Origin of the sequence: Martelella alba (assembly GCF_006516955.1) — a bacterium.
Classification (GTDB): Bacteria; Pseudomonadota; Alphaproteobacteria; order Rhizobiales; family Rhizobiaceae; genus Martelella; species Martelella alba.
In genome coordinates this window covers 1-57,149 of sequence record NZ_VHLG01000020.1, presented here as the reverse complement: position 1 = coordinate 57,149, position 57,149 = coordinate 1, and the positions used below count along the sequence as shown (strand labels likewise).

General features: G+C 57.4%; 55 protein-coding genes and 5 pseudogenes (1 of these 60 running past the window's edge). 35 read left to right on the top strand and 25 right to left on the bottom strand.

Translation table 11 applies throughout. The features are described from left to right. The 5 genes from fcl to cysD form a co-directional block, all read right to left on the bottom strand. Positions 1–229, bottom strand: the start of a protein-coding gene (gene fcl / locus FJU08_RS21100; protein ID WP_141151032.1) for a GDP-L-fucose synthase. It extends 725 nt beyond the left edge of the window; 229 of the gene's 954 nt are visible here — the first part of the coding sequence; it begins with the start codon at positions 227–229; its stop codon lies off the left edge, out of view. A gap of 101 nt (positions 230–330) precedes the next feature. Then, on the bottom strand, positions 331–1,449 hold the full coding sequence (gene gmd / locus FJU08_RS21095; RefSeq protein WP_141151031.1) for a GDP-mannose 4,6-dehydratase: 1,119 nt from the start codon (positions 1,447–1,449) through the stop codon (positions 331–333). A gap of 74 nt (positions 1,450–1,523) precedes the next feature. Further along, on the bottom strand, positions 1,524–2,312 hold the full coding sequence (gene cysQ / locus FJU08_RS21090) for a 3'(2'),5'-bisphosphate nucleotidase CysQ (RefSeq protein WP_141151030.1): 789 nt from the start codon (positions 2,310–2,312) through the stop codon (positions 1,524–1,526). Then, a complete protein-coding gene (gene nodQ / locus FJU08_RS21085) occupies positions 2,309–4,207 on the bottom strand; it encodes a bifunctional sulfate adenylyltransferase/adenylyl-sulfate kinase NodQ (RefSeq protein WP_235890906.1) in 1,899 nt (632 codons plus the stop codon). Before nodQ ends, cysQ begins: the two co-directional genes overlap by 4 nt. Then, complete coding sequence (gene cysD / locus FJU08_RS21080; protein ID WP_141151029.1) at positions 4,207–5,106, bottom strand: sulfate adenylyltransferase subunit CysD; 900 nt, start codon at positions 5,104–5,106, stop codon at positions 4,207–4,209. The genes nodQ and cysD overlap by 1 nt, the downstream gene beginning before the upstream one ends. Positions 5,107–5,637: 531 nt before the next feature. On the opposite strand from cysD, the gene FJU08_RS23265 reads away from it, so the two are divergent. Beyond that, entirely contained in the window at positions 5,638–6,273 is a 636-nt protein-coding gene (locus tag FJU08_RS23265; RefSeq protein ID WP_328592429.1) for a hypothetical protein, read from the top strand. Between the two features lie 119 nt (positions 6,274–6,392). Here FJU08_RS23265 and rfbA read toward each other — a convergent pair whose 3' ends face one another. From rfbA to FJU08_RS21025, 10 genes are all read right to left on the bottom strand, one after another. Further along, on the bottom strand, positions 6,393–7,271 hold the full coding sequence (gene rfbA / locus FJU08_RS21070; protein ID WP_141151028.1) for a glucose-1-phosphate thymidylyltransferase RfbA: 879 nt from the start codon (positions 7,269–7,271) through the stop codon (positions 6,393–6,395). Then, a complete protein-coding gene (gene rfbD, locus FJU08_RS21065; protein WP_141151027.1) occupies positions 7,268–8,116 on the bottom strand; it encodes a dTDP-4-dehydrorhamnose reductase in 849 nt (282 codons plus the stop codon). The genes rfbA and rfbD overlap by 4 nt, the downstream gene beginning before the upstream one ends. After that, a complete protein-coding gene (gene rfbB, locus FJU08_RS21060; protein WP_141151026.1) occupies positions 8,113–9,156 on the bottom strand; it encodes a dTDP-glucose 4,6-dehydratase in 1,044 nt (347 codons plus the stop codon). Before rfbB ends, rfbD begins: the two co-directional genes overlap by 4 nt. Before the next feature lie 10 nt (positions 9,157–9,166). Next, positions 9,167–9,724 carry a dTDP-4-dehydrorhamnose 3,5-epimerase gene (rfbC, locus tag FJU08_RS21055; protein ID WP_141151025.1) on the bottom strand — a complete coding sequence of 186 codons (558 nt, stop codon included), beginning with the start codon at positions 9,722–9,724 and terminating at the stop codon, positions 9,167–9,169. A gap of 111 nt (positions 9,725–9,835) precedes the next feature. Then, positions 9,836–11,002: a nucleotide sugar dehydrogenase gene (locus tag FJU08_RS21050; RefSeq protein WP_141151024.1), complete on the bottom strand. Its 1,167-nt coding sequence runs from the start codon at positions 11,000–11,002 to the stop codon at positions 9,836–9,838. Positions 11,003–11,142: 140 nt separating this feature from the next. Then, the gene (locus FJU08_RS21045) at positions 11,143–12,165 is read right to left on the bottom strand and encodes an ABC transporter ATP-binding protein (RefSeq protein WP_141151023.1); all 1,023 of its coding nucleotides are present in this window, start codon (positions 12,163–12,165) and stop codon (positions 11,143–11,145) included. Further along, complete coding sequence (locus tag FJU08_RS21040) at positions 12,162–13,160, bottom strand: oligopeptide/dipeptide ABC transporter ATP-binding protein (RefSeq protein ID WP_235890908.1); 999 nt, start codon at positions 13,158–13,160, stop codon at positions 12,162–12,164. Before FJU08_RS21040 ends, FJU08_RS21045 begins: the two co-directional genes overlap by 4 nt. Further along, positions 13,135–14,061, bottom strand: coding sequence for an ABC transporter permease subunit (locus FJU08_RS21035; RefSeq protein ID WP_181409972.1), 927 nt, complete (start codon positions 14,059–14,061; stop codon positions 13,135–13,137). The genes FJU08_RS21040 and FJU08_RS21035 overlap by 26 nt, the downstream gene beginning before the upstream one ends. A 3-nt stretch (positions 14,062–14,064) precedes the next feature. Beyond that, a complete protein-coding gene (gene oppB / locus FJU08_RS21030) occupies positions 14,065–14,991 on the bottom strand; it encodes an oligopeptide ABC transporter permease OppB (RefSeq protein WP_141151022.1) in 927 nt (308 codons plus the stop codon). 140 nt (positions 14,992–15,131) lie between these two features. Continuing rightward, complete coding sequence (locus tag FJU08_RS21025; RefSeq protein ID WP_141151021.1) at positions 15,132–16,739, bottom strand: peptide ABC transporter substrate-binding protein; 1,608 nt, start codon at positions 16,737–16,739, stop codon at positions 15,132–15,134. Between the two features lie 399 nt (positions 16,740–17,138). Between FJU08_RS21025 and FJU08_RS21020 the strand changes: the two genes are divergently transcribed. Beyond that, positions 17,139–18,242, top strand: coding sequence for an NADH:flavin oxidoreductase/NADH oxidase (locus FJU08_RS21020; protein WP_141151020.1), 1,104 nt, complete (start codon positions 17,139–17,141; stop codon positions 18,240–18,242). 6 nt (positions 18,243–18,248) lie between these two features. On the opposite strand, the gene FJU08_RS21015 is transcribed toward FJU08_RS21020, so the two are convergent. Continuing rightward, positions 18,249–19,148, bottom strand: coding sequence for a LysR family transcriptional regulator (locus FJU08_RS21015; protein ID WP_141151019.1), 900 nt, complete (start codon positions 19,146–19,148; stop codon positions 18,249–18,251). 128 nt (positions 19,149–19,276) lie between these two features. Between FJU08_RS21015 and FJU08_RS21010 the strand changes: the two genes are divergently transcribed. Genes FJU08_RS21010 through FJU08_RS21000 form a run of 3 tightly spaced genes read left to right on the top strand, consistent with a single transcriptional unit; the run spans position 19,277 to position 21,626 of the window. Beyond that, positions 19,277–20,209: a ring-cleaving dioxygenase gene (locus tag FJU08_RS21010; RefSeq protein WP_141151018.1), complete on the top strand. Its 933-nt coding sequence runs from the start codon at positions 19,277–19,279 to the stop codon at positions 20,207–20,209. Between the two features lie 55 nt (positions 20,210–20,264). Beyond that, positions 20,265–20,873 carry an alpha/beta hydrolase gene (locus FJU08_RS21005; protein WP_141151017.1) on the top strand — a complete coding sequence of 203 codons (609 nt, stop codon included), beginning with the start codon at positions 20,265–20,267 and terminating at the stop codon, positions 20,871–20,873. Between the two features lie 57 nt (positions 20,874–20,930). Further along, positions 20,931–21,626, top strand: a complete 696-nt coding sequence (locus tag FJU08_RS21000; RefSeq protein WP_141151016.1) for a pirin family protein — start codon at positions 20,931–20,933, stop codon at positions 21,624–21,626. 102 nt (positions 21,627–21,728) lie between these two features. Here FJU08_RS21000 and FJU08_RS20995 read toward each other — a convergent pair whose 3' ends face one another. The 4 genes from FJU08_RS20995 to FJU08_RS20980 form a co-directional block, all read right to left on the bottom strand. Beyond that, positions 21,729–22,910 carry a hypothetical protein gene (locus FJU08_RS20995; RefSeq protein ID WP_141151015.1) on the bottom strand — a complete coding sequence of 394 codons (1,182 nt, stop codon included), beginning with the start codon at positions 22,908–22,910 and terminating at the stop codon, positions 21,729–21,731. Between the two features lie 36 nt (positions 22,911–22,946). Further along, positions 22,947–24,047 carry a hypothetical protein gene (locus FJU08_RS20990; protein WP_141151014.1) on the bottom strand — a complete coding sequence of 367 codons (1,101 nt, stop codon included), beginning with the start codon at positions 24,045–24,047 and terminating at the stop codon, positions 22,947–22,949. A gap of 201 nt (positions 24,048–24,248) precedes the next feature. Then, on the bottom strand, positions 24,249–25,226 hold the full coding sequence (locus FJU08_RS20985; protein WP_141151013.1) for a linear amide C-N hydrolase: 978 nt from the start codon (positions 25,224–25,226) through the stop codon (positions 24,249–24,251). A gap of 140 nt (positions 25,227–25,366) precedes the next feature. Next, positions 25,367–26,344, bottom strand: coding sequence for a zinc-binding dehydrogenase (locus FJU08_RS20980; protein WP_141151012.1), 978 nt, complete (start codon positions 26,342–26,344; stop codon positions 25,367–25,369). Positions 26,345–26,554: 210 nt separating this feature from the next. On the opposite strand from FJU08_RS20980, the gene FJU08_RS20975 reads away from it, so the two are divergent. The 5 genes from FJU08_RS20975 to FJU08_RS20955 all read left to right on the top strand — a co-directional run bounded on the left by FJU08_RS20975 (position 26,555) and on the right by FJU08_RS20955 (position 32,460). Then, on the top strand, positions 26,555–27,268 hold the full coding sequence (locus FJU08_RS20975) for a GntR family transcriptional regulator (RefSeq protein ID WP_141151011.1): 714 nt from the start codon (positions 26,555–26,557) through the stop codon (positions 27,266–27,268). A gap of 61 nt (positions 27,269–27,329) precedes the next feature. Then, positions 27,330–28,589 (top strand): NAD(P)/FAD-dependent oxidoreductase, encoded by a 1,260-nt coding sequence (locus FJU08_RS20970; RefSeq protein WP_141151010.1) that lies wholly within the window; start codon positions 27,330–27,332, stop codon positions 28,587–28,589. A 54-nt stretch (positions 28,590–28,643) separates the two neighbouring features. Continuing rightward, a complete protein-coding gene (locus FJU08_RS20965) occupies positions 28,644–29,774 on the top strand; it encodes a M24 family metallopeptidase (RefSeq protein ID WP_141151009.1) in 1,131 nt (376 codons plus the stop codon). A gap of 87 nt (positions 29,775–29,861) precedes the next feature. Continuing rightward, positions 29,862–30,857, top strand: coding sequence for a 4-hydroxyproline epimerase (locus tag FJU08_RS20960; protein ID WP_141151008.1), 996 nt, complete (start codon positions 29,862–29,864; stop codon positions 30,855–30,857). An 82-nt stretch (positions 30,858–30,939) separates the two neighbouring features. After that, on the top strand, positions 30,940–32,460 hold the full coding sequence (locus FJU08_RS20955; RefSeq protein ID WP_141151007.1) for an aldehyde dehydrogenase (NADP(+)): 1,521 nt from the start codon (positions 30,940–30,942) through the stop codon (positions 32,458–32,460). A 236-nt stretch (positions 32,461–32,696) separates the two neighbouring features. On the opposite strand, the gene FJU08_RS20950 is transcribed toward FJU08_RS20955, so the two are convergent. Together FJU08_RS20950 and FJU08_RS22885 are read right to left on the bottom strand one after the other, a co-directional pair. Then, a complete protein-coding gene (locus tag FJU08_RS20950; protein ID WP_141151006.1) occupies positions 32,697–33,812 on the bottom strand; it encodes an NAD(P)-dependent oxidoreductase in 1,116 nt (371 codons plus the stop codon). Positions 33,813–34,565: 753 nt separating this feature from the next. After that, complete coding sequence (locus FJU08_RS22885; RefSeq protein WP_181409971.1) at positions 34,566–34,739, bottom strand: hypothetical protein; 174 nt, start codon at positions 34,737–34,739, stop codon at positions 34,566–34,568. 121 nt (positions 34,740–34,860) lie between these two features. On the opposite strand from FJU08_RS22885, the pseudogene FJU08_RS20945 reads away from it, so the two are divergent. Further along, positions 34,861–35,668: pseudogene (locus FJU08_RS20945) on the top strand (IS3 family transposase); the annotation flags it as partial. A gap of 239 nt (positions 35,669–35,907) precedes the next feature. Here the strand turns inward: FJU08_RS20945 and FJU08_RS20940 are convergent. After that, on the bottom strand, positions 35,908–37,164 hold the full coding sequence (locus tag FJU08_RS20940; protein WP_141151005.1) for an IS110 family RNA-guided transposase: 1,257 nt from the start codon (positions 37,162–37,164) through the stop codon (positions 35,908–35,910). Between the two features lie 140 nt (positions 37,165–37,304). Here FJU08_RS20940 and FJU08_RS20935 point away from each other — a divergent pair. From FJU08_RS20935 to FJU08_RS20915, 5 genes and pseudogenes are all read left to right on the top strand, one after another. Next, a pseudogene (locus FJU08_RS20935) lies at positions 37,305–37,595 on the top strand (integrase core domain-containing protein); the annotation flags it as partial. Between the two features lie 120 nt (positions 37,596–37,715). Beyond that, positions 37,716–38,299 (top strand): annotated as a pseudogene (locus FJU08_RS20930) (IS5 family transposase); the annotation flags it as partial. A gap of 205 nt (positions 38,300–38,504) precedes the next feature. Next, a complete protein-coding gene (locus tag FJU08_RS20925) occupies positions 38,505–39,152 on the top strand; it encodes an acyl-homoserine-lactone synthase (protein WP_141151004.1) in 648 nt (215 codons plus the stop codon). Positions 39,153–39,341: 189 nt separating this feature from the next. Continuing rightward, positions 39,342–40,166: an enoyl-CoA hydratase/isomerase family protein gene (locus tag FJU08_RS20920; RefSeq protein ID WP_141151003.1), complete on the top strand. Its 825-nt coding sequence runs from the start codon at positions 39,342–39,344 to the stop codon at positions 40,164–40,166. 163 nt (positions 40,167–40,329) lie between these two features. Then, positions 40,330–41,128: pseudogene (locus FJU08_RS20915) on the top strand (IS5 family transposase). A gap of 133 nt (positions 41,129–41,261) precedes the next feature. Here FJU08_RS20915 and FJU08_RS20910 read toward each other — a convergent pair. Beyond that, positions 41,262–41,906, bottom strand: coding sequence for a helix-turn-helix domain-containing protein (locus FJU08_RS20910; protein ID WP_141151002.1), 645 nt, complete (start codon positions 41,904–41,906; stop codon positions 41,262–41,264). Positions 41,907–42,180: 274 nt separating this feature from the next. After that, positions 42,181–42,765, bottom strand: a complete 585-nt coding sequence (locus FJU08_RS20905) for a hypothetical protein (protein WP_141151001.1) — start codon at positions 42,763–42,765, stop codon at positions 42,181–42,183. Between the two features lie 270 nt (positions 42,766–43,035). Between FJU08_RS20905 and FJU08_RS23105 the strand changes: the two genes are divergently transcribed. From FJU08_RS23105 to FJU08_RS23365, 19 genes and pseudogenes are all read left to right on the top strand, one after another. Then, the gene (locus FJU08_RS23105; protein WP_235890904.1) at positions 43,036–43,335 is read left to right on the top strand and encodes a hypothetical protein; all 300 of its coding nucleotides are present in this window, start codon (positions 43,036–43,038) and stop codon (positions 43,333–43,335) included. Positions 43,336–43,349: 14 nt separating this feature from the next. After that, positions 43,350–44,006 carry a lytic transglycosylase domain-containing protein gene (locus FJU08_RS23100; protein ID WP_235890902.1) on the top strand — a complete coding sequence of 219 codons (657 nt, stop codon included), beginning with the start codon at positions 43,350–43,352 and terminating at the stop codon, positions 44,004–44,006. 2 nt (positions 44,007–44,008) lie between these two features. After that, positions 44,009–44,392 (top strand): TrbC/VirB2 family protein, encoded by a 384-nt coding sequence (locus FJU08_RS20895; protein WP_235890900.1) that lies wholly within the window; start codon positions 44,009–44,011, stop codon positions 44,390–44,392. 25 nt (positions 44,393–44,417) lie between these two features. After that, entirely contained in the window at positions 44,418–44,699 is a 282-nt protein-coding gene (locus FJU08_RS20890; RefSeq protein ID WP_141150999.1) for a VirB3 family type IV secretion system protein, read from the top strand. Further along, a complete protein-coding gene (locus FJU08_RS20885) occupies positions 44,689–47,124 on the top strand; it encodes a VirB4 family type IV secretion/conjugal transfer ATPase (RefSeq protein WP_141150998.1) in 2,436 nt (811 codons plus the stop codon). Before FJU08_RS20890 ends, FJU08_RS20885 begins: the two co-directional genes overlap by 11 nt. Further along, positions 47,121–47,261: a hypothetical protein gene (locus FJU08_RS22880; RefSeq protein ID WP_181409969.1), complete on the top strand. Its 141-nt coding sequence runs from the start codon at positions 47,121–47,123 to the stop codon at positions 47,259–47,261. The genes FJU08_RS20885 and FJU08_RS22880 overlap by 4 nt, the downstream gene beginning before the upstream one ends. After that, entirely contained in the window at positions 47,261–48,406 is a 1,146-nt protein-coding gene (locus FJU08_RS20880) for a lytic transglycosylase domain-containing protein (protein WP_181409968.1), read from the top strand. The genes FJU08_RS22880 and FJU08_RS20880 overlap by 1 nt, the downstream gene beginning before the upstream one ends. Positions 48,407–48,416: 10 nt before the next feature. After that, on the top strand, positions 48,417–49,220 hold the full coding sequence (locus FJU08_RS20875) for a type IV secretion system protein (RefSeq protein WP_141150996.1): 804 nt from the start codon (positions 48,417–48,419) through the stop codon (positions 49,218–49,220). Positions 49,221–49,228: 8 nt separating this feature from the next. Further along, positions 49,229–49,897 (top strand): VirB8 family type IV secretion system protein, encoded by a 669-nt coding sequence (locus FJU08_RS20870; protein ID WP_141150995.1) that lies wholly within the window; start codon positions 49,229–49,231, stop codon positions 49,895–49,897. Continuing rightward, positions 49,894–50,613: a TrbG/VirB9 family P-type conjugative transfer protein gene (locus tag FJU08_RS20865; RefSeq protein ID WP_235890899.1), complete on the top strand. Its 720-nt coding sequence runs from the start codon at positions 49,894–49,896 to the stop codon at positions 50,611–50,613. The genes FJU08_RS20870 and FJU08_RS20865 overlap by 4 nt, the downstream gene beginning before the upstream one ends. After that, positions 50,610–51,920 (top strand): TrbI/VirB10 family protein, encoded by a 1,311-nt coding sequence (locus FJU08_RS20860; RefSeq protein WP_141150994.1) that lies wholly within the window; start codon positions 50,610–50,612, stop codon positions 51,918–51,920. The genes FJU08_RS20865 and FJU08_RS20860 overlap by 4 nt, the downstream gene beginning before the upstream one ends. Continuing rightward, positions 51,920–52,897, top strand: a complete 978-nt coding sequence (locus tag FJU08_RS20855; protein WP_141150993.1) for an ATPase, T2SS/T4P/T4SS family — start codon at positions 51,920–51,922, stop codon at positions 52,895–52,897. Before FJU08_RS20860 ends, FJU08_RS20855 begins: the two co-directional genes overlap by 1 nt. Next, positions 52,894–53,325: a hypothetical protein gene (locus tag FJU08_RS20850; protein ID WP_141150992.1), complete on the top strand. Its 432-nt coding sequence runs from the start codon at positions 52,894–52,896 to the stop codon at positions 53,323–53,325. Before FJU08_RS20855 ends, FJU08_RS20850 begins: the two co-directional genes overlap by 4 nt. Next, positions 53,325–54,395, top strand: a complete 1,071-nt coding sequence (locus FJU08_RS20845; RefSeq protein WP_141150991.1) for a TrbL/VirB6 family protein — start codon at positions 53,325–53,327, stop codon at positions 54,393–54,395. Before FJU08_RS20850 ends, FJU08_RS20845 begins: the two co-directional genes overlap by 1 nt. Next, positions 54,392–54,547: a hypothetical protein gene (locus FJU08_RS22875; protein ID WP_181409967.1), complete on the top strand. Its 156-nt coding sequence runs from the start codon at positions 54,392–54,394 to the stop codon at positions 54,545–54,547. The genes FJU08_RS20845 and FJU08_RS22875 overlap by 4 nt, the downstream gene beginning before the upstream one ends. Next, positions 54,517–54,753, top strand: coding sequence for a hypothetical protein (locus FJU08_RS20840; protein ID WP_141150990.1), 237 nt, complete (start codon positions 54,517–54,519; stop codon positions 54,751–54,753). Before FJU08_RS22875 ends, FJU08_RS20840 begins: the two co-directional genes overlap by 31 nt. Before the next feature lie 108 nt (positions 54,754–54,861). Further along, positions 54,862–56,649, top strand: a complete 1,788-nt coding sequence (locus FJU08_RS20835) for a type IV secretory system conjugative DNA transfer family protein (RefSeq protein ID WP_141150989.1) — start codon at positions 54,862–54,864, stop codon at positions 56,647–56,649. Between the two features lie 105 nt (positions 56,650–56,754). After that, positions 56,755–57,000 (top strand): BrnT family toxin, encoded by a 246-nt coding sequence (locus FJU08_RS20830; RefSeq protein WP_141151043.1) that lies wholly within the window; start codon positions 56,755–56,757, stop codon positions 56,998–57,000. Continuing rightward, positions 56,997–57,149: pseudogene (locus FJU08_RS23365) on the top strand (BrnA antitoxin family protein); the annotation flags it as partial. The gene FJU08_RS20830 and the pseudogene FJU08_RS23365, both read left to right, overlap by 4 nt.

Sequence of the window (57,149 nt, the reverse complement as noted above, 5' to 3'; positions counted from 1 at the left end):
TGTTGTTGGCGAGAATGCCACCAACCTTCGCTGCCGCCATGACGATGGCGTCCGGCTTGGTTTTCGCCATGAAGGCTTCGACTTCGTTTTGTCGCACAAGATCGACCACATCGCGACCAGCCGTTATGACTTCGCAGTCTTCCTCCGCCAGCCGTCGCGCGACCGCTCCACCAACCATGCCGCGATGACCGGCAACCCAGATCTTCTTGCCTTTGAGATCATAAACCATATTTTCTCTCACCCTCCTTGCCGGCAGTCCGGCAGGAGCCTTCCAAGACGTGATGATTTAATGGCCCGTCACCGACTGAGCGATGCGGGCCGTTCAAGCATTCAGCCTTCGAGACTGACCGGCAGCTCGAGTCCATGCTCTTTCAGCAGTGCAAAGCGACGTGCAGCCTTGTGGTCGTTGCTCACCATTTCAGCGCACATTTCGCGAGCCGTGATTTCCGGGACCCAGCCAAGCTTTTCCTTCGCCTTGGAGGGATCACCGAGAAGGGTGTCAACCTCAGCGGGGCGGAAATAACGCGGATCGATGCGCACGATAACGTCACCAACCTTCACCTTCGGCGCCATGTCGCCCGTCACCGCCGCAACAGTTGCAATCTCGTCAACGCCTCTACCGGAAAATTCCAGCACAATGCCAAGATCTTCCGCTGCCCAGGTGATGAATTCACGGACCGAATACTGTTTGCCGGTTGCAATCACGAAGTCATCAGCCTGATCTTGCTGCAGCATCATCCACTGCATGCGGACATAGTCTTTGGCGTGTCCCCAGTCGCGCAGGCTGTCGATATTGCCCATATAAAGGCAATGCTCCAGACCCAGCGCAATATTTGCGAGGCCTCGAGTGATCTTTCGCGTGACAAAGGTTTCGCCACGCCGCGGGCTTTCATGATTGAACAAAATGCCGTTACAGGCATACATTCCATAGGATTCACGATAGTTCACCGTGATCCAATACGCATATAGTTTCGCTGCTGCGTAGGGTGAACGCGGGTAAAATGGCGTTGTCTCGCGCTGCGGTATTTCCTGCACAAGCCCGTAGAGTTCCGATGTCGAGGCCTGATAAAAGCGGGTCTTATTCTCAAGCCCGAGAAAACGGATCGCTTCGAGAAGACGAAGGGCACCAATTGCATCGACATCGGCCGTATATTCCGGCGCCTCAAAGGACACGGCAACATGCGATTGAGCGCCGAGATTATAAACCTCATCAGGTTGAATATCGCGGAGCAGACGCGTAAGGTTCGACGTATCCGAAAGATCGCCGTAATGCAACTTCATCCGCGAGGAACCGCTATGAGGATCCTCATAAAGATGGTCAACACGCTGCGTATTGAAAAGCGAGGCACGACGCTTGATGCCGTGTACTTCATATCCCTTTTCCAACAGGAATTCGGTAAGATAGGAACCATCCTGCCCGGTTATGCCTGTAATGAGTGCCTTTTTCATATATAATCCTCGGATCGCAACGGTTGTTATCGCGAAAATTGAAATTCATTTAAATAATGTAACCATGAGGCAATCTATATCGCCCGTGCTCCCCAACCAATAAAAAATGGATTGGCGAAGTCACTATCCGATGCCTGATGCGTCTTGCCATATGGCAGGGGATTTTTGTCCAGTCCCACCGTCACGCCACCAGCAGCCCGCAAAACCGCATCACCAGCAGCCGTATCCCACTCCATTGTCCGACCAAAGCGCGGATAGACATCCGCCAGACCTTCGGCGACGATGCAGAATTTCAGTGAAGACCCGACCGACGTGAAATCGGTTACGCCGATCTCTTGCATAAAGGCCTCCGTCTCTGGACTGTTATGTGATCGGCTTGCAACCGCAATCAACGCTGTTCCCTTTTCGCGCGCGCAGATCGGCGTGGTGGCCGTAATGGCGCCATCTTCGATGGCAAGCTTTTCCGCACCATCGCCGGATGTCCGGTAGGCGACCCCCTTGGCAGGCGCGTAAACAATACCGGCTACCGGGATGCCGCCCTCGATCAGCGCAATATTAACCGTGAAGTCCTCGCGCTTGTTGATGAACTCCTTGGTGCCATCGAGCGGATCAACGAGAAAGAAAGCCCTGCCCGAAACATCCGGCACCCTGCCAGCAGCGACCGATTCCTCGGCAATAATCGGTATATCCGGGAAGGCCTTTTCGAGATGGCCGAGGATGATTGCCTCAGCTTTCTCGTCTGCCACGGTTACTGGCGAGGCATCAGACTTGTAGGAAACATCAATGCCGCCCTTGTAAACCTCCATGATGACGACACCGGCCTCGAGAGCCGCCTTGAGAAACACGTCCTGAAGCATGATCAATCCTTCTTCTCAAGGTTGGTCAGATAGTCCTCAATGCGGCTGGCCAACTCAAAGGGCTCATGACCGACCGTATGGAGATGGAGTTCTGGATTTTCCGGCGTCTCATAGGGCGAGGAAATACCGGTGAAGTTGTCGATCTCACCAGCCTGGGCCCGCTTATAGAGCCCCTTGGGATCACGCTGGGCGCAGACTTCAATCGGCGTGTCGATGAAAACCTCGACAAATTCACCCTTATCCATCAGGTCACGCGCGAGACGGCGTTCAGAACGGAAGGGCGAGATGAAGGAGACCAGTACGACAAGTCCGGCGTCAGCCATCAGCTTGGCGACTTCAGCCACGCGCCGGATGTTCTCGACGCGGTCTTCGGCGGTAAAGCCGAGATCGCGGTTAAGACCATGGCGGATATTGTCACCGTCAAGCATGTAGGTGTGCTTGCCCTTTGCGTGGAGGATCTTTTCCAGTGTGTTGGCGACGGTGGACTTGCCAGAGCCGGAAAGGCCAGTAAACCAGAGAACTGCCGGCTTTTGGGCCTTGATTTCCGAACGCGCACCCTTGTTGACCTCGGTCGCCTGCCAGTGAACATTCTGGGCGCGGCGCAACGGGAAATCGATCATGCCAGCCCCGACAGTGGCGTTTGTGATACGATCAATGATGACGAAATTGCCGGTGGTGCGGTTATCCTTATAAGCATCAAAGACAATCGGTGCCTGGGTCGAGATGTTGCAGACGCCGACCTCGTTCATGTTCAGCGCCTTGGCAGCCTCATGGGCAAAGGTATTGACGTTGACATGATACTTCAGCGCCGTGATCGTCGCCGACGTGCTGTCGACTTCGGTGCGCAGGATATAGGAACGTCCCGGGATCATCGGGTTGGCGTCAAACCAGATCAGCTTGGCCTGGAACTGATCGGCAACATTCGGGCGAGCCTCGGGCGCGACTAGAATATTGCCACGCGACACTTCGATTTCATCTTCTAACACCAGCGTCACCGCCTGCCCGGCCTCTGCCGAGGGCAGACTGCCATCCATGGTGACGATGTCCTTGATCTTCGAGGCCTGACCGGATTTCGCAACCGTGATCGTGTCGCCGATTGCCACTTTGCCGGAGGCAAGCTGGCCGGAAAAGCCACGGAAGTTCAGGTTCGGGCGGGTGACCAGCTGCACCGGGAAGCGCACCGGACGCTCGACCAGATCGGATTCAATCGGAACGACTTCGAGATGTTCAAGCAGCGCCGGGCCCGTATACCAGGGCATATTTTCCGAACGCATGGTGACATTGTCACCGAAGCGGGCCGACATCGGGATCGGCACGATCGTCTCAAAGCCAAGGTCCTTGGCGAACTCCAGATAATCGGCAACGATCTTGTCATAGACCTCCTGAGAATAATCCATCAGGTCGATCTTGTTGATCGCGACAACGATATGGCGGATGCCGAGCAGCGAGGCAATGTAGGAGTGGCGGCGGGTTTGACGCAGAATGCCTTGCCGGCTGTCGACCAGAACAACAGCCAGATCGGCCGTCGAGGCGCCGGTTGCCATATTGCGGGTATATTCCTCATGGCCGGGCGTATCGGCAACGATGAATTTGCGCTTGGATGTGGCAAAGAAGCGGTAGGCAACATCAATGGTGATGCCCTGTTCGCGCTCGGATTCCAGACCGTCCACCAGAAGGGCGAAATCGATATCCTCGCCCGTCGTACCATGCTTGGCGCTGTCACGCTCGAGTGAAGCCAGCTGGTCTTCGAAAATCAGCTTTGTATCATAGAGCAGACGGCCGATCAGCGTAGATTTGCCGTCATCCACCGAGCCGCAGGTCAGGAAGCGAAGCAGCGACTTGCGTTCCTGTTCGGCAAGATATTCGATCATATCGCCGGAAACGTCGATCATGTCGTTCATCAGAAATACCCCTCGCGCTTCTTCTTCTCCATGGAACCGGCTTCATCCTTGTCGATGAGACGTCCCTGCCGCTCCGACGTCCGGGCGGTGAGCATTTCGCGAACAATATCCTGAAGGGTCGCCGCTTCGGATTCGACGGCACCCGTCAGCGGGTAGCAGCCAAGCGTGCGGAAACGCACCATCTTTTCTTCAACCTTGTCGTCGGGACCGAGAGGCATGCGCTCGTCATCGACCATGATCAGCATGCCGTCCTTCTCAACGACGGGCCTCTTCTTGGCAAAATACAGCGGCACGATCGGAATTTCTTCCTTCATGATGTACTGCCAGATATCAAGCTCGGTCCAGTTGGACAGCGGGAAGACGCGGATCGATTCACCCGGCCCAACGCGGGTATTGTAGGTCTTCCACATTTCCGGACGCTGGTGCTTCGGATCCCAGGCGTGCTGGGCGTTGCGGAAAGAGAAGATGCGCTCTTTGGCGCGGGATTTCTCCTCATCGCGCCGCGCACCGCCAAAGGCGGCATCAAAGCCATATTTGTCGAGTGCCTGCCTCAGACCAACCGTCTTCCAGATATGGGTATGCGTGTTGGATCCGTGATCGAAGGGATTGATATTGCCCTCGACGCCTTCCGGATTGATATGCACCAGCAGATCAATGCCAAGCTCACGCGCCATCCGGCTTCTGAACTCGTACATTTCCTTGAACTTCCAGGTCGTATCGACATGAAGAAAGGGAAAGGGCGGCTTGGCCGGATAAAAAGCTTTCATCGCCAGATGCATCATGACTGACGAGTCTTTGCCAATCGAATAAAGCATAACCGGCTTGGAAAAACTGGCAGCAACTTCACGAAAAATATGGATAGATTCAGCTTCAAGGCGCTGAAGATGAGTTAGGGACATTTCAAAACCCGATTTGGACAAGACAAAACTTAAAAATCATCGAAAAATACTCATTAACGTCTTCAAGAATTGAAGCGCCAATGTCAAGGGCGAGCTATAGTTTTCTCAACCTTTACGTTTCTCGACAATACGGCTCTAAACCTTCGACCAATAAATGCACAAACTGAATGACATCCCCATTTTTCCAGGGCACCCGCGAGGCCATGCGTCCTTGTCGCGCCCGACATGAAATCATTTGAATAAATAGATAACGTCCTAAGTTCAGATTCGATTTTCTAACTTTTTCGCGCGTTGCACAAGTGCTATTAGCCAATTTGCCTCCCACCACCGTTAATCAACGGTTCATTGCGCGTTCCCCGTCTTCCAGGCCCGCTTCAGCGTCTGCCAAAGACCGCATCTCGGCGCCCTCCCCGGACCCGGTCAGAAAAGCAGCAAAAACAAGCTTCGATGACGGTTAGGCAGATATAAATCATAACCGCAATTGCGCGCAGATATTGAAAAAAATCTTTTATTTTCGGGACATTCTGTAGAATGGATTACGTCCATCTCATACCGACTTTCGCCATCGTGATTGGCGCGATCTTCCTATTTGCACTCGACCGGTTTCCCACGGAAGGGGTCGCTCTCGGCGTTCTCGGCGCACTCCTTGTCATTTTTTGCCTGTTTCCCGGCAGCGGATCTTCCGGGGCAGACCTCACCGTTGGCGAACTCTTTGCCGGCGTCTCCAGCCCGGCCCTTGTCACCATTCTGGCGCTGCTCGTTGTCGGAAATGGCCTGTTGCAACCGATGCACTGGAGGGGTTTACCAGCAGAATCTGCCGGACCTACGGCGGCAAGCCGCCTTTCCGGCGCTACGGGAGCCGCTGGGGCCATCAGCCTGCTATCCCATCACCGTCGCCCTGTTGACCACCGTCCTGTCGAACAACGCCGCCACTGCCCTTTTCATGACGATTGCGCTGGACCTGGCCACCCGCCTCTCGCCTTTGCCTCAGCGGTGATTTTTGCTGCCAACTGTTCCTTCGCCACGCCGATCGCCTATCAGACGAACATGCTTGTCATGGGGCCCGGCCATTACAGTTTCAGCGATTTCGTCAAGGCCGGGTTGCCCCTGACGATCATACTGACACTCTTTTTCGCATTGCTCGCGCCATGGCATTATCATTTGTAGAGCTCGGCTCCGAACAGCCCGTTGATATCGGGGCCGACATCTCAATGCACGACGGCATCACCGGGCGGTAAAGCATGATCGCCCGATGACCTGAAATGGCAGGGTTCTGGCAAAGGGAACTATTGCTTTGGCAACAGGCGGGCGAGGTATTTCCCGTATTCAGTCTTGCCAAATTTCATGGCCAGTTCGCGCAGTTTGTCATCGTCGACCCAACCAGCGCGATATGCAATTTCTTCAGGACAGCCCGTCTGCATGCCCTGACGTTCCGACAATGTCCGGACAAAATTCCCGGCATCCAGCAGACTGCCGTGTGTGCCGGTATCGAGCCAGGCAAAGCCGCGCCCCATGGTTTCTACCGCAAGCGTACCATCCTTGAGATAGCTTTCCAGCAAAGTGACGATTTCCAGTTCTCCACGCGGTGACGGCCTGACCTCCCGCGCCCTGGCGCTCGCCTCGCCGTCCAGGAAATAAAGCCCGGTCACGGCATAATTTGATGGTGGCCTCGCTGGCTTTTCGATGATTTCCTTCACCGTCCCTTCACTGTCAAAAGCGACCACGCCATAGCGTTCGGGGTCAACCACATGATACCCGAAAACGGTTCCACCGCTCGCCCTGGAATCTGCACTCTGCAGCATTTCCGGCAGGCCGTGGCCAAAAAAGATATTGTCGCCGAGCACCATGGCCGATGGCGCACCGGCAAGAAAATCTTCTGCCAGAATATAGGCCTGGGCCAGACCGTCCGGCGAAGGCTGTGTGATATAGGTCAGCGCGATTCCCCACTGGCTGCCATCGCCGAGCAGTTTGCGAAACTGGTCCTGATCCGAAGGCGTCGTGATGATCGCAATTTCCCTGATCCCGCTCAGCATCAGGACCGAGAGCGGATAATAGATCATCGGCTTGTCATAGACAGGCATCAGCTGCTTCGAAACGGCCATGGTCAGCGGGTAAAGGCGCGTACCCGAGCCTCCCGCCAGGATAATACCCTTGCGTGCAGTCATGAAACGCCCCCAAGTTTTTCCAGCACAATCGAAAGATCGGATTTCCAGTCCGGCCGCGAGAGGCCGAAGGCCTTAAGCGAAGAACAATCCATCCGGGAGTTGGACGGACGGCGCGCCGGCGTCGGATAGTCCGATGTCGCGATGTCGTTGACCGTGACGCCCCTGCCTGCCTGGCGGAAAATTTCCCTGGCAAAATCTGCCCAGCTAACATCCGGCGCACCGGAAAAATGATAAATGCCGGATTTTTCCTTTGAAATGATCAACTGCTCGGCAATCATTTTGCAGGCGGTGGCAATCGAGGCTGCCGATGTCGGACCACCGACCTGATCTGCAACCACATTCAGCGTGTCACGGGTCTCTGCCAATCGCAGCATAGTCTTGACGAAGTTGCCGCCATACGCCGAGAAAACCCAGCTCGTCCTGAGGATGGCATGGACCGCGCCACTCGCGGCCACCGCTTTCTCGCCTGCAAGCTTGCTGCGGCCATAGGCGCCGATCGGGCCTGTCGGATGGCCGGTTCCATAGGCCGTATCACCAAGACCGTCGAAAACATAATCCGTGGAGATATGGACAAAAGGGATCGACAGCCTGGCGCAGGCCTTAGCCATGGCGCCCGGCGCTGCACCGTTCACCCTTGTTGCCATGTCCTCATCGCTTTCCGCCTTGTCAACGGCGGTATAGGCCGCCGCGTTGATCACGGCCTGCGGCTGCATTGCTTCAATCGCCCTTGCGCAGGCGGCAGGATCCGTCAGATCGGCCGTATCGCGGCCCAAAAAACGCGCCTCTGGCAGCAGAAGCTGGAGCTCGGAGGCAACCTGACCGCTTTTTCCGAAAACCAGCATCATGCCTTCACCCCAAGCCGCTCGCCGACACCATGCCGGTCTTGCAGCGCCTGCCACCAAGCCTCATTGTCGAGATACCACTGAACGGTGCGCCCAAGCCCCTCTTCGACCGTTACGGAAGGCCGCCAGCCAAGCTCGGTGCGAATGCGGGTCGGATCGATCGCATAACGCATGTCATGGCCGGGCCTGTCGGTCACAAATGTAATTTGATCGGCATAGGACCCCGATGCCTTCGGCCGTTTGCTGTCCAGAATGGCGCAGATCGTTCGAACCAGCTCAAGATTGGTGCGCTCGTTTTCGCCGCCGATATTGTAGCTGCGCCCGCTCATGCCACGCTCCAGCACTGTCAGCAGCGCGTCAGCATGGTCCTCGACATAGAGCCAGTCGCGAATATTCTCGCCCTTGCCGTAAATCGGGATCGGCTTGCCTGCAAGTGCATTAAGAATGACAACGGGAATAAGCTTTTCGGGAAAGTGAAACGGACCATAATTGTTCGAACAATTGGTCAGCACCACCGGCAAGCCGTAAGTCTCGTGCCAAGCTCGAACCAGATGGTCTGATGCGGCTTTCGACGACGAATAGGGCGAGCGCGGATCATAAGGTGTTTCTTCGGTAAACTGCCCCGTTGCGCCAAGAGATCCAAATACCTCGTCCGTCGAAATATGATGAAAGCGGAATGCATCCGGCTTGCCCCTGGCTGTCCAATAGGAGCGAGCCGCCTCCAGCATATTGTAGGTCCCATTGATATTCGTCTCAATGAAATCACCGGGACCATCAATCGAGCGGTCCACATGACTTTCCGCCGCCAGATGCATCACCGCGTCCGGCGCATGCACTTCGAAAGCGGTGTCAAGTGCCGCGCGATCACGGATGTCGGCATGAACGAAGCCATAAAGCGGGCTATCGGCGACACTTGCCACATTATCAAGACAGGCCGCATAAGTCAGCGCGTCAAGATTGACGACGGCATGTCCGCGCGCAATCGCCAACCGCACGACGGCGGACCCGATGAAACCGGCGCCACCGGTAACGAGAATCTTCATCGCCCGCTCCTTAAAATACGAAAGGACTGTTGAAATCGCTCAAAAAAGGAGCGGCAGCATCTTTGGCCGAAAGTACCGGCTCAATCCCGTTAAGTGGCCAGACGATGCCGATATCGGGATCGTTGTAGCGAATCCCCCCGTCGCTGGCGGGCGCATAATAGTCGGAACATTTGTAGACGATCTCGGTTTCCGGCTCCAGCGTCATGAACCCATGCAGAAAACCTTCCGGGATCAAAAGCTGCTTGCCGTTTTCGAACGAAAGCTCAACGCCGAACCACTGACCATAGGTCGGTGATCCTTTCCGCACATCCACAGCCACATCGAAAAGCCGCCCGCGGCCGCAACGCACCAGCTTCGCCTGCGCATTCGGTGGCGCCTGAAAATGAAGGCCGCGCACCGTGCCGACAGTCGATGACAGCGAATGATTATCCTGCACGAAGTCGATCTCAACACCGAGATCGGACATGGTCTTGCGGTTCCACGTTTCTTCGAAGAAGCCGCGGCTGTCCCCGAACCGCTTCGGCGTCAGCAGCACAAGCCCGGATATGGCGGTCTGTTCAATTTCCAATACAATTCCCCTCAATCTGAACCGCAATATGCTTTAATACCCTCTATCCCACCTGTCGAGAGTAGCGACGCCAGATGAACAGGGCCTTGTGGCAGGAATTCCGGACGTGTTTCAATCCGCACCGAACAGGTCGCGGGTAAACACTTTTTCCGCGACGTCGCTCAAATCATCGGTCATCCGGTTAGCGATGATCACATCGGCCCTTTCCTTGAAGACGGCCAGATCGTTAATTACCGGTGAACGGAAGAAATCCGGCGCTTCAAGCGCTGGCTCATAGACGATAACCGAAATACCCTTGGCCTTGATCCGCTTCATGATGCCCTGAACTGAGGAATGGCGGAAATTGTCCGATCCGGTCTTCATCACCAGACGATAGACCCCGACGGTCTGCGGGTTTCTGGCAATGATCTGCTCGGCAATAAAGTCCTTGCGGGTCGTGTTGGCATCAACGATGGCGCGGATAAGGTTTTGCGGCACTTCGGAATAATTGGCGAGCAGCTGCCGCGTATCCTTTGGCAGGCAATAGCCGCCATAACCAAAGGAGGGATTGTTGTAATGGTCGCCAATCCTCGGATCGAGCCCCACACCCATGATGATCTGGCGGCTGTCCATGCCATTGGCCATGGCATAGCTGTCCAGCTCGTTGAAATAGGCCACCCGCATGGCAAGATAGGTATTGGCGAAAAGCTTGATCGCCTCAGCTTCGCTCGGATCGGTGAAAAGAACCGGCACGTCCTTGTCGATTGCCCCTTCCACCATCAGTGCCGCGAAGGCTTTCGCCTGTTCACCCTGATCGCCGACAATGATACGCGAGGGATGCAGATTGTCATGCAAAGCACGCCCCTCACGCAGGAATTCGGGCGCGAAGAAGATCTGCTCGGTCGCAAAGCGCTTTCGCATGTCAGCAACGAACCCCACGGGAATCGTCGAGCGGATCACAATCGCAGCCTTGCGGTTTACCGACCGGACATCATCAATCACCGCTTCGACAGTGCTTGTGTCGAAGCCATTGGTCGCGCTGTCATAATTGGTCGGCGTCGCGATCACAACGAAATCGGCATCCCGGCAGGCGGACTTACCATCGGTGGTGGCGGTAAGATGAAGATTGCCGTTTTCGAGGTAATCGGAAAGCACCGGGTCGAGAATGGCGCTTTTCTTCGCCATGGTCAGCTGTACACGGTGCACATCGATATCAAAAGCGACAACCTCATGGTTCTGCGCCAGCAAGACCGCATTTGAGAGACCAACATAGCCGAGACCGGCGACCGCGATTTTCATGATTTTTCCAGACATGCAAGAATGCGCTCGAGACGAGGCCTCTTAGCATAAGTGTTCTCTGCGACGCTACTGCGTCAAACCGGAAAGTCGTTCCCCGCCAGGACGGCAGGCGACCGCCGGGCCGCCTGCCGATTCGCGCATCAGAAGGCGGAAACCGTTTCCTCCACCCTTGCCGGTCCCGGATAGTGGCAGGCAATGCGATGGTCCGCCGCCTCGCCGGGCGCAACGCCAAGTTCCGGTGCTTTCTCCGCGCAAAGGCTTGTCGCGCGCGGGCAGCGGGTGCGGAAAACACAACCCGATGGCGGGTTCAGCGGGCTCGGCAGATCACCTTCCAGCGGAATGATCGCCTTGTTCCGTTCGATTTCGGGATCCGGGATTGGAACGGCCGACAGCAGCGCCTGCGTATAGGGATGCTGCGGACGCGCATAAAGCGCCTCGCTCGGTGCGATCTCCATCACCCGGCCGAGATAAAGCACCATGACCCGTGTCGAGATATGTTTCACCACCGACAGGTCATGGGCGATGAACATCAGCGCCAGACCAAGCTCGCGCTGCAGCTCCATCAAGAGATTGATGACTTGCGCCTGGATCGACACATCAAGCGCGGAAACCGGTTCATCACAGATGATCAGCTTCGGTCGCACGATCAGCGCGCGGGCAATGCCGATGCGCTGGCACTGCCCGCCGGAAAATTCGTGCGGATAACGGTTGATCTGGTTGGGCAGCAGCCCGACCCGGCCCATCATCTCCTGCACGCGCTCGCGGATTTCAGCCTTTGAGAGCCCCTTTTGATGCGTCTTCAACGGTTCGGCGATGATATCGCCGACCTGCATGCGCGGATTGAGGCTTGCCAGCGGATCCTGAAAGATCATCTGGATGTCGGAGCGATATTTCATCATCGCCTCCGGCGTCAGCGACAGCAGATCGGTCCCGTCATCCCAGACCGCCTTTCCGGTAGCGGGCACCATGCGGATGATGGCGCGCGCCAGCGTTGACTTTCCACATCCCGATTCACCGACGACACCGAGCGTTTCGCCAGGCTTCAGCTCAAAATCGACGCCGTTGACCGCATGCAGCCCGACCGGCTTCGACCAGGGCATCATGCCTGGCCTGCGGATCTCGAAGGTGACACGGATGTCCTCGGCTTTAATCAGCGTCGTCATGCCTGAACCTCCTCAAGAGCGCGATTGCAGGCGCGCAACCTGCCCGGTGCAAATTCGGTGAGCGGGTCAAGATGGTCGAGACAGTCTTCACCGGCGAAGTCACAGCGTGGCGCGAAGGGACAGCCCTTCGGCGTTTCGGCCATATTCGGCGGATTGCCAGGGATGGAAACCAGTTCGGCATCCTCACGGTCGACACGCGGGATGGAAGCGATCAATCCGCGCGTATAGGGATGGCTTGCATTGGCAAAAACGTCGGAAACAGACCCCTTTTCCATGATCTGGCCACCATACATGACGATCAGCCGTTCAGCCGCCCCTGCAACGACACCGAGATCATGGGTGATCAGGATCAGCGCCATGCCGAAATCGCGTTGCAGATCGGACAGCAGCTTCATGATCTGCGCCTGCACCGTCACATCGAGCGCGGTTGTCGGCTCATCGGCAATCAACACATCTGGCCTGCATAGAAGCGCCATGGCGATCATCACCCGCTGGCGCATGCCACCGGAAAACTCATGCGGATAGAGGTTCACACGCGATGCTGCATCGGGAATGCGCACCGCATCCAGCATACGCACACATTCGGCAATCGCCGCCTTTTTCGAAAGCCCCCGGTGCAGCATCAGCACCTCGGCCATCTGTTCGGACACCCGCATATACGGGTTGAGCGAGGTCATCGGGTCCTGAAAGATGATCGCCATCTTGTTGGCCCGGATCGGGTTGATCACCTTCGGCGGCGCATTGAGGATCTCTGTCCCGTCGAAGCGAACCGAGCCGCTTGCCTTCCCGTTGGCGGCGAGCAGTCCCATCATGGCGAAGACAGTCTGGCTCTTGCCGGAACCGCTTTCACCGACGATGGCGAGTGTCTCACCGCGACTAAGTTCGAAATTCACCCCGCGCACGGCATGAACCGGGCCGGAATTGGTCATGAAGTCGACCGATAGATTGGATACGTCAACAAGCGCCATGTCATCGGTCCTTCGGATCGAGCGCATCACGCAATCCGTCTCCGATAAAGAAGAAGGAAAACAGCGTGACGATGAAGAAGAAGAGCGGGAAGACAAGCTGCCACAACGTGCCGTAACTCATGGTCGAAGCACCTTCGGAAATCAGCGCACCAAGGCTCGTCAGCGGCTCCTGCACGCCCAGTCCGAGGAAGGAGATGAAGCTTTCCTGCAGGATCATATTGGGAACCAGCAAGGTCGCATAAACGATGACGACACCAATCAGGTTCGGCACGATATGCCGGCGGATGATGAGCCGCGAGGGAACACCGGTTGCCCGCGCCGCTTCGATATATTCACGCCCCTTGAGGCTCAGCGTCTGGCCGCGCACAATACGGCTCATCTCGAGCCAGGATAACAGGCCGATGCCGACAAACAGCAGGACCAGCGATCGTCCGAACATCACGAGCAGCAGGATCAGCACGAACATATAGGGGATGGCCAGCAGGATATCGACGGTACGCATCATGACGTTATCGATCCGGCCGCCAAAGAAGCCCGAGACCGCGCCATAGACCGTGCCGACGAGCACGGCGATGCCAGCGCCGATCAGACCGACAGCCAGCGAGATCTGGGTTCCAAGCACGGTGCGGGCGAAGAGATCGCGGCCGAGATCATCGGTCCCGAAAAAATGGCCGTTGGCAAGCGAAGGCCCGCCATCACGGGCAATATCGCCCATGACCATGAAGTCGATCTCATCGATCGGGAAACGAGCAATCAGGGGGCCAAAGGCGGCAAAGGCCAACACGAAGGCCAGAAGACAGAGGCCGATAACGCCCTGACGGTTGCGGAAGAAACGAAGCCTTGCATCAGCCCATGGCGAGCGGCCCTTGACGGCCGTTTCCGTCATGGCAGATGCCAGGCTTGCCATCTTGGTCTTTTCGATCATCATCGGTCAGTACCTGATCTTCGGATCGATCCAGGCATAAAGGATGTCGACCACGAGATTGAACAGAATGGTGAGCGAGCCGAGCAGGATGGTAATCCCCATCATCACGGCATAGTCGCGGTTCAGCGCTGAATCGACAAAGAAAATGCCGATACCGCCGGTGGAGAAATACATGTCGATAACGACCGAACCGGTGATCATCACCACGAAGGTTGGTCCGAGATAGGAAATCACCGGTAAAAGCGCAGGCTTCAGCGCATGTTTCAGCACGACGCGATGCATCGGCAGGCCCTTGGCCTTGGCCGTGCGGATATGGTTGGAATTCAGCGTTTCCAGCATGGAAGAGCGCGTCAGCCGCGCAATCGAAGCCATGAATGAGGTGGAAAGCGCGATCACCGGCATGATCATATAGACCGGATGTCCAATCCCCTTCCAGCCGCCGCCGGGCAACCAGCCAAGCCAAAGCGTGAAGACAAGCACCAGGATCGGCGCCATGACGAAATTGGGCAGAACCTGCGCGCCGACGGACACGCCGACGGCAAGGCTGTCGAGCCAGGAATTATGCTTCACCGCAGCGACGACACCAAGGGTGACGCCGACCAGTACGGCGACAATGAACGAAATCGAGCCATAGGTGAGCGTGACCGGAAAGCCCTGGGCGATGATCGAATTGACCGTCTGGTCCTGATAGACGAAGGACGGGCCGAAATCGAAGCGGGTCAAGATCCCCCAGATATAGTCGACAAGCTGCTTCCACAGCGGCTGATCAAGGCCATATTTCGCATTGATATTGGCAAGCACCTGGGCCGGCAGTTCCCGCTCAGACGTGAACGGGCCACCCGGTGCCATATGCATGAGCAGGAAAGAAAAGACGATCAGCAGAAGGATCGTCGGTATCGCCACCAAAAGGCGTTTGATGATGTAAGCAATCATGGGCTGGACCCAGGCTGGGCAGACCCGCTCTTCCTGTCTGCCGATCAGGACGGCGTCATTGGCGGGACATGCTGGATTACAAGGTCGATCCATGCCGTGCGGGTGACGGCGAAAACGCCGGCACCCGATGACAGAAAGGATCACTCGGCGACGCGGTAAACGTCCTTTGCATACCAGTTCTGCAGAACGTTATCGACCGGCAAGCCCTTGATATCCTTCGGGACCATGACATCAGTCATATAGAAGTAGATCGGGATCAGCGGCATCTGATCAGCCAGAATTTCCTCAGCCTTGTTGTAATCGGCCTGAGGATCTTCCGCAGTCAGCGAGTGGGCGAGCGCAGCGTCGTAATCGGCATTGGAGAACTTGCCGTAATTCATGCCGCCCGAGCGGAAATAATCGAGATAAGTCGATGCTTCATCATAATCGCCGCACCAGGCATAACGGCCCATCTGGTAGTCGCCATTGTGCAGCTTGTCGAGGTAGACCTTCCATTCCATGTTATCGAGCGTGATCTCGACACCGAGCTTCTTCCAGAACTGCTGGGCGGCAATGGCGATCTTCTTGTGATCGTCGGAGGTATTATAGGACAGGGTCAGCTTCAGCGGATGGTCGGGGCCGTAGCCGGCCTCCTTCAGCAGATCCTTGGCCTTTGCGAGGCGCTCGTCCTGGGTCCAGGTCGAATATTCAGTGACGGGCGGCGTGAAATCGGCCGTTGCATAATAGGTCCAGCTATAGGCCGGCTTCTGGCCACCGCGCAGGATATTGTTCACAACAACATCGCGATCCATCGCATAGGAGAGTGCCTTCCTGACACGGACATCCTTCAGTGCCTCAGGCCCCTTGTCGGACAGGTTGAAGAGATAGGCATAGGTGCAGGAATGCGGAACGGCGAAGGCCTCGTCGGGATGCTCTTCCTTCAGGCGCGGATACTGGCCACCGGGCATTTCGATGTAATCAAACTCGCCGGCGAGGAAGCGGTTGAGCGCTGCATTCTTGTCGTTGACCACGAGGAATTCGACTTCATCGATGATCGTGTCCTTGTCATCCCAGTAGTTCGGGTTCCGCTTCAGCGTGATATCCTGTCCGATCTTGTCGTCGGTCAGCACATAGGCACCGTTGCCGACAAGATTGCCGGGCTGGGTCCACTGGTCACCATATTTCTCGACCACCGATTTAAGCGTCGGGAAGGTCGAGGCGTGGGTGGTCATCTTGACAAAATAGGGGATCGGGCTTTCGAGCGTCACCTGAAATGTGTTGTCATCGACAGCCTTAACGCCGAGATCGGCAGGCGGCATATCGCCAGCCACGACCTTCGAGGCGTTCTTGATGTTCATGAGTTCGGCATACCAGGCATAGGTCGAGGCGGTTGCCGGGTCGACAAGGCGCTGCCAGGCATAGACAAAGTCGCCAGCCGTGACGGGATCGCCGTTGGACCATTTCGCTTCAGGGCGCAGATGGAAGGTATAGGTCAGCTTGTCGGGGGAGAGATCATAGCTGGTGGCGACACCCGGCACGAGATTGCCGGCATTATCCTGATTATAGAGCCCTTCGAAGAGCTGCCGGATAACGGCAGAGCCTTCAACATCACTGTTCTTCTGCGGATCCTTGGTCTTGTTGGCATCCAGCAGCCAATAGGTCAGTTTCTGATTGTCGGACAGTTTTTCGCCCGGCTGCGGGCTGGCGGCAAGGGCCGGAGCGGCAAGCACCAGCGCAAGGCATGCGGAAAGCAACAGCTTCTTTTTCATATTCCATGTCTCCCCTGTTGATGTAGCGCAGATAGGCCAGTTCAGGTTTACGCAGCCATATCTGAATAGTCTGTTCCTGCCGATCATTATCGAGCAGGCAGAAAGCAAGTCATAGGCGTAGCGTCCAATTCCATGCAAGGAAAAACGAGTAAAACCACAGATTTGACATGAAATGACCGTTAGGCTGACACAAGGCGCAACATTCGTAAAAAGTCGCCACAGAAAAGCGATATTTTTACATTCATCAACGCATGCACGCCGGAAAGTCTGGACTTAATTTAACGCGACAATACCGTATTTTAGCATAAATCCAGACATTTTCCGCGACCAATTGACCTGATGCACGGAAAATCGTGAAGTGACCCTTTCGAAAATCCTGCCATAACGCCGGAGCCCCATATGCCATCCAGGCTTTTCACCCCGATCGCACTTGATACGCTTCAGATGCAGAACCGGATCGTCATCGCACCCATGTGCCAATATTCAGCGGACAACGGCAAAATGACCGATTGGCACATGATGCATTACGGCAATCTGGCCCAGTCCGGCGCTGGCATTTTGACCATTGAGGCCACCGCTATTTTGCCCGAAGGACGGATTTCCTATGCCGATGTCGGGCTCTATGATGACGCGACCGAGGCAGCCATGGGAGACGTCCTGCAATCGATCCGCCGCTGGTCCGATATGCCAGTCGCCATTCAGATCTCGCATGCCGGCCGCAAGGCCTCCAGCGCCCGTCCGTGGGATGGCGGCGGCCAGATCGCCAGTGCCTCAGAGCATGGCTGGCCGACCGTCGCACCCTCACCGCTTGCCTATCAGAACAACGATGAAGCCCCGCACATGCTGGACCGGGAGGCGCTTGCCCGAATCAGGCAGGCCTTTGCCGCAACCGCCCGGCGCGCGGCCCGGCTTGGCATTGATGCGATCCAGCTTCACGGCGCCCATGGCTATCTGCTGCATCAGTTTCTCTCACCGCTTTCCAATCAGCGAACGGATGATTATGGCGGATCGGCTGAAAACCGGATGCGGTTTCCGCTCGAAGTGTTTCATGCGGTGCGCGAGGTCTTTCCGGCAGATCGCCCCGTAACGGTAAGACTGTCGGCGACCGACTGGGTGGAGAACGGCTGGACAATCGACGACACGGTCGTCTTTTCAAAAATGCTCGAAGACGCAGGTGCTGCAGCGATCCATATCTCCAGCGGCGGGCTTTCCCCTCAACAAAAGATCGCGGTCGGCCCCGGCTATCAGGTGCCCTTTTCGCGCAAGGTGCGCAATGCGGTCTCCATCCCCGTCGTCGCTGTCGGTCTCATCACCGAATTTGATCAGGCCGAGGCCATCTTGCAGAGCGGCGATGCCGATATGATCGCGATTGCCCGCGGGATCCTCTACGATCCGCGCTGGCCCTGGCACGCGGCTGCCCATTTCGGCGAGACCATTACAGTGGCAGGCCAGTATCTCAGGTGCCAGCCGCGCGCATTCGCCCACCTCTTCACCAGGCGCTGAGCAAACTCAAAGCGGCCTGATGCGCGTCACATAGCTTTCGAAAAAATCCGAAAAGCGGGCGACGCGCATCGGCAGGCGATCATAGGATGGATAGTAAAGCGTCAGCCAGAGTTCTGGCGGCAGCCATTCATCCAGAATCTGCACCAGCCGCCCCGCCTCCAATGCCTCTTCAACGATAAAGAGCGGCAGCATGGCAACGCCTGCGCCGTTTTCGGCAAGGCCTGCGATGAGATCACCATTATTGGTGGCGATGAAATGACCGGCGCGGACCTTTCGCTTTCGCCCGGCACTGGCCAGCTCCCAGGTCTCGGAAACCGCATCGGCATCAAAGGCAAGACAGGGCATCCGGTCGAGTGCTTCAGGCGTTTCGGGCCGGCCATTGGCGGCGATAAAACCGGGGGAGGCCACCAGCACGCGCCGCACCGGGCAGATCTTGCGCCAGATCGAGGACTTGTCATCGGGCGGACCGGAAATGCGGATCGCCAGGTCAAAAGGTGCCGTCATGATGTCGACAAAGCTGTCGGTCAGCGAAACGGAAAGCGTGATCGCGGGATTTTCGGCCCGAAATCCCGACACGACATCGGGCAGGATCCGCTGACCGAAAGACAACGGCCCGTTCAGCCGGATAAGGCCAGCGGCAGCTCCCGCTTCCGCCCGCACCGCCTCGGCCGCCGCATCCATGGCTTCCACCAGCGGCCGCATGCGCGCCACATAGACGGCACCCGCCGAAGTGAGCGAGACCGAACGCGTGGTGCGCAGGAACAATTGCACCCCGAGCCGCCCTTCAAGCGCCGAGACAGCCCGCGTCACGCTTGGTGCCGTCATGGCGAGTTCACGCGCGGCTGCGGCAAAGGAGCCATGCGCGGCAACGGCGAGGAAAACGCGGATATCGTTCAGATCTTTCATAACGCCTATTATTACGTTTTTTGCAATAATATTGTCAATTTTATTGCCATTCTCTTTATGTCCCAACCGCACCATCTTGTCACCAACAGCGCGGCGGCACATGCCCCGCCACAGACAAGGACAGGAACATGCTTACTGAGATCAAGGGCCTGCATCACGTCACCTCCATGGCGAAGGACGCCCAGGAAAACAATGACTTCTTCACCCGTTCGCTCGGCCTGCGCCGCGTCAAGAAAACGGTGAATTTCGACGCACCGGATGTCTACCACCTTTATTACGGCGACGAAGTCGGCACACCCGGCTCTGTCATGACCTATTTCCCCTTCCCGCACATTGCCGCTGGCAAACCCGGCACGGGCGAGGTCGGCGAAACGCTGTTTGCCGTTCCGAAGGGCTCAATCCCCTTCTGGCGCGAACGCTTTGAAAAGGGCGGGATAACCATCCTCGGCGAGGAAGAGGTTTTTGGCGAAAAGCGACTTCGGATCGCCGGTCCAGACAGCGACGGCTTCGCCCTGGTCGAGGTTGACAATGACCACCGCGAGGGCTGGCTGAAAAGCGATATCGGCGCGGCCGAGGCCATTCGCGGTTTTCATGGTGCCACCATGCGGTTGAAGGATGACGGCGCGACAGCCGAACTGCTCGGCTTCATGGGTTATGAAAAGATCGACCACAAGGATGACTGGACCCGTTTTGCCATTCCCGGCGGCAACGGCGCCGATTTCATCGATCTTCAGGCATTGCCAGCAGGCGAGCGCGCCCGTCAGGGTGCCGGCTCGGTTCACCACATCGCCTTTGCGGTTGAGGATCGCGCCGCCCAGCTCGAAGTGCGCAAAGCGCTGATGGATACCGGCTATCAGGTCACTCCGGTGATCGACCGCAACTATTTCTGGGCGATCTATTTCCGCACGCCGGGTGGCGTTCTGTTCGAAATTGCCACCAACGAGCCCGGCTTCGACCATGACGAAGATACCGCTCATCTCGGCGAGGCACTGAAACTGCCCGGCCAGTATGAAGCCTATCGCGCCAAGATCGAGGAAATTCTGACCCCGATCGCCGACTGACGAAACGGCTGTGGAAGACGGGGGCATCCCCGCCTTCCGGCAGAAGGAGACGACAATGATCAACGAAACCTATCAGATCTATGAGAAGCCTGCGGCGACGCGTGACGCACCGCTCGTCTTCACCTTTCATGGAACGGGCGGCAACGAGATGCAGTTTTCCGGCCTGATCGGTCAGATCCTGCCCGAAGCGGCGATCGTCTCACCGCGCGGCGATGTATCGGAATTCGGTGCGGCCCGTTTCTTCCGCCGGACCGGCGAAGGCGTCTATGACATGGACGATCTGAACCAGCGCACGGAGAAGATGGCCCGTTTCATCGCCCTTCATCGCACCGCCAACAAGGGGCGGCCGATCTATGGCATCGGCTATTCCAACGGCGCCAATATTCTGGCTTCGGTATTGTTCAAACATCCGGGCCTGTTCGACCGCGCCGCATTGCTCCATCCGCTGATTCCGTTCGAACCGGAAAACAATTCCGGCCTGGCCGACACGCAAATTCTGGTGACGGCCGGGACGCATGATCCGATATGCCCGCTGCCGCTGACCGAACGCCTGACCGCGTTCCTCGATCGTCAGGGCGCAATCGTCACCAGCAGTATTCATGACGGTGGCCACGAAATCAGGCCTCAGGAAATCACGGCGGTTGCCGAATTTCTGAAGGCTTAAGCAAAAGCCTCTCAAATCACCCGTCCCCTGATCGGGGACGGGTTCAGGAGACAGATAATGGTACTCATTCATGACAGCATGCATCGAGGCCATACCCGCCAGGGCTGGCTCGACAGTTTTCATACCTTCTCCTTCGGCGGATTTTCCGATCCGACCCGTATGGGTTATGGCGCACTGCGCGTCATCAACGAAGACCGGATCATTCCCGGTTCCGGCTTTTCCGCCCATGGCCATGACAATATGGACATTCTGACGCTGCCGCTCACCGGCGCGTTACGCCATGCCGATACGCTCGGCAACAGCACAGTGATCAGACCGGGCGAAGCACAGCTAATGTCGGCCGGTTCCGGCATTCGCCACGAGGAGATGAATGCGTCTGTCGACGGAACAACCCATTTTCTTCAGATATGGATCATCCCGGAGGAATTTGACGGCAAGCCAACCTATCAGCAGATAACGCTGCCTGAGGCGGCTCGCGGCTGGACCCGCTTTGCTGACCGGAATGGCGGAGAGGGCATTTTGAAACTGATCTCCGACACAAAGATCGCCGTCGCTTCTCCGCTTGAGGGTGACCGTCTGGCGGTCACGCCAAAGCTCGGCCGCCAGCACTTCGTTCAGATTGTCGAAGGGCTGGCAACGCTGGAAGGCGAACGGCTCAATGCGGGAACCGGTCTTCAGATCGGCACGGAAGAGATCGGACCGATTGAATGGGTCACGGGCGGCAGGGCGCTGCTCTTCGACCTCAAGCAATAGCCTCCCAAGGCTGAAGGGCGGCGCCGCCTTTGACCGAAATGCCATCTCTCTCCTTGGGGATGGCAGACGGACAGGGCGCGCCGCCCGACCTCTTGCCGCTCCTCAGCAAACAGCCTCACTATCCGAGCTGCCTTCGATCCGTCCCCGGCGCAAACTGTCGCGCGCGCCGGAAAGACTGCGCAGGGCGGACACATGCGGCGCGATTTCGGACCATGCCATCGCCCCGCATTTTTCGCCCAGAATATCCAGAAACGTTTCGCCCAGAGGTCGCGACGGAAGCGTCCTTCTCGGCGGCTCGACACTGTCGATCAGACGGCTGAGCGAAAGATAGGCGCATTCCTGGCTGGCTGAGTTGTCTTCCCGCACCATCTGGTCGGTAATATCCGGCAGAAGATCGAGCAGCACACCGGCGAGATCGTGCCGGCTGGCCCGGTCAAGCTCCATCGCGCTTTCAGCCAGTGTCGCGAGAAAATTGGACTTTGCCTCATCCACCGCCACCGGATCGCTCTTGCCTTCGCGAACATGAACGTAAGCAAGCATGATATCCGACACCAGAATACGATTGCCGCTTGCACTCGATTTCGAAGCGGCCATCAGACGGGCAAGGCTTTCAAGTTCGTCATCGATCTCATCACTTGGCAGCTTGCGAACGGCATCAACGAAACAGCGCATTTCCGCATAAAAACGGGACTCAGAAACCTTCCGGTCTTCCGGCCAGCTGTCGCAAACCATGGTAAAGACATGGTTGCGAAGACCAGGATCCGAAATCTCGGTCACCTGCCGCAACAGTTTGGCCAGCGGCTCAATGCTGTGGGACGGCTGATATGCCTTCGCCTTCGGCAAAAAATCATTGACAACAGCCATGGCCCGGCGACGCTCATCCGGCTCGGATCTGACCAGCGCAGCGGTGATATCGAAAAGATCGCCGGCGACACTGCCCCGGTTCGCACGGCCCCGGCCCGCAGGCTCGCTGACCTGCTCGACCAGAAGAAACGGCCGGCCCCGCGGTACATAATATCTCCGCACCGGCTGCGTGCTGCTCCCCGCCCGGCCCGCGGGCCCGGAGCCTGGAGCCGCGGCATCCTGCTGCGCTGCGCCGTGCGCCTCATCGGCACGGGGCCGCGTCTTGCCGCGCAGCCTGTTATAGAGACCCGCCAGCCCTCCTCCCGCCGCAGTTTTTTCGAAGGTTTCGGCAAAAGCGGCTGCCGATCCGACGTCGACGGGGCGTCCGGATACAATGACGTCTGTCTGTGCGGGTTTCGCAGTTCGGCTGATGTGCGCCACATGCCCCACCTCCTCTCGTCTGACGGCCACGGCCAATCAGATCGTTGCAACACTATCGAATGATCTGGCTTTTTCCGGCACCATCTCGGCCAGAGGCCGGTGACGCCGGGTGACGGCTCGCTCTCGCAGTGTCGGGCTGAAAACCGCTCCCTCGCCTCTCAGCATGGTCAGAAGATTCCCGCACTCAGTCCTGACATCGCCGCTGCATTGTGATTTCAGCTTGCTCTGAAATGCTACGGTCAACGGACTGGCTGCGACGGAAAAACGCGATTCCCGCTGGAAACCTTCGCAACTGTCGATCAGCCTTGCGACGGCCGCATAGGCGCCGGCTTTTACAAGCACACTCTCGCTGACCCCGTCTTTCGACAGGTTCCGCTCCCGTGCCACCGGCAGACGATCAAGCAGCGCTCCGGCAACCTGTTTCTGTGTCCGCATGTCCAGTTTGCATGCGCTGGCAGCAAGGGCTGCGACGAAGCGCGCATCGGTCTCTTCTGCCCGCAAGGGCTCGCCCTCGCTTAAGTGCCGATACGCCGCCAGTATCTCAGCCAGCTCCGCCTTGTTGCCCTCGGCGCTGAGCGGCGAAGCCCCGAACATATGCGCCAGACCGACAAGCGCCGGACTGGCACTCCCGCGGGGCATCAGCACAAGAAAATCCTTCATAAAACGCATATCGCGAATGAATTGATCCGGTGAGATCGTGCGGCCATCAAACCAGTCATGGCAGAATTTCTCCAAGGTCTCATGGCGGCACTGTTCATCCATGATCCTCGAAACCTGTTGCAGGACCGTACGCAACGGCATTTCGCTGCCGGATGTCGCCGAAACAGCTCTGGCGGCAGGCACAAGGAACGTCGTGATCGCTTGCGCACGGGCGTGCTCGCCCGACGTGAAACGGGTTATCTTGAGCGCTGCTTCGAAGCGCATGGCGGCCTGTACCCGTTCCAGACAGGCCGAGGCCGCAGCGATCTCGGCGCCGGAATACAATTTGCGCCAGGCCGAACCGATAAGGCCAGAAACCCCGCCTTGCTGGCCAGCGGCCGCTGCGCGGCGGGACTTGGCGTGGCTTTGCGATGGTTCCGCGCGCGCGGCTCCCGATATGCGGGACGTACCGGCATGACTGCCAACGGGCTTCAGCATATATCAGTCTCCTCCTCAGATAAGGCGCTGGAGAGGGTGGAAACTGTCTGAACGCCCTTGCCATCGAAACGCAGCCACACCGCTCTGCAGAGCGCCTTACATGCAATTCAATCGCGAGACATTGTGATAAAAAAATAGAAAATACTGAACTTACGCTTCAGCCGGCCGGATCTTCCTGCCGGCTGAAGCGTAGCGCGTGGCTCAGGGTATCAGAAAGCTAAAGGGCTCATGGGCCTGAAACAGACCGGCAACATCGCCGCCGGGCGTCGCAGGATCCCCAAGGTCAAGCTTCAGGGCCGGGGCACCGGCTTCAAGATTGAAGTCGCCAAGCGCGATCCAGAACACCGACGGGTTGATCACGGAATCGAAGAAATAGCGCCGCGCCTCATGGTCAATCACCGTGCGCCACAGCGTCGAGGCGATGTTGGGCTTTTCAGGGTCTGCCATGCCAAGCGGTGTACTGACAGCACGCATCTGCGAAAAGACGGATGCAAGGGCTGCCCTCTGGTCGGCAAATTGCGGCGTCGATTTCAGATTATAGCTGGCACGCGCGAACCGGTCGGCTGCAGCGATGGTTCCGGGCAGGAAGTTCTTGCCGCCAACCAGATCCCAATAGCTGTTGATTGCCAGCTGCTGGTCATAGACCGGCGAATTGGTCATCACCTTGAAGTCGCGTCCGTGATGGATTGTCAGCCTGCCGCCGACAAATTCGAGGATCGCCGAATCGCCGGATGCATCGGACAGCGCCAGATGAACCGTTGCAGGCTTGCCATTCGGCGCATCGGCACTGACAACCGTCAGCGGGTCATCCGCCATTGCCGCCACGGCCTCTTCGACAGTCGCGAAGTTATCAAGCATATATTGCAGCCAGGCCCCCGCAGAAATCAGCGGTTTTCCGCGCGCGGCAGGATCGCCGAAGTCCGACTCGGCGAGATAAAGCATATTACCGGCCAGCCCCGCCTCGTTGAGGCCATCGGAGGTCGCCAGATTATAGATGCTGACAATTGCCGAACCATAGCGTGATGTCCATTCAGCCGAGCCATCGCCAAGCCCGCCATCGCGCTTCAGACCGCGCGGAAAGACCCAGAAATCCGTCTGCATATGGACATCGCTCCAGTCCATGTTGCGGCCAGTAATATAGGTAGCGTTCCCGGTCTCATAGAATATTCGCGTGCACATGCGCTCAGCCTCCTCAAACTATTTCGTTGCTTGAGGCTGACGCTATACAGTTTACCCGGATGACGGAAGCCCAAAGCGGGGCTCCCGTCGGGCGCGATTTGACGCGCCGGCGTCATGGATCCGAATGGGCGCGGCCTTGGCTAAGGCTTCAGCAGGATCTTGCCAGCGCGGCCGGGAACAAGTGCTGCCCTTGCGGCATCGGCGACCTCATCAAGCGAAAAAATCCCGCCGACCGGCAGCGGCAAAGCGCCGGAAACCGCCAGCCGCAGCAATTCACCAAACAGGGTAGTCTTCTTCTCCAGGGCCATGTCGTCGCTGACCTTCTTGCCCCAGAACCCTTTCACCGTCAGCTGCTTGAAGATGATCGTGCCGGAACTAAGCGCAAGCGGCGCGCCGGTGGCCGTGCCGAAAGTGACCAGAAGCCCGTCTTCACCGATGAGATCACAAAGCGCCATTGCCATCTTACCACCAACGGAATCAACGGCTGCCCGTGCCCCCTTTTCACCAACAAGTGCCTGCGCCTTTTCCAGCCAGTCAGCCTGATCGGTGGCAATGACATTTTCAACGCCGAGCTTTTCCAGCTCGGCAACAGCCTCCTGGCGGCGCACCAGATTGACGGTTTTGACGCCGCGCGCGCTGGCAAGGGCGGCAAACACCTTGCCGACAGCACCATTGGCCGCCGTTTGCACCACGCAATCGCCCGGCGCAACATCAACAAAATCAAGCAGCGTGATCGCACTGAAGGGCATAGCAACCAGCTGCGCGCCGATTTCATCAGACACGCCGTCCGGCAGCGGAATGAGCGAGGCAGCGCTGGCCGTGACATATTCCGCCCAGCTTCCGGCAAGACCAGCAGCGGCAACACGCTTGCCAGTCAGACCGGGGTCAACCCCTTCCCCGACGTCGGCGATAATGCCGACAGCTTCAGATCCGCCAATCGCCGGCAGGGCAGGCTTGACGCCATAGCTGCCCCGGACCGTCCACAGATCGTGATTATGGATCGGTGACAGCAGGACCTTCAGCACCACCTCACCGGGAGCCGCCTGAGGACGCGCGGCCGTTCCGCATTTCAGTACTTCGGCCGGATCGCCGAAAACATCATGGATTGCAGCCTTCATCTCTTCGTGCTCCTTTGGGTTGACGATGGGCAATGGATTTGCCCGTCGGCGTGATGCCAACAATAGCCATCCCTTATTTAAGGCGGCGCTTGCGGCGGATCAAACCGCGTCTTTCCCGTTTTTGACAGGAAAGATCAATGTCGATTTTTGTCGACAATTTGTGTTCAGAATTTTATGAAGAGTGAGACACGTTAGCGTGCAGGGGAAAACATGACGGCAGAAGAACATCCGGCCGAGAAGGTCAAGACGCGCGGCTCAGGCACGCAGAAGGTTTATGAGGCACTGCGCCACGAGATCCTGTCGATGAAGCTCGCTCCGAGTTCTCCACTGGACGAAGTTCGTCTTTCTGATCGTTTCGGCATGTCGCGCACCCCGGTGCGCGAAGCCCTGCTCAGGCTGGCCGGTGAAGGCCTGGTAACGACGCTTCCCAACCGCAATACCATCGTCTCGGCAATCAATTTCGCCGATCTGCCACCCTATTTTGATGCGCTGACGCTGATGTATCGCCTTTCCATGCGCGGCGCGGCCACCAGACGCGACAAGGCGGCCATGGAAAAGATGCGGGCTTGCCAGAATGATTTCATCGCTGCTGTCGAAGCACAGGATGCTTTCGCCATGATCGAGGCCAATCGCGAATTCCACGTCGCGACAGCCGAATGCGCCGGGAACCCTTATTACACAGCCTTTTTCGCCAGACTTCTCGATGAGGGGAGGCGCATTCTCAGGCTCTATTACCAGACCTTCGACGACCGTCTGCCGCGCCAATATGTTGACGAGCATGAGGCGATGATCGCCGTGATCGAGAACGGTGATATCGAAGAGGCTGACCGGCTGGCAATTGCCCATGCCGATCAGATCGTCCGTCAGATTCAGGAATATCTCGCCCGCGATACCGGTCAGGCCCGCGGGATGAAACTCGGCTGATGCCGCAACAACAATAGCACCTTGCGTGGCCCGCCGGACCGCGCCTCCGGGGAACCAGACCATGTCAGAAAAACAACAGCTTGATTGTGTCGTCATTGGCGGCGGGATCATCGGTGCGCTATGCGCATTGCAACTCATAAAGGACGGCCGCAGCGTCACCATACTGGATAAGGAAGGCTTTGCCGCCGGTGCCAGTCAGGGCAATGCCGGGATCCTCGCCTTTCCGGAAATCACACCGATCGCCGCGCCCGGCGTCACCTGGAAAGCGCCGGCCTGGCTGATGGACCCGCTCGGGCCGCTGTCAATCCGCTGGCCCTATGCACCCAAGCTGGTGCCGTGGTTCTGGCACTTCTGGAAAGCGAGTTTCCGCAAGAATTATGAGCGCGGCATCGGCACCCAGACCGATCTGATGAAGCTGGCCATGCTGGCCTATGAGGCCGTCAGCACCGAAGAGAGCCTGTCACCTTTCTTTGTTACGTCCGGCACGCTCGATCTTTACGACAGCGAAAAAAGCTTCAATGCCGCGGCCTCCGACTGGGCCCGCAAAAAGGCCGCCGGCTTTGCCTTTGAACGCGTGAGCCGGGCGGATATCGAAACCCTGCAGCCGGGTCTCGATCCACGCTTCAAACATGCGATCTGGTCGGAAGACGGCCAACAGATTTCCGATCCCGGTGATTTCACCCGCGCCGTCGGTGCACTTTGTCAGGCAAGGGGCGCCAGCTTCCGTCAGGCGGCTGCAAAATCGCTTGCCCCGCGCGAAAATGGCGTCGATATCCTGCTTGAGGACGGCACCACGATTGCGGCGGCCAATGCGGTTGTTGCTGCCGGTGCCTGGTCGAAACATCTGGCTGCAAGCCTTGGCGAGAGCGTGCCGCTCGATACCGAGCGCGGCTATAACACGACACTGCCGCTGCAGGATTTCACCTTGAAGCGGCAACTCTATTTCAATGATCACTCCTTTGTCGTCACGCCGCTTTCGTCCGGCATCCGAGTTGGCGGCGCAGTCGAATTCGGCGGCCTTGATCTTCCCGAAAATTTTGCCCGCTCCAAGGCGTTGCTGAAGCTCGCCACCCGCTTCCTGCCGGATCTGAAAACCGAAGGCGGGGTCGAATGGATGGGCTTCCGCCCCTCCATGCCGGACTATCTGCCGGTGATCGACCGCTCGAAAAAGGCGCCAGCAGTCATCTATGCTTTTGGCCACGGCCATCTGGGACTGACACAGGCCGCCGCAACCGGCCGGCTGGTTTCAGCCCTTGCCGCCGGTCGCGCGCCCGAAATCGACATCACCAATCTGCGTGTCGACCGGTTCCGCTTTCTTTGAGCTGATAACCGGAACGAATTGCCGACAATCGTATGAGAGAAGAAGGACGCCATCATGGGTTTTGCACTGCCCGCCATCACCATTGATCACAAGGCGCATCTTGCCCGCTTGCGCGCAAGCCTCGACAACAGCCCCTGCTCCGGCGTTCTCCTGGGCTCGACCTCGAGCCTTCGCTATTTCACCGGGCTGGAATGGCATCAGAGCGAGCGTCTTGTCGGCGCCCTCGTTACCGCCGACCGGCTGATCTACATCGTGCCCGGTTTCGAAAAATCGCGGGTCGAGACACTGCCGCGCATCGACGCTGATATCGCGATCTGGGAAGAAGAAGAAAGCCCGGCCGAATTGATTGCCCGCCTGTTCGGCAATGAAGGCAGGCTCGCGCTTGATCCCGATCTGCCGCTTTTTGTCTATTATCCGCTGGCCAAAGCCATGGGACCCGCGCGGCTTGCCGATGGCAGCGCGATGATTTCGGCGATCCGTGCATCGAAATCCGCCGACGAGATCGCCATCATCCAATATGCGATGAATGTCACGCTGGAAGTGCAGAAACGTGTTCACCAGCTGATCGAACCCGGCATCCGTGCCTCCGAGGTCGTCTCATTCATCGACAGAACCCATCGCGAACTCTGCGGCGCTGGCAATACCTTCGCCATCGCCTCGTTCGGCACGGCGAGTTCGCTGCCCCATGGCGCTGACGGCGATCAGACCTATGCCGAAGGCGACGTGATCCTGATCGACACCGGTACGCAGGTCATGGGGTACCAGTCAGACCTGACCCGCACCTATGTGAAATCGGAGCCGACAAAGGAATTTGCCCGGATCTGGGCCATTGAACGCGAAGCGGAGCAGGCCGTTTTCGATGCGGCAGCCCCCGGCGTGCTGCCTGAAACGCTGGACGAGGCTGCCCGCAAGGTGATGATTGCCCACGGCCTCGGCCCTGACTATCACCTGCCCGGCCTGCCGCATCGCGCTGGCCACGGTCTCGGCCTCGATATTCACGAAGCACCCTTTATCGTGCGCGGCAACACGGTTCCGCTTGCCCCCGGCAATGTCTTTTCCGACGAACCGATGATCGTTGTCCCCGGTCAATTCGGTGTCCGGCTGGAGGATTTCATCCGCATCACCGATACCGGAGCCGAATGGTTCACCACCCCGGCAAAGAGCCCGACCGAGCCCTTTTCATAAAGGGGCTTGTATTCTGTCGACAAGTTGCATACGTCTTTTGGGACGGATCTGACGCAAGATCCGGGCCCGAGGTTTTGGACAACACCCATGCGCAATACATTTTTCTGCATCGACGGCCACACGGCCGGCAATCCGGTCCGCCTTGTCGCTGGTGGTGCGCCGCTTCTTTCCGGCACCACCATGTCGGAACGCCGGCAGGACTTTCTGACCCGTTTCGACTGGATCCGCACCGGGCTCTGCTATGAGCCACGCGGCCATGACATGATGTCCGGCGGCTTCCTGTTTCCGCCAACCCTGCCCGATACCGATCTCGGCATATTGTTCATCGAAACCTCAGGCTGCCTGCCCATGTGCGGCCATGGCACGATCGGCCTTGTCACCTTCGGTCTCGAAAACGGTCTGATCACGCCGCGCACGCCTGGAAAACTGAAGATCGAAGTGCCGGCGGGCATCATCGATATCGATTACAAGGCCGACGGCAACAAGGTCACTTCGGTGAAGATCACCAATGTACCGGCCTATCTGGCTGCAAGCGGTATCGCAATCGATATTGACGGCATCGGCCCGCTCACCGTCGATGTCTCCTATGGTGGCAATTACTACGCCATCATTGAGCCACAGGGCAATTACACCGGCCTTGATGATCTCGGAGCGTCGAAAATTGTCGAGCTGTCCTCAAAGGTCCGCATCGCCATGCGAGAGAAGGTTACGCCCGTCCACCCACTCGACCCGACCATTGCCGGCGTCTCCCACGTTATGTGGACCGACAAGCCAAAACATGGCGGTGACGGCCGCAATGCCGTCTTCTACGGCGAACGTGCCATCGACCGCTCGCCCTGCGGTACGGGCACATCTGCCCGCATGGCGCATCTGACCGCCAAGGGCGTGCTGAAACCCGGTGATACATTCGTTCATGAGAGCTATATTGGCAGCAAATTCATCGGCAGGGTCGAAAAGGCAACCGAACTGAACGGAACGGCGGCCATCATCCCTTCCATTGAGGGGTCAGCCATTTCCACCGGCTTCAACACCATCTGGATCGATCGCGAAGACACATTCTGGCAGGGTTTTCAGGTCAAATAACCTTGCCAGCCGGCCGGACACCCCCACATTTGCCCGGCCGGCGCACTTTCGCTCCGCAGACATGACAACTGACGAGGATATTATGACGCTTACCGGAAAACTGCTGATCGGCGCTGAAACGAGAACCGGAAAAAACGGCACACTCACCGCGATCGAGGCCGCGACCGGCATGGCATTGCCAGAGACGTTTGGCGGCGCATCGCTGAAAGACCTAGATGATGCCGCAGCGCTTGCCGCTGCAGCCTTCCCGCTTTATTGCGAAACCGCAGAAGAAGACCGCGCCCGCTTTCTCGAAAAGGCTGGTGAAAACATTCTTGCCATTGGTGACGAACTGATCGTCCGCGCCATGGCCGAAAGCGGCCTGCCGCGCGGACGCCTCGAAGGCGAGCGCATGCGCACCGTCAATCAGTTGCGTCTCTTTGCCTCCGTTCTGCGGGAAGGCAAATATCTGGGCCTGCGTTTTGATGCCGCCGATCCTGCCCGCACGCCGCCAAAGCCGGATCTGCGGCTTCGCAAAATGGCGATCGGGCCGGTCGCCGTCTTCGGCGCCTCCAATTTTCCGCTCGCATTTTCAGTTGCCGGTGGAGACACTGCCTCGGCGCTGGCAGCCGGTTGCCCGGTCATCGTCAAGGCCCATCCGGCCCATCCCGGCACATCGGAGCTCATCGGCATGGCACTGCAGAAGGCGGTAGCCGATTGCGCCATGCCTGAGGGCACTTTCTCCATGCTGCATGATGCAGGCTACGAAATCGGCGCGGCACTAGTGGCAGATCCGCGCATCAAGGCGGTTGGCTTTACCGGCTCGCGGCGCGGCGGCATGGCGCTGATGAAGATCGCATCCGAACGCAAAGTGCCGATCGCGGTCTATGCGGAGATGAGCGCTATCAATCCGGTACTTTTGTTCCCGGCAGCCCTTGCCAGCCGTGGCGAGGCCATCGGCAAGGCCTTTGCCGGTTCGCTGACGCTGGGCGCGGGCCAGTTCTGCACCAATCCCGGCCTGATCCTTGCCGTCAGAAGCGAAGGCCTCGACGCCTTCAAGGCGGCAGCTGCAACCGCCCTTGTTGAGATCGCCGCCCAGACGATGCTGACGCCTGGCATCTGCAACGCCTATCGCGAGGGCGTCACCAAGCTTCAGGCCCATCCCGGCGTTACCCAGCTGGCCGAAGGCCTTTCCGGTTCGCCACAGCAGGGTAGAGCGGCCCTGTTTGAAACCGATGCAAAAACCTATCTGGCAGAGCCGCATCTGCAGGATGAGGTGTTCGGCGCCGCCGGGTTGATCGTCACCTGCGATGACATGGCCGAACTCGAAACCGTGCTTGAAGGCACCGAAGGTCAGCTCACTGCAGCGCTTCACATTGACGAAGCCGACTATCCGGCGGCCAAAATGCTGATGCCGAAGCTTGAAGCGATTGCCGGGCGCCTTCTGGTCAACGGCTTTGGCACCGGTGTTGAGGTCTCGCCGGCCATGGTTCACGGCGGCCCCTACCCCTCAACCTCTGACGTCCGCACCACCTCGGTTGGCACGCTTGCCATCGACCGTTTCCTGCGCCCCGTCTGCTACCAGGATATGCCGGCTGAACTGCTGCCCGCCGTGCTTGCCTGAAGCGTTGTGCAAAACTGACAGAGCCCGGCAAGCCGGGCTCTGACTGCGGGCAAACCCTGCCCCCTTTCAGCCTGAGCGCGGTCGCGCCGCGAAAGACCTTGTCTATTCAATGCGTTATGAATCTGGATCCCCGTGACAAGCACGGGAATGACGACGGAGGGAGGCGCTATTCCGCCTCAAACATGCAATCTGAATGGCTTTGTCAGCAAACAGAGCCCGGCTTGCCGGGCCCGCGTTCACGATCCAATGTCGGCGCAGGCCCTGCCCCAGACGGGATCGGGCAGAAGATGGACACCCGCTTTGGCCGTCTCGCCGTCACCGACAATATGGCCGATCCCTTCGGCCATCACCGCAAGCGTGATATCGAAAGAATTGAGGCTGTCGCCCTCACCCGCCGTCAGATTGGCCATGGCCCCATTGGCCAGCAGATGCACTGTCCGGCCGGAGGGCAAATGGTGGCTGGTGACATAGGGCACCGGCGCCTCACCTGTCAGGGCCAGCAGCGGCTCGAGCTCGATCTCATCGATCCGGTGGCCGGAATTGAGCAGGAAACACCCATCTCTCAGCGTCTCTATAACCTTGAACGGTAGAACATGGTGCCCGCCGGTACCGGTGACAATCACATCGGCGCGCGGCGCCAGTTCCTCGACTGACCCGGTCTGCCAACCATCATAGCGCGCCTGCAAGAGCCTGCCCGGATCGATCTCGGCGACCATGACCGTGCCGCCAAAGGCGCGTGCCGAGGCCGCCAGTCCCTGCCCCACAGACCCGTAACCGACCACCAGAACATTCTTTTCATGCAGACTTAAAAGCGTGCGGGCAAAAAAAGCGTTCCAGGTTGTCAGCCCGACCATATGGCGATTGTGAAGCCCCTCCTTCACAGGCACGTCATCCCAGTTGAAGATCGGCCAAGGCGGCAGCTTGCCCTTCAGCCGGTTGATACCGGAGCCCGTCGCCTCTAGGCCGCACTTCACGTCAGGAAGGGCGACACCGGTTTCCATCAGATAATGCGTGTAATCCGCCCCCATCTCCGACAGATGGGTCGGGCCGAATTCGATGCCGCCAGCAATCGCATCCGCCCAGGCCTCCGCCGGCATGTCCTTCCAGGCCGCAACCCGCGCACCTGACGCCCGCATATGAGCAACCACGTCATCACGAACCGTGGATGGGTTGCAGGTGGTGATGTAGAGGCTGGCACCCCGCCTGCAAAGTCCGTCGACCAGCGGCAGCATCTTCATGTCGAGATGCATGCTCATGGAAAGCCGGACGGCGGAAAGATCGGGAAGATTGGCAACGGCACGGGCGACGCGCGGCATGTGCCGGGCGGCCCAGTCAAGGGTAATGTCAGTCATGGGGCACTCCTGTATTACCCCTTTCTGGCACAGCAAACACCGATTTGAAACGGCAAAGACACTCTCTCTCTGGAGGCCAGAAATCTCTTCCTCAGCTTAATTTTACATCACCAGCATGCCTGTCAGTTCGAAATGCGTAAATTTAGTCCCCGAATATCCGCCAATCAATCAAACGGAGCAGCACACATTGACAATACCGCTTTGGATTGAGTGATCGATTGGAAAACCTCGAATTGCGGTTCCCTTGATTTTTAGATTTCAATGCGACCTGCTTGATTTGCACAAGGAGCATGAAGTAAGGACGGCAATGCCGTAGCTATCAAGAACTCAACTGAATTTGAGGTTCCAATTGAAGTTTCGTCAACCGTAGCGCACTATTAATGCCATAGCAGGCTAGCAAACACTGCCGAACTTCTGTGCCAATGAATGCCGGACACCCGCTCCAGCTCATGAGAACTCAACGAAATTTAATCTCATGTAACGACCGATATGAAGAGGGAATCTAAATGCTTTTAATATTGTTTCGCATTTTCGCTGCATCAATGTTCTTTTTTGGTGCAATATTTTTGTTTATTACCGGTAATTACTTTTTCTACATTTATTTTATATTGTTTGGTTTTTTTGGATTTTCATTTACATTCGCTAAATTTAATAACAAATTAAAATAACTTCAAATTAATATTTCATTCCGTAATGAGTATTGAATATTTTCCGCTCGTTGCTTGTTTCCGACGTTTAGAGTATCCGTTTTGATCAAGCAGCATTTTGCGCCCATTTTCGCTCATCGCGGATGAGTACATTTGCGCGTTCGATAAGCTTTCGCATGATCGCTGTCAGAGCGACTTTGCCGGGTTTTCCTGCGCCTTTCAGCGCCTCGTATTTCGCCTTCATCTGTTTGTTGAAGCGCATGGCGACGAGGGCGAGCATGTAGAGGGCGTCGCGCAGGAATTTTCGTCCACCTGACCTGTGCTCTGCCCCCTGAAAACTAGATCGTTTGATGTTGGAGTTTTCCGCGGTATTTTTCTGGCTGGGAGAAGGAGTGGAAGAGATGAAGGCATCGAAGTTTTCGGACGCCCAGAAGGCGTTTATTCTGAAGCAGGGGATGACGGTGTGCCTGTGGCGGAGATTTGCCGCAAGGCTGGGATCAGCCAGGCGACCTACTTCAACTGGAAGAAAAAATATGCAGGTCTTCTGCCTGACGAGATGCGCCGGCTGAAGGCTTTGGAAGATGAAAATGCGAAACTGAAACGGATCGTAGCGGATCTGACGCTGGACCGCGAGATGCTTCAGGATGTCATCCGCCGAAAGCTCTGAGGCCTGCCCGAACGCGCAAGCTTGTGGATGGGATGCTGGTAGAATGGGGGGGGTCGATCAGGCGAGCCTGCAAGGTTCTGACGTTCGACACCTCGACCTACCATTACAAGTCCCGCCGCATCGGTCAGGCCGCTCTTGAAAGACGGATCAAGGAGATATGCGAGACACGCGTCCGGTTTGGCTATCGGCGTGTTCACGTGCTCCTTCGACGAGAAGGCTGGACAGTCAATATCAAGAAGACCCGCAGGATTTACAAGGCGTTAGGGCTTCAGCTCAGGAACAAGCACCCGAAACGCCGGGTGAAGGCAAAGCTGCGCGAGGATCGCCAGGAGGCCGTAGGGCCGAACGATATCTGGGCGATGGACTTCGTTCATGATCAGCTCGCGGCAGGCAAGAAGCTGCGAATCCTGACCATTGTGGATATCCATTCCCGCTTCAGCCCGGCCACCGACCCGCGCTTTACCTATCGCGGTGAGGATGTGGTGCAAACGCTGGAACGGATTTGCAGGAAAGGCGGCTACCCGAAGACGATACGGGTCGACAACGTCCTATGTCGAGAAAATCTGGCTGCTTAGGTCAGCAGGTCATAGGGCATCCGGTGTCCCGGGTGCCTTGTCAAGATTGCCCAGACGGGCTCTGCCGTCAAGAAATGATCTCTTCCATAGCAAACACAGGGTACGCGCGATGGCGGCCCTCACCGTCCTTAATACGAGATCCCAATTCCCAAGCAGAAGGCCCGAACATTGTCTACGAGGTCAGATGCCTGCCTCCACGGCTCGTGTCAGAGAGAGGTCCTTCCGCCTGGGCTCACCCCCTCGAAGAAGGTGCGATAGGGTTCGTCGTGTTTAACTACGGCGTGTACGGTGCGCGCCATCTTTGCCGCGATCGCGGTGTAAGCCTTGCGACGCAGATGAGCGTTGTGTCGGTCTTTCGAGATGTAGCGTTCGAACTTGTCACGAAAGCTGTTGGTCCGCTTGAGAACGGCAGTCTGGCCGGCCATCCAGAGCGTACGACGCAAGCGGGCGTTGCCGTACTTCGATATCCGGCTTTGACCGCGGAACATGCCAGACTGCACAGTGGCGAGGTCCATGCCGCAGAACTTCAGGAATTGCCGGTGATGTCGGAACCGGCGCAGGTCACCTGCCTCGGCCAGAATGGTCATGGCGTTGATCGGACCGATACCGGGAATGGTTGTCAGCAACTGATAGTCCGGCAACTCGGAGAGCAGCTCGACTGCCCTGGACTCGATCTCGTTGCGTTGGCGAACAAGGCTTCTGCCTTCGGCAAGGACAAGGCGGAACATGCGAACAGCGTCGGAATCCGGATGCACAGGCAGTCCCACGGAGCCGACAGGGGTGGCGTAAATGTCTGAAAGCAAGCGCTCTTTGGAGACCTTCTTGCCAACCACCTGCCAGGCATCTGCGATGAGGGCGTCCCGGTTCATGGTCGTAATCATCGTCGGTGTCGGATACTTCTCGAGAAACGCCAGGAACCAGTCGGTCCGAGAGCTTCGATGAAACCGCTCAGCCTCGGGGAAGTAGAGTGGCAGGTAATGCGTCAGGATGCGGTGCCAAAGCTCGGTCTTGGAGCGTGAGACGATCTCGTGGGTCTTCGAGAGCTCCTGAATGTCTGCTGTTCCGACGACCAGGGGATCATGGAAAAACTGCACTGCTCCGATCTCGAGCATGTGCAGGATAACCTGAGCATCCTTCGGGTCATTCTTGTCCCAGCTATTGTGCAGGGCCTCCCGCGTCCGGGCGAGGCCGACAGAAGAGACGAGCTTCAGCTCAAACCCGTACTGGCCGAGATGGTGCGCCAGCGGCCGGTGATAGTTACCGGTCGCCTCGAACCCGATCCGCACCGGCAGATCGTAGCTGGCTAGGGCCGCAGACAGTCTTCTGAAGTCCTCAAGCGTATTGGTGACCGTCATACGACGATGGCGTTGCTTGCCTGGAATTCCAATCAAGACTTCGTGGCGATGCTTGGAGATATCGATAGCAACCAGCAAGGTCGCGGGATTAGTGTGATGGATGGTCATAGCCGTGCTACGCACCCTCAGCGGTGTGGTTAAGCAAAACCACTGTTGAGACCTGGGACCGGTTATGGCCACCCACTACGCTATTTTGGGCTCCGCGGGTGGCCACAACCTATCGACAGCACTGTTTCCCGACGTGCTATGGCAGCGAATTTATCTCCCGTGACCTCGATCTCTGGGCCTATGTGAACAAGGTTACGCTGGACTTCTCGCGGCCTGGCAAACCGACTGACAACGGCTTCATCGAAGCCTTTAACAGCAAGTTGCGTTCGGAATGCCTGAATGCGAACTGGTTCATGACCCTTACGGATGCGCGCGAAAAGTTGGAAGATTGGCGTAGACACTACAATGAGGATCGTCCTCATTCGGCGATCGGATACAACGTCCCGATCGCGTTGCATAATCCCGGTGGCGCGACCAGCCCGCCATCGTGATCAGAGCCGGAAAAATCTAACAGCCGGCGGTCCAATAAATGGGCGCACTGCAAAACCGCCCAGGCTCTAATCGCAGCCGGATGAAAATTCAGTGGCAGGTCATTTCACCATACGGCGCTCTGGTTCTATCTGTGGCGCGACAATGGGCTGTGACGCCTGCTCAATCATGCGCTGTTGCTGATCGGACGCGAAGCGAAAGGCCGAGAGGCGTCGCCAAGCGCTGGCGTAATCGACGCCAGAGCGTAAAAACCACCGAAAGCGGTGGGCCTTGCGGATATGATGCGGGCAAGAAGGTCAAGGGGCGCAAGTGCCACATTCTCACAGATACGGATGGCAATCTCGTTCACGCCGTGATCCACACGGCCAATATCCAGTATCGTGACGGCGCATCGCTGGTGCTGCGAGAAATCATCAGGCGCTTTCCATGGCTGCGGCACATTTTTGCCGAAGGCGGCTATGCGAGCGACAAGCTCAGGCTGGCGCTGCGCCAGATTGGCAAGTGGACGGACAAAATCATGAAACGCTCCGACACGGCGCAAGGTTTCGAGGTGCTGCCCCGGCGCTGGGTCGTCGAGAGAACCCTGACATGGCTCAATCGCAACCGCCGCCCTGCCAAGGATTTCGAACAAACCATCGCATCGGCAGCCGCAGGGCTCATCATCGCCTCCATACAGCTCTTCACAAGACGCATCGCAAGACTATGAAATTAAACCGAATAAATTCGAATCTGCCTCTGATATTAAATTACAATTATCTAAAATAATCTGATTCTGTAAGTATATATTAACATTTCATTTGAACTATAATTAGTTTTTATGGTTAATGCAATTCCCGCGATCGCACCCGCACACACGACTCAAAATCCCAAGAATATTAAATCGCAACACAATCTGAATGGGGGATTATGTTATGATGTACGTTATTTCCGGGCGCGATGCGCAATACTATCCTGAGTTAATAGAACAAGCATTCGAACTTAGACGCAGGATATTTATAGAAGAACTCAAATGGGACATGCCGCGGGCTGATGCGAAATTTGAGATTGATCAATTCGACACAGACGATGCTATTCATCATCTTTCGGTTCGTGATGGTCGGGTCGTTGGCTATCAACGAATGCTTCCTTCAGACAAGCCGCACCTTTTGACTGATCTATTCCCGCAGCTGTGCAAGATTGACTCTCCAAAGGGACCCGACATCTACGAACTGACGCGCTATTGCGTTGATCGTCCATATCGGCAAAGCCGCAGGGAAGTCGGCTCGGTCGGAAGCGAATTGATGGTTGGCTTCATAGAATGGGGGCTAGCGTCTGGCATACGCAAAGTGATCATCGAGTTTGAGACGATCTGGGTTCTTCGTGCGATTCAACTCGGCTTCTTCGTCCAGCCTCTGGGGTTGGAAACACAAATTGGAAATCAAAAAATCGTCGCAAGCCTGGCAAATTTTGATGAGGCCACCTTGCAAACCGTTCGCCGCTATCGTGGTACTGACGAGCCGGTCGTGCAATTTCTCGGCTCTCTGGCTAAGATCGGAGGTCATTATGAAGCCGCGCTCTGAACTAAAGGAACGTACAGGCGACCAACTGGCGGTCCGTCAAATTGACAAAGGATATTTGACAGATCTCCTGGACTTTGCCCTGCAGGTTTCGATGAAACTAGGTCACGCGGAGACCGCAATGTATATCTACCGCGCCTACGACACCCTTCAAGCTGGCACCCGTCATTCAGCAAGCGTGGGAGACGACCTATGCCACTAAAAATCGAAAGAGCGGATGGTTTCCTGATTGTTCGCTTTCAGTGGACGATTGTGGAACCAGGATTTCGAGCATCTACCTTTGAAAGACTTGCCAAACTCCTGGAGGCGGCAAATCGAAACCCGGAAATCGCCTGCGTCTTGTTTACCAGCAGCAGTCGATCATTTTGCGAAGGCAGTGACGTAACATCTTTCATGAACAAAGAGGATCTAGGTAATCTGAACCGATCATCAAAACGTTTTTTTAGCGCGCTGATCAGTTCACACATTCCTTTGATTGCGGCAGTTGATGGTCCTGCCGTTGGGATCGGCATGACCATGCTTCTTCACTTCGATGTTGTTCTTGCATCACCCGAAAGCACGTTTCGATCGCCTTTTGTTCAATGGGGGCTGGCGCCAGAATCAGCATCGAGCCAACTTCTGCCCGAACTGACTGGACTCAGGAATGCTTTCAGTATTTTCGTTCTAGGGAAGTCGCTGTCGGTCGGAGACGCCAGATCAACCGGAATTGTCACAGAGATCGTGGATCAGGTAAACCTTGAACGAGAAGCCTGTCTTATTGCGTCTCGCATGGCAAAGCTCCCGCGTCAATCATTGAGACAAACGCGGTGGCTGCTTCACCAGAGGAACAGAGAAGATGACAGAATTGCGCTAGAGAATGAAATCTTCATGGAACTTCTTCGTGATGATGCCACGCGCAAGAGATTGTCACTGCTGGCCCGATTGATGAAACGAGGCAAGGCGAACCGCCAGGCAAACCCTCAACGCCCCGAACGGACGGAAGAACGCAACGTCTTGCGGTTGTGTTCTTCCGCCTAAAAAAATGCATCGTTCGTTGCGGCGGTGGGCAGCGTTTCGCCACCGCAACGGTCTCGACCATTTTGTGGGCCTAACGGGACACCTGCACTATGGCGTAAACTCATAAATTGATGGGTTCACGACGAGTATTCGTTTTGATTCAATGGTTTCCCGAAAGGAGCCCTTGATGAGACGACGTTTTGATCTGACGGATTTCGAGTGGGCGGTTATCGAGCCGCTTCTTCCCAACAACAGCCGCGGCGTGCCGAGGGTCAACGATCGTCGGATCATCAAGGCATCCTGTGGCGCTTTCGCACCGGCAGTCCTTGGGCCGATGTGCCGGAGCGTTATGGGCCATACACCACCTGCTATAACCGGTTTGTCCGCTGGCGGAAGGCGGGCGTCTGGGACCGGCTTCTTGCTTCCATTTCCGCTGCCTTTGACGGCGATATCCAGATGATCGACTCCTCTTGTGTCCACGTCCACCAGCATGGTGCCACCGGTAAAAAGGGGGCTCCAATCGAAGCATGGGACGTTCCAGAGGTGGCCTGACGACAAAAATCCATGCCGTTGTCGATGCCGACGGGCTACCAATAGACCTGTGTCTGTCAGAAGGTCAGCACGCCGATTGCAGCTACGCCGAGGGGCTGCTGACCTAACTCCACGCGGGCATAACACTTCTTGCCGATCGCGGCTACGATACCGATGCAATCCGGGATGCAGCAGCGAGACATAAGGCCTTCGCAAACATTCCGACCAAACGGAACCGGAGAAAGACCTTTGCTTTCAGCCGGTTTCTCTACCGTTACCGAAATCTGGTGGAACGCTTTTTCAATCGCCTCAAAGAAGCGCGATGCATCGCTACGCGCCACGACAAGCGTGCTGACAACTACCTTGCAGCCATAAAGCTCTTCTCAGCACGCATCTGGCTTAAGCATTATGAGGCTACCGCCTACAGTATCAGGATGCGTTGTAGGTTGTAATAGCCGTCGGTTGGCCGACACCATGGTGTCGGTTTTTGCTGGCAATTGCATAAATTCAAGCCTGGTTATCCCCACCCACTGGTTATCCCCACCCATAGGTGGCTCAACGCGCTATAGACGCGGCTGAGCAGGGTTATGCTGGCCCGGCCGATCCGTCCCAGGCAGGACCGATCAGACCAAGCTGGCGCTCAAACGTCTTCAGCCGTTCGGCCGGGACCCGGTCACGAGCCATCTCAATCGTTGCCTCGATCGTCCGGCGCAGCGACGTGATATCGTTGCGCAGAACCCGGCGCCGCGCTGTCTCATCGTCGTGATGATCGGCCTGCGCCTTCAGTTCATCATAGCGGGCTTCTAGAAGGGCAAGGTTGATGCCATAGGCATAAATGATCCTGCCGTTTCTATCGCGCTGTCCAGCACGCCGGCAATTGGCGCTGTTCTGATAGGCGATCAGGCCTTCGTCGGCGAGAAAGCGCAGCGCATCGCGGGTGGCGTTGACACTGATGCTGAGTTGGCGCGCCAGCGTTTCATTGGACGGCCAGACAATCGGCGCTCTGCCCACCTGCCAGTCCTGCTCATAGGTCGCATCAAAAAGAATGTTGAGCAGGAAGGTTTGCGTCGTACCGAGCCCGAGCGCCGGACGGATCCGGTTGAGCAGGTGCCGGATTTCAGCGCGGCTATGCCGTCCGAACGCGGCCGCCTTAGCCATTTGTGCATACTGCAACCGCGCGATTGTCTGCTTTCGCCACCCGGTGGGATTCCGCCCCTGGCTGCTATTCATTATTAACTCCCCCTCAGTTCAAGAGGAGGGCGGACAGAATCCAAATATATCACGCTCCGGCAAGAATATCTCTTGCAGGCCGGTGGTGATCAGACTAATTTGGAAACCAAGCTTTGGTGGTTCCAAATCAGAATTTGGTTTCGTCCAAAAAAGCCCGTTCAGTTGGTAGCTGACGGGCTTTTTTCGTGCCCTCTGTTTATATCATCAAGTTTTGTCCCATATCGGAATCGGCGGGCCTTCAGACGGACAGGGCGTCATCGAAGCCCTGCCACCCTCATTCGTCGGACAACTCTACCCTGAAACCCGTGCCGGTATTGATGCGAAACACAGATGACCGGTACTCATCAGCCGTTCCCGGCGCGATGGTGATCTGCATCTCGAGATCCAGCGGCGTTGCCGCCTGCCTGTTCCTGTAGACAGGGACCTTGCGGCGGTCTTCGCCGTAGCCTTTCCATCGATATGAAACGCTTTCGTAGCAGAAGGCCTCAACCTGGCGCCTGCCATTGTCATCACGGGTGACCTCGTGGTGAAGCTTCAGTCCGTCCGGGCAGTACCAGCCGTCTTCGTCCTCACTGCGCAAGCGCCTATGGGGCGCAGTATAGTCGGTATATTCGGAACCATCAGACATGGCACAGAACCCGAATGGCGGCTTTGGGGGAATGTGGGTGATCCGATCCAGCATATAAACGTACGCCTTATCGCAGCCCTCCGGGAAACCACCCGCCAGGCACAGGATCACGGCGCAGTCGAGGTCGTAGTCCCCTTCAGCAAAGGCCGGCGTTTGGACAGCAAAAGCAGCCGCAAATGATGCGGCCATGAGCGATAGCCATCGTCCAATCGTCTTGTCGGATCCCTTCACATCGCACCTCTTTGGAAAATTTCGAATGTAGCGGGAGCTCGCTGCATTGGAACGCCGCAAGAATCAATTGCGGACTCTTCTAGCAATACATCTTGAAATTTAATTAATATTTTGTAATTATTATCATATACTCAATATTGATCATTTTATGACTTAGTGCTCAAAGCATAAAAATGACCGGTGTATTGATATATTTCTTAGAACATGAAAAACACGGCTCGATCCGAAGCAAATGCTTCGGACGTGTCGCTCATGCTTTATGGAGGTGGCGTGTCCACAACCCGTGTTGTCGTCCAACCAGCCAATACCTTTGCCATCAGGCATCTCATCAGACGGAAAAGCGGAAGACTGGAAGTCGAAACTGTCCTCTTGAACGCGAAACTCGCTTGGCGGGCCCATGTTCGGTTGCCGGACGACCCGACAATCTATCGTGTCGTCGTCTACCACACTGCAGAAATTCGCTACTTCAGGACCTTCGCCGCGCTGTTTCGCTATTATCGGGAAATGATGCCGGGCGAGACCATCCTGCCCGTCCCCTTGCCCCCCGTAGAGGAAATCAATACCGACTGACCCTTGCTGGTCTGGTGCTGGCCGTTTCAGCTGGCGTCCCAGCTATCGCTGCCGACTTTGCATTTAACTACGGTCCTGGCGGGGTTCGCACATCTCACGCCTGCGCACAAGGGCAGGGGGCGTTTTCTTTCAGCTACGGTCCTGGCGGCGTGCCACTGTGCTCAAAGCTTCAGGCAAAGGTGGAAACGCAAGCGCCGGAACAATCCGTCACGATCAAAACGTCTATCCCGACGGCAGACGTTCAGACCGCAATTGAAGAAACGGCGTTGCGCTATGCCGGAAACACCGGTTTGCGCAAGACGGGCCTGTCAGTGACCGACTGGATGGCTTTGTTTTCTGCCAATATTGCTATTGAAAGCAATTACCGGCAATCGAGCATCAGTCACGTGGGTGCCATTGGCCTCGGCCAACTGATGCCGGAAACGGCGGCCCATCTTGGTGTTGATCCCCATGATCCCAAACAGAACCTCGACGGCTCGGCCCGTTATCTGCTGATGCAGCTTGATCGCTTCGGCTCCAAGGAGCTGGCGCTGGCGGCCTATAATGCCGGACCCGATGCGGTCACCCAGCATGGCGGAATTCCGCCCTATACGGAAACACAAGGCCACGTCCGCAAGGTCATGGCCATCTATCACCGTCTCAAAACTTCTGAAACCACAGACAGGAAATAAGCATGACCGCTGTCACCGCTTTCGACACAGTGCCGTTTTCGCACGCCTCCAAACACAATCTTAAATTTAGTATACATAATATGAATCTACTTATTAGGGCAATCTGCATCCTGGGTGCTGCTCTTCTGGCGCTGCTCATCTTCAGCGAACCCGCCTTCGCCCAGTCGGTCAATACAAATGCGATCCAGAACTTTCTTCAGTCGCTCGTAGATGCCCTGACCGGAACGCTCGGCAAGACCGCCGCCACGCTGGCGCTTGTGGGCGTATTCATCAGCTGGTTTTTCGGCGTGATCGATTTCCGCCAGGCCATGTGGATCGTCGTCGCCATCGTCTTTGTCGGCGCCGCTCCGACCGTCGTCAACAGCCTCTGGGGCAGTAGTTCCTGATCTGAACCACGACAAAGGGGGCACCATGACGCTTCAAACCGAAACAATTTACACCGGCCTGCTGCGGCCGACAAAGGTGTTCGGCTTGCCGACCGGTGCCTTCGCCGTGCTGATGGTCACAAGCCTGCTGGCCTTCATGTGGAGCGAGAGCTTTCTGAGCCTCGCCTTCGCAATCCCAGGCTACGCCGTTCTCTACGGCCTGACCCAGTGGGATCCGCACTTTTTTACCGTCATTTCCGTCACGACGCGGAACTTTGGCGTCTGCCGCAATCGCAGGATCTGGGGGGGATATTCCTATGAGCCGTAAAAGCCGAAAGGAATTTTCGCAGGGTTTCAAGAGGCTGTTCAATTCCACCAATGGCAAACGGATCTATCCGCGTGCCATGAAACATGAATTGCAGTTCGAGGATGATCTGCCCTTCGTCACCCTTCAGGATGATGATCGAACCGTTCTGACACGCGGCGGTGAGCTGATGCAGTGCATTCGGGTGGACGGCCTGAATGCACTCACGGCAACGGATGAGAACATTGATGGTCTGAAGAACCGGATTGCCGAGATCATCGCGCATGCGGGTACCGGACACAGCTTCTATGTCCACAAGATCAGCAAACCCTTCAAACCGGAACTCGCTGAAGTCACCCAAACTGGCTTCGCGCAGGATATCGATCGCACATGGCGCCGGCATCTCCAAAACCGTCACCTGCGCGATATTACGTTGACGATCACCATATTGAACCGCCCCAAAAAGCTGCAACAGACACTGCAGGGCTTCGAGCGCATCCGTGCGGCGCTGTCCGGCAATGGCGAAACAGGCTGGTCGCATTATACTGATGACAGGGGCGACCGCATCCAGACACTCAATGACCTCATGCGGATTGTGCTGTCGGCAACGGCCGGGATGAATGGCCGGGTTCTGACCGGTGAAAGCGGCGAGCTGGTCGGCTTTCTCGAAGCCATCGGCACGGGTACAGAAACCGTAGCCTGGCCGAGCCCGGAAATCGCCGTCCTGTCGCGCAGTGTCGCCAATTATCGTCCGACCTTCCGGGGCACGAAGGTCATTATCTCAGGCGGATCGGTCCCGAACCGGCTCGGGCGGATCTTTGCGGTCAAGACCTATCCGCGACAGGCGAATGCCGGAATGTTCGATGAGCTGAATCTACCCGCCGATCTGGTCGTCACCCATTCATTCGTACCGGCCTCCGAGGACATTGTTACCGAACGATTCCAGCGCACCATGCGTCAGCGCAGCGGGCTTGGCGATGCCGCACGCACCGAAAGCGAGACCCTTGGTGTCGGCCTTGACCGGCTGGCAAGCGGGATTGAGACGTTCGGAACCCATCACATGACGGTCGCGGTCTATGCCGACAATGAGACAGACCTCGAAAACGCCTCGGCGGAACTTTCCCAGATCAGCCAGGAAGGCGGTACGAAAATCGTGACCGAGGCCTTTTCCGGGCAGAGCCACTATTTTGCCCAATGGCCTGGCAACGCCACCTATCGTGCAAGAACCGGGCTGATCAGCAATCGCGCCTTTGCCTGCATGGCCTCGCTGCACCGGACCCCGGCCGGCCTTGCCGGGGCGAGCCTGCCATGGCAAACGCCCGTCAGCATCTTTCCAACGCCAGGCCGGAGCGGCTTTCAGTTCTCGTTTCATCCGGAAGGAAAGCCCGATGCCGAACCGCCAGCCGGACACGGGCTTGTCTTCGGGCCGACCGGTGGCGGCAAGTCGCTGCTGGTCGCCTTTCTCGCCGCCCAGCTTGCCCGCGTCAATGCGCGGGTCTTTGCCTTTGACTACCGGCGCGGGCTGGAAGTCCAGATCGAGGCGCTGGGCGGAACCTATTCCACGATAACGGCAGACAGGCCGACCGGCCTCAACCCGCTCTTTGCCGAGACCGATGCCATCGGCCAGATGTGGCTTGGTGACTGGCTGTCAGCGCTTCTGAACCGGCCGGACCACCCGTTTTCGCCGGTCCAGATCCAGGCCATCCATGATGCTGTTGCCGAAAATGCCAGCCTGCCTGAACACCTGCGCACCTTTGAACATCTGGTTGGCTCCTTCCGCCATGTCGATGATGACGGCGATCTGGAAAGCCGTGTGCGCGAATGGACAACGGGCGGCCGTTTCGGCTGGGTTTTCGGTGATAACAAGACAGACAGTTTCGCGCTTGATGAGCCCGTCATGGGCTTCGATCTGACAGCACTTCTTGATTCCGGGCAGGACAAGGAACGCACAGCCATTCTCGGCTATCTGTTCCAGCGCCTGGAGCGCAAGTTGCAGGATCGCCGGCCAACAGTGATTATAATTGACGAGGTGTGGAAGGCACTGGCGACCGACTATTTCGCCGAAAAGCTTCAGAACTGGCTAGTGACCGCGCGCAAGCTCAATGCCGTGGTGCTGATGGTCACACAGTTTCCCTCCCAGCTGGAACAGAGCCGGGCAGGGCTTTCCATGCTTCAGGCGATCTCGAACCAGATTCTCATTCCGAATGCCAATGCCAGGCCGGAACACTATGCGGCGCTCGATCTGAACCAACAGGAACTCTCGAACCTGCTGAACGGAAACGGCAATGCCCGCCTCGCCCTTGTCCGCAATCAGGCAGCTTCGGTGATGCTGAATGTCGATCTCTCGGCCCTCGGCGAAGACCTCAAAATCCTCGGCGGCGGCCCGGCCGGCCGCGCGGCTCTTTCCCGCCGTCTCAAGTCAAACACCAGCCAGGAGGATGTTGCATGATCCGGCTGATCTCTCTTCTGATCCTTGTTCTTTCCGTCTCTGCCTGTGCCACGACCAATCCGGCAAGCTCCGACTGCTTCCGGCACGGCAAGGCAAGCTGCACTTTCACGCTACTGCCGGAACTGTGGGGGCAGTGATGCGCCATAAACGAAAAATCGCGGCTGTCGCCATGCTGCTGATGACCGGGACCGGTAATGCTCTGGCCGCCGGTATACCCGTGTTCGACAGAGCCCTTGTAAACCAGGAAAGCGATATCCTCGACGCCTTGAACGCGGACCTGACGACACAGGACCAGAAGCGCTCCCGCGCCGGTCAGTTGCTCGATCTCGACGCCGATATCATCAAGGAACTGGACCGGCTGATCGATGCCGGAAGCGTACCGGCAGAGAGTACCGAAAAGACGATAGACACGCTGGAAAAAGGCGCCGGCGAGGACAAGGCGGCCGTCAGCCAGCTCTATAATCCGGACGACACCAACCCAGCCGCCGCACAGACCTTCGGCGATGCTGCCCCGACAGTCGAAGATGTGATCATTGCCGGTGCCAAGGCGACCTATGGCAATGCAGGGGTCAGTGCGGCCGGCCTGTCACAGGCACAGTGGCGCGCGCTGCTGCAAGCGCTGATCTGGCAGGAAAGCCGCTTTAACGCCCATGTCACATCGCCGGTCGGCGCCTATGGTCTGACCCAGCTCATGCCGGGTACGGCCTCTGACATGGGCGTCAATCCCGCCTATAGGACGGACCCGAACGCGCAGGTGCGCGGCGGTGCCAACTATCTCGGCAATATGCTGATTATGTTCAACGGCAACGTCGTTCATGGCCTTGCCGCCTATAATGCCGGTCCCGGCAATGTCCGCAAGCATAATGGCGTACCGCCGTTCAAAGAGACGCAACACTACGTCCAGGTCATTCCGAAGAAATACAATGAATATCTCGCTCTGATCGGCGGCATTGACGCAACCGGCACCATCGATCCGGTGCTGGCCTCTTCAGCCAATTTTTCCATGTCGAGCGACAATGCCATGGCCTATGGCGCCAACCTCAATGCCGAGATCGCCGCCATCGCGTACCGGGTCAAAGCCATCATGATCCAGATGGAAAACAACACCAATCCGGCCAAGGCCTGGGTGATCAACACCTATGCCCGCGCCGAGATGGAACGGATCATGGTGCTGCGTCTGCGCCTTCTGGCGGCCCAGACAAAACAGGTCAGTGCCGATGCCCTGCAACAGGCCGCCCTCCGCGCCGGGGAACGCGCCTACATGACTTTTTCCAATCAGTGAAGTGACCCCGATGAAACGCACATCCTTCATTCTTTCGCTCGCCGTGACCGGCTTTCTCGCATCGCAATCCCATGCACAGTCCCTGCCATCAGGCATCCCGACCAGCGATGAAGCAAGTCTGGCCCAGACCTATGCACAATGGCTCGTCATGGAGGCTGACGCCGACATTCAGAAGGGTATCCTCGAACAGGCTAAAACACAGATCAAGCGGCTTGAGGCGCAACTTACCCAACTGAAAGAGATCTACGGCCAGTTTTCCGGCGCGCGCGATATCGTCGGCATGGCAATGGATGATCTGAAACTTGAAGACGCCGGCCCCAGGCTCGACGGTGTTCTCAAATCCAGTCTTGGTGACGTGCTCGGTACCATCAATGCCGGCAAGACCGGCAATTGGTCCGGCTTCGCCGATGGCAAGAGCTCTGTTATGCGCAAGGGCGTCACACAGGCCTTGTCCGCCGCCGGACTGTCTCAGGAAAATGTCTCGGCACTGGCGCAGTCGGCAGACCCCGGCGCGCAGCGGGCAGCAAGCCAGGCCTCGGCTGGCGCGGTTCTGGCGGCGTCCGCCGAACAGACCTACTCCGAAACAGGTCAGTCGCTGCAGCGGGTCGAAAAGATCGTCAACATGTCGAAGAGCAGCACCGACATTAAAGAGTCCATCGATCTCAACACCCGCATGCTGGCCGAGCTTTCCGTCCAGCTCGCCAAGTCGCTCGAACTGCAGTCGATCGAGGCTGTCTATAACGGCCAGGCCGGCGTGCTCTCGGCAGCGGCGATTGCCGAAGAACGCAAATACATGACGTTTTCAACCGAGTGAGGCCCGCCATGGCATCTGTAAAAGACCTTCTTGAAGAGGAACTGATCTTCGGCGCGCGCGATCGTGAAGCGCGGTGGCGCAAAATTGCCCTCGTCAGCCTCACCTTCGGCGCTGCCGGTTGCCTCCTTGCCGGTGTCGAAGCCCTCGTCATCGACAAGCCACCGCCCGTTCTCGTGCCCTTCGATCCGGCCACGGGCGTGGCTTTGCCGCAGGCTCGCGTGGGTACCATCGGCATGCATGAGAAAGAGGCCGTTCTTCAGTCTCTGATTCACGCCTATGTGCATGACCGTGAGACCTATAACCAGCTCGACAATGATCTGCGCATCAAAAGCGTCATCGATCGTTCGACCGGTGAAGCGCTGACCTCGCTTAACGGGTTATGGGACGCGGCCAATCCGAACTATCCGCCTTCTGTCTATGGTAGTCACGCCCGTATCGACGTTGCCATTGCCTCGATCACGCAGATTTCTAATCAGCGGGCGCAAGCGCGCATCACCAAACGGCTGACCTCCCCGGATGGCGTCAGCGAGGGGACCTTCGTTGTCACGCTCGCCTATGATTTTGAGCCATCCACGCTGCGTGACCTGCAGGATATCTGGAACAATCCATTCGGCTTCAAGGTCAAGGATTACCGGGTGGTCGCCGAACGCTTCAAGGCAAAGGAGGCCAGCCAGTGAGACGGTTTCTTATCGCACCGCTTGCAGTTCTTATGACTGTCCTTCCGGTCCTGACCAGCCCGGCCATGGCGGAATCCGTTCCCGCTGCCGGTCGCTATGACAGCCGCGTCAGAAACGCCCGCTATGTGGACGGCCAAGTCTACAGGATCGACACCAACCGGCTGCGCACAACCATGATCGAGTTCGGTCCCGGCGAATACATCACCAATATCCTGATGGGTGACACCGCAGGGTTTCAGGAGCCGCAGCCGGCAGCAGGTGGACAGGCCTTTGGCATCAAGCCGGTGGCGGAAGGGGCCGTGACCAACGCCTCCGTCTATACCAATCGCCGCGCCTATTATTTCGAGATCAGGGAAACCGGCCATGCCGCCTATTACGCCGTCCGCTTCGATGGCGGGGTTTCGAGCAAGAATACGGGCAGCGCGGCATCCAGCAAGATGGTCAAACGCACGGCCCCCTATACGTCATACGGCGCCAACGTCCTGAACGACATCACCCCGCTTCAGGTCTGGGATGACGGGGCCTTCACCTATTTCCGCTTTCCCGATGCCGGCCGCGTGCCTGCGATCTTCAAGACACAGACGGGGCCAGAGCGCACCGTCAATTCCACGACAACTGCCGACGGAACCGTCCGCGTCAGCGGGATTTCCCAATATTGGGTCCTGCGTGCCGGAACCACCGAGACCGTCGTCGCCATGATGGATCCAACAAAATGACCCAGGAGCAAGACACCAGCCCGGAAACCGATGCCGCCCGCATGGCCGATGCGATCGATACGGCAAAGAAGCAACGCCGTGGCGGCCAGCCTAAAGCAGCATTCAAGGGCCGCCTTCTTCCAGCCGTCGTCATGATCGGCCTCGCAGCCGGTTTTCTGGTCTTCGTCTACTGGCCGAAACCGGAAAAGACGCTTGCAACCGGCAGCGCCGAACAGTTCCAGACCAACAATGGCGACCCCTTCGGGCTACTCGCCAGACCACAGCAACAGCCAGCGCCGGCAGCTGAGCCGGATCCGGAATTGCTGGAACAGATCGCCGCACTCAAGGCCGAACTCGAAGCCCTGCGCAACCAGCCAAAAGCGGAAGCCCCGCCGGCTGCAGAACAGCAGGAAGACAACGGCAATGACGAGAAGATCGAAGAATTGCTTGCCCAGCTGACAAAGCTGCAGGCCACCTTTGACGATGCACAGAAGGAGAACCGCAGGGCGCTCGAAGAACGAGACCGGCAACTGAAGATCATGCAGGCCAATCTCGATGCCGCCCGCCTGCGCGGTCTCAATGAAACGCCGCCAGACCATAGCGACGAAGATCTTTATCAGCAGCGCGTCAATTCCCCGATGGTCGCCTATGCCCGTTCCGGCAACAGCGAAACGGCCACCGGCGACAGCGCAGCTGCCCGTATGATGAGCAATAACGAACTCTTCGCCCGCGAACAGGCAAAGCCGGCAACCGTCGAAAAGGCGAAGGTCATCGCCAATCCGGCCAACACCGTGATGCAGGGGACCATGATCCAGGCGGCACTTGAGACCGCCATCAACACGGACCTGCCCGGCGCAATCCGCGCCATCACCACCGAAGACGTTCATTCCTTCGATGGAAGCCGCGTTCTCATTCCGCGCGGCTCTCATGTCGTCGGTGCCTATTCCGACGATATCGTACTCGGCCAGCGCCGCGTCATGATCGTTTGGCACCGGATCATCATGCCTGACAACCAGACCGTCAATATCGGTGCCTATGGCGGGGATGCCATTGGCCGCTCCGGTGCCAGCGGCAAGGTCGATACCCATTTCACCGAACGGTTCGGCTCCGCCGCTCTTGTCAGCCTGATCACACTCGCGCCTGCGCTTCTCATTGAAGACAAGGGCGACAACGACAAGAGTTCGGATATCGCCGCCGCCATGTCGCAAAGCCTTTCCGGGGCGCTCGGCAATACGCTTTCAGCCTATCTCAACCGCAAACCGACGCTCGGCATCGATCAGGGATCGGAAATCACAATCATGGTCGATCGCGATCTGGAGATCTTCTGATGGATCACGTCGAACACTATCTCAGCCGCTTTGCCCAATGGCTGGATGATCCGGCCACGATTGAACTCTCGATCAATCCGGATCGCCGGATCTGGCTGCTCAGACGCGGTGATCACGCCATGGTCGATACCGGCGAAATGGTTGACGAGGGCCTCAGCCTGAAGCTGACCAATCATATTGCCGGCGCCAATCACACCCAGACAGGCCGCAACAAGCTGCTGATCTCGGCCTCCGTCACGTATAACGGCCGCCCCTTGCGCGCCCAGGCAGTCCTCCCGCCGGCAACAGCGGGAGGAGAACCGGCCCTGTCTTTCCGCCTGTTTGCCGCGCTGCCACTCGATCAGATCACCCTTGACTGGCTGTATGATAAACCGGTGTCGCTGGATCAAAAGCGCAGGGAAAAGAACCAGGCCCTTGCTCAGCTGATCTCTACTGGCAATCTGATGGAGTCCTTGCGCTTTGCCGTCGAGAACAGGATGAACATCCTGATCTCGGGTGGCACCGAAAGCGGAAAGTCCGTGGCGCTCAGAAAGATCATATCGATGATCCCGGCGAGTGACCGGATCATCACCATTGAGGATTCCCGCGAGCTTTATCCCGATCAGCCCAACACCGTGGCGCTGATCGCCGACAGGGACGGCACGTCGCGCACCACGAACCAGCTGCTGGAAGCAACGCTCCGGCTCAGGCCCGACCGCATCATTGTCGGTGAGGTGCGCGGCCGTGAGGCCATGACTTTTCTGGAAACCATCAATACCGGCCATGGCGGCTCGATGACCACCATCCATGCCGAGACCCCGCGCCTGGCGCTTGATCGTCTCGCCATCGCCGCAAGCCACGCCGACATTCCCATGAGTTACGACAACCTTACTGCCTATATCCGCCGCACCATCGACGTGATCATCCAGTCCGGCAAGACCGGCGGGCGCTGGGGCATCGCCGAAATCTACCAGATCGAAGAGGAGGGAGCCCAATGAATAGGACCGTATGTCTGGCACTCGCCGCAACGCTCGTTGCAACCGCCGCCGCCGCTCAGCAGGCTCAGCCCGACGCTGGATTTTTCACCTTCAGGAATGAAGATCAAAACGCACAAACCTATACGACGCTGGGCGGCTGCACTGGCTATAGACGTCCGCAAATCGCAGAGAAATGGGTACAGGGACAACCCGGCGAGCGAATATTGGAGGCCATTCATTTTCGCCAGATTGCCGCAAATCTGAAGAAGGCTGGCAAATGCACCTGTGAATTACGTTTCCCGACATGGGACGCGGCTATGGCTGAATATCAGACCAAAATCCTTCCCCTCAACACCGACGATGCGCCTTGGATCCCCGGTTATGTCGTTGAAGGGGGGAGAATGTTGAATCAGTTCACGAACTACTGCCGCAGCCAGGGGATCAAGTGATGGGTGTCATCTCAGGCTTTGTAAACAGCGCCCAAAACCAGCTCAACGACGTGGCAGCCTCTGCCTTTGGCGAGGTCGTATCCGAGCTGTCCACCACATTCGCCACGGCGGCGACGCTCGCCGTGGTCCTGATGGGCGTTAACATCCTGCTGCAATATCGCCCCATGTCGCCGGGCGCGATCCTTGTCAATCTCATCAAGCTGATCGCCATCATCACCATCGGCCTGCAATGGTCGGAGTTCAACAAGGTCGCCATGGCGGTTCAAGGCACCATCGACTCGATCGCCAACACACTGCTGGGAAACTACGGCGGACATACCGTCTCCAGTAACGGCGGTCTGGCAGGCGCTATGGACAGCTTTCTCAGTGCCTACAAAACCCAGGTCAACCAGATGCTCGCCCCAATGGGCTGGATGACCGGGGCAGTCATGGGTGCACTTGTCACCTTCTCGGTGGGTCTTTTGTGCGCGGCTGTGGCAATAGTGCTCATTTTTGCGAATATCATTGTCACGATCTTTATCGGGGTTGCGCCGATCTTCATCGCACTCAGCATGTTCGAGGCCACAAAGGACTACTTTTATAAGTGGCTGCATAGCTGCATTCATTATATGCTCTACCCGCTCGTGATCGCGGTCCTGCTCGGATCAGTCCTGCGTCTCGTGATCGGATATTCAAAAACTCTTGATGCGTCCGTCTCGCAGAGCATTTCTGACTTCATCCCCTTTCTCACCTGCCTGATCATTCTGCTGATCAGCGTGATCTTCATTCCCACGATCGTCAGCGCCCTGTCCGGCGTTATCGCCGCGGCTTCCCCGATCGCGGCCGCATTTGCTCTTGCAACACTTGGAAAGTCGGTTCTGAAAGAAAACCCGATACCAAAGAATTTTAGCGGGGGAGCCGGACAAGGCTTAAGCAGGCAGAATGAGAATGGAGCCGCACCACCCAACAACACACGATCACCAAATCAGGGCTTGGCGCTTCGAATGTATGAACGAGCCGAACGGCTGGCGAAAAAACAGGAAGAAAACGCCGAAAGGCGAAACAACAAAAACAGGGAGGATTCGAAATGAACCAGATCCGATACCTGTTCGCCACGTTTGATCGTCACTATCTGGTCCGCGCTTACGTGATTGGCCTGATCTTCCTCGCCATTAACTGCGTCATCGCATTCGGCTATGACAACGAAGCGCTATGCGCGCGCAACTCGTTGGGGTTTCCCTGATCAATACGCTGCTATTTCCCTTTTCGAAATTCGTCTGGGAAAAGGCAAAGGAAATCCTTTCCGGCAACACCGTGACACTCTGGCCGGCAATCCTGCTCTACTGGTGCAAGCTGCTCGTGAATACGGTGCTATGGGGCTTTGCCCTGTTCATCGCCCCGATCGGCATCGTCTATCTGCTGCGCCGGAACCCGGCCTATGACAACTAGGCGGCCTGAAACGGCCGCCAGCCTCGGCCACCGTGCCGCAAAGAAGCGCCTGAAACATCACCGGCTCCGCAGCGAATAACAAACCTCCCGTCATGAAAGGTTGCGCCGATGCGCACACGCTTTTCCGAAATCAGGGGCCGCCAGATCGGCGGCGCCCTGATCATCGCCATCTTTGCCGCAGCCATCGGCTATGTCGTGGCAACCGGCATCGTTCAATACTGGTACGGCCAGCCGGAGCCGGATCTTCTGTGGATCGCCCGCCACTGGTGGCAGCTGCGCACCGTCGATCTGCGTGTGTGGAACATCATCAACGTGACCATCGGGGGCTTTTTCCTCGCCGGCCTTCTGCTCGCCACCCGCATCGTCACCGAACGCCTCACCCGGTTCGGCTCAACCCATTGGATGAGTGGCAGCGAGTTGGCAAAGAAGAACTTCTTTGCCGATCCCTGCATCGCCTTCACGCTCGGCAAAACCGGAAAGCCGGCCGCAAAGGGCGGCTACATCGCCTCGGGCGCATTCCCCCACTGCCTGCTGGTTGCACCGACCGGGCGCGGCAAGAATGTCGGTTTCGTCATTCCGAACCTTCTGACCTATCTCGGCAGCGCCGTTGTCCTCGATGTGAAGGGCGAGAACTTCGAAATGACCGCTCGCTTCCGCAAGAAGATGGGCCATGCGATCTACCGCTTCTGCCCGCGCGATTTCGATCAGCCGAGCTTCCGCTACAATCCGCTCGACCGGATCAAGACCTATTCCAATCGCGCCAAGCGCATGGCCGAGCTGGAAAAGATCGCCACATTGTTCCTGCAGACCGAAGACAGCAGCGCCGCCGGCTTCCTGCCCAACAGCCGCGAGGTCTTTATCGCCTGCGCCATTCTGGCCTATGAACAGGACAATCTCACCCTCGGCCAGGTCTACCGGCTGGCCTTTGGCGGGGCGCTGAACAACAATGCCAAATTCGCCGCCTATGCTGATGAGGTCAAAGATCCTGAAGCAAAGGTTCTGTTCCAGAAGCTGTCGAACACCACCGAGAAGACGCTTTCGGCCTATCTCTCGGTCCTCTCATCTGCCGGCATGTCCACATGGATGAACCCGCATACCTGCGCCGTGACCAACAGCACCGATTTCGATTTCGCGACCTTCCGCAAAAAGCCGCAGACGGTCTATTTCAATGTGCCGACCGACGATATCGAGCCGATTGCGCCGCTGGCACGCCTGTTCTTCTCCGACCTGGTTGCCACCATGCAGCACCACGAGCCGGGCAAGGACGAACCCTTTCCGGTTCTGATCCTGCTCGATGAGTTTCAGCGCCTCGGCAAAATGCCGAAGATCGTTGACAGTATCTCGCTTTTACGCAGCTACGGCGTCAATCTGGCGATTGTCACCCAATCGATTCCAGAACTGGAAAGGCATTATGGCGAGAACGGCCGCAAGACCATCCAGGCGGGAACAGGTATCAAGCTCTATCTGACGCCGAGCGAAGAAGACACGATCGCGGAAATGTCCGCCTCCGTGGGAACAACGACCAAGCGCGTCGTCAGCAAATCCCGATCGCAAAAGGATGGCATGTTCGGCACCAGTGTTTCGGAGCGCACAGAAGAACACCCGCTCCTGACAAAGGACGAAGCCCGCCGCATGCCGCTTGATGAGATCATTATCGTTGTCGATGCCGACATGCCGATCCGGGCCAAGCGGATCGTCTATTACGAGGACAGCAAATACAAGCCGCTGTTCGAGAGCCAGGACTTCACCGCCCCCCTGCCGCTGCCGCCACACACCATCACGGAAGCAGATTATGTCGTGATGGATGTTGCCGCTTCCACTCAATCCGCCCATGACGCGCAGGAAGACAGGCTGGCGAAGGCAAAAGCCGCAGCGACAGCCCAGTTTGAAGACTAAGGGCATCAGGCCTGCCTCCAAGGATGCAAACAGGTCAAAGTTTGACAAGATTTATTGTATCACATCTATGGTTGACCGAGAGACTTAATGTGATACATTTATTCAATACAGATCATCTATGATGAAGCCAAGCGTCTGACCAATATCGAAAAGCATGGGCTCGACTTTTCCGAGCTCGATATCGAGTTCTTCGATCGTTCGAAAGTTGCACCGGCCAAACTTGGCCGCTGGCTGGCGATCGGGGAGTTCAAGGGCGAAATGGTCATCGCCGTCGTGTTCAGACCTCTCGGTTCGGAAGCGCTTTCGATTATTTCGATGCGCCCGGCCAGTCGAAAGGAAAGGATCCTGTGATGACTAAATTTTCCTCGAAGCAGCCTCTGACTGACAAGGAAGAAGCTGAGATCCAGCGCATGATCGCGTCGGACCCGGATAATCCTGAAATCACTGACGAACAGATTGCCATGGCAAGGCCGTTCCGCGAGGTCTTCCCTGATCTTGCC

What these genes read in the sequence shown, in the direction of transcription:
- gmd (WP_141151031.1), bottom strand. Translation starts at nt 1,449, where the DNA reads ATGAAAAAGGCACTCATTACAGGCATAACCGGGCAGGATGGTTCCTAT.
- nodQ (WP_235890906.1), bottom strand. Translation starts at nt 4,207, where the DNA reads ATGAACGACATGATCGACGTTTCCGGCGATATGATCGAATATCTTGCC.
- cysD (WP_141151029.1), bottom strand. Translation starts at nt 5,106, where the DNA reads ATGTCCCTAACTCATCTTCAGCGCCTTGAAGCTGAATCTATCCATATT.
- FJU08_RS23265 (WP_328592429.1), top strand. Translation starts at nt 5,638, where the DNA reads ATGGATTACGTCCATCTCATACCGACTTTCGCCATCGTGATTGGCGCG.
- rfbA (WP_141151028.1), bottom strand. Translation starts at nt 7,271, where the DNA reads ATGACTGCACGCAAGGGTATTATCCTGGCGGGAGGCTCGGGTACGCGC.
- rfbD (WP_141151027.1), bottom strand. Translation starts at nt 8,116, where the DNA reads ATGATGCTGGTTTTCGGAAAAAGCGGTCAGGTTGCCTCCGAGCTCCAG.
- rfbB (WP_141151026.1), bottom strand. Translation starts at nt 9,156, where the DNA reads ATGAAGATTCTCGTTACCGGTGGCGCCGGTTTCATCGGGTCCGCCGTC.
- FJU08_RS21050 (WP_141151024.1), bottom strand. Translation starts at nt 11,002, where the DNA reads ATGAAAATCGCGGTCGCCGGTCTCGGCTATGTTGGTCTCTCAAATGCG.
- FJU08_RS21045 (WP_141151023.1), bottom strand. Translation starts at nt 12,165, where the DNA reads ATGACGACGCTGATTAAAGCCGAGGACATCCGTGTCACCTTCGAGATC.
- FJU08_RS21040 (WP_235890908.1), bottom strand. Translation starts at nt 13,160, where the DNA reads ATGCGCTCGATCCGAAGGACCGATGACATGGCGCTTGTTGACGTATCC.
- FJU08_RS21035 (WP_181409972.1), bottom strand. Translation starts at nt 14,061, where the DNA reads ATGATGATCGAAAAGACCAAGATGGCAAGCCTGGCATCTGCCATGACG.
- oppB (WP_141151022.1), bottom strand. Translation starts at nt 14,991, where the DNA reads ATGATTGCTTACATCATCAAACGCCTTTTGGTGGCGATACCGACGATC.
- FJU08_RS21025 (WP_141151021.1), bottom strand. Translation starts at nt 16,739, where the DNA reads ATGAAAAAGAAGCTGTTGCTTTCCGCATGCCTTGCGCTGGTGCTTGCC.
- FJU08_RS21020 (WP_141151020.1), top strand. Translation starts at nt 17,139, where the DNA reads ATGCCATCCAGGCTTTTCACCCCGATCGCACTTGATACGCTTCAGATG.
- FJU08_RS21015 (WP_141151019.1), bottom strand. Translation starts at nt 19,148, where the DNA reads ATGAAAGATCTGAACGATATCCGCGTTTTCCTCGCCGTTGCCGCGCAT.
- FJU08_RS21010 (WP_141151018.1), top strand. Translation starts at nt 19,277, where the DNA reads ATGCTTACTGAGATCAAGGGCCTGCATCACGTCACCTCCATGGCGAAG.
- FJU08_RS21005 (WP_141151017.1), top strand. Translation starts at nt 20,265, where the DNA reads ATGATCAACGAAACCTATCAGATCTATGAGAAGCCTGCGGCGACGCGT.
- FJU08_RS21000 (WP_141151016.1), top strand. Translation starts at nt 20,931, where the DNA reads ATGGTACTCATTCATGACAGCATGCATCGAGGCCATACCCGCCAGGGC.
- FJU08_RS20990 (WP_141151014.1), bottom strand. Translation starts at nt 24,047, where the DNA reads ATGCTGAAGCCCGTTGGCAGTCATGCCGGTACGTCCCGCATATCGGGA.
- FJU08_RS20985 (WP_141151013.1), bottom strand. Translation starts at nt 25,226, where the DNA reads ATGTGCACGCGAATATTCTATGAGACCGGGAACGCTACCTATATTACT.
- FJU08_RS20980 (WP_141151012.1), bottom strand. Translation starts at nt 26,344, where the DNA reads ATGAAGGCTGCAATCCATGATGTTTTCGGCGATCCGGCCGAAGTACTG.
- FJU08_RS20975 (WP_141151011.1), top strand. Translation starts at nt 26,555, where the DNA reads ATGACGGCAGAAGAACATCCGGCCGAGAAGGTCAAGACGCGCGGCTCA.
- FJU08_RS20970 (WP_141151010.1), top strand. Translation starts at nt 27,330, where the DNA reads ATGTCAGAAAAACAACAGCTTGATTGTGTCGTCATTGGCGGCGGGATC.
- FJU08_RS20965 (WP_141151009.1), top strand. Translation starts at nt 28,644, where the DNA reads ATGGGTTTTGCACTGCCCGCCATCACCATTGATCACAAGGCGCATCTT.
- FJU08_RS20960 (WP_141151008.1), top strand. Translation starts at nt 29,862, where the DNA reads ATGCGCAATACATTTTTCTGCATCGACGGCCACACGGCCGGCAATCCG.
- FJU08_RS20955 (WP_141151007.1), top strand. Translation starts at nt 30,940, where the DNA reads ATGACGCTTACCGGAAAACTGCTGATCGGCGCTGAAACGAGAACCGGA.
- FJU08_RS20950 (WP_141151006.1), bottom strand. Translation starts at nt 33,812, where the DNA reads ATGACTGACATTACCCTTGACTGGGCCGCCCGGCACATGCCGCGCGTC.
- FJU08_RS22885 (WP_181409971.1), bottom strand. Translation starts at nt 34,739, where the DNA reads ATGCTCGCCCTCGTCGCCATGCGCTTCAACAAACAGATGAAGGCGAAA.
- FJU08_RS20940 (WP_141151005.1), bottom strand. Translation starts at nt 37,164, where the DNA reads ATGACCATCCATCACACTAATCCCGCGACCTTGCTGGTTGCTATCGAT.
- FJU08_RS20925 (WP_141151004.1), top strand. Translation starts at nt 38,505, where the DNA reads ATGATGTACGTTATTTCCGGGCGCGATGCGCAATACTATCCTGAGTTA.
- FJU08_RS20920 (WP_141151003.1), top strand. Translation starts at nt 39,342, where the DNA reads ATGCCACTAAAAATCGAAAGAGCGGATGGTTTCCTGATTGTTCGCTTT.
- FJU08_RS20910 (WP_141151002.1), bottom strand. Translation starts at nt 41,906, where the DNA reads ATGAATAGCAGCCAGGGGCGGAATCCCACCGGGTGGCGAAAGCAGACA.
- FJU08_RS20895 (WP_235890900.1), top strand. Translation starts at nt 44,009, where the DNA reads ATGACCGCTGTCACCGCTTTCGACACAGTGCCGTTTTCGCACGCCTCC.
- FJU08_RS20890 (WP_141150999.1), top strand. Translation starts at nt 44,418, where the DNA reads ATGACGCTTCAAACCGAAACAATTTACACCGGCCTGCTGCGGCCGACA.
- FJU08_RS20885 (WP_141150998.1), top strand. Translation starts at nt 44,689, where the DNA reads ATGAGCCGTAAAAGCCGAAAGGAATTTTCGCAGGGTTTCAAGAGGCTG.
- FJU08_RS22880 (WP_181409969.1), top strand. Translation starts at nt 47,121, where the DNA reads ATGATCCGGCTGATCTCTCTTCTGATCCTTGTTCTTTCCGTCTCTGCC.
- FJU08_RS20880 (WP_181409968.1), top strand. Translation starts at nt 47,261, where the DNA reads ATGCGCCATAAACGAAAAATCGCGGCTGTCGCCATGCTGCTGATGACC.
- FJU08_RS20875 (WP_141150996.1), top strand. Translation starts at nt 48,417, where the DNA reads ATGAAACGCACATCCTTCATTCTTTCGCTCGCCGTGACCGGCTTTCTC.
- FJU08_RS20870 (WP_141150995.1), top strand. Translation starts at nt 49,229, where the DNA reads ATGGCATCTGTAAAAGACCTTCTTGAAGAGGAACTGATCTTCGGCGCG.
- FJU08_RS20860 (WP_141150994.1), top strand. Translation starts at nt 50,610, where the DNA reads ATGACCCAGGAGCAAGACACCAGCCCGGAAACCGATGCCGCCCGCATG.
- FJU08_RS20855 (WP_141150993.1), top strand. Translation starts at nt 51,920, where the DNA reads ATGGATCACGTCGAACACTATCTCAGCCGCTTTGCCCAATGGCTGGAT.
- FJU08_RS20850 (WP_141150992.1), top strand. Translation starts at nt 52,894, where the DNA reads ATGAATAGGACCGTATGTCTGGCACTCGCCGCAACGCTCGTTGCAACC.
- FJU08_RS20845 (WP_141150991.1), top strand. Translation starts at nt 53,325, where the DNA reads ATGGGTGTCATCTCAGGCTTTGTAAACAGCGCCCAAAACCAGCTCAAC.
- FJU08_RS22875 (WP_181409967.1), top strand. Translation starts at nt 54,392, where the DNA reads ATGAACCAGATCCGATACCTGTTCGCCACGTTTGATCGTCACTATCTG.
- FJU08_RS20840 (WP_141150990.1), top strand. Translation starts at nt 54,517, where the DNA reads ATGCGCGCGCAACTCGTTGGGGTTTCCCTGATCAATACGCTGCTATTT.
- FJU08_RS20835 (WP_141150989.1), top strand. Translation starts at nt 54,862, where the DNA reads ATGCGCACACGCTTTTCCGAAATCAGGGGCCGCCAGATCGGCGGCGCC.